This window comes from Enterobacter sp. 168J2, assembly GCF_034107265.1.
GTDB lineage: Bacteria > Pseudomonadota > Gammaproteobacteria > Enterobacterales > Enterobacteriaceae > Enterobacter > Enterobacter nematophilus.
Genome location: NZ_JAWNEB010000002.1, coordinates 281,054 through 338,724 on the forward strand (window position 1 = coordinate 281,054; position 57,671 = coordinate 338,724).

Sequence of the window (57,671 nt, forward strand, 5' to 3'; positions counted from 1 at the left end):
GCGAGCTGGCGTTGATAACGATCTGCGATTTTTGCCACTCCCGCAGGCCGGGGACCACCGCCTGCCCCCAGTAGTCGGTCCAGACGGTACCGTCTGGCGTGGCGATCTCAATCCCGCTCTCCGGCTCGCTCAAACGCGCAATGCCGAAGGTCTCTTTGATCGGATAGGGCGCAAAGGTGACGCCATGACGATGCAGCGCGATACCGCCGCTCAGGGAGGCGCTGTAGTTATGCTGATCCCCGTCACTGAGCCCGGCAGATAGGCCAAGCTGGGTGTAGTGCAGGTTGGTGCTGATGTTGCCGTTGAAGGCGTTGCTCTTATCGTCGTTATCGCGATCGGCAGAGATGTTGTAATTGAAGTTCGAGCCGATGGCGCCGCTGTCCTGAACGCCATAGTTCTGTTTTTCGCCCTGCCTGCGCATATACGTGCTGACGCGATCTTCACCCAGCGGGACGATCAGGCTGACATAAAAGAGATCGTCATTATTGCCGGCGTTGTTCTCAGCATCGCTGCTGTTCATGGCGTGCTGCCAGTTTAGGGACAGTGAGCTTCGCCCCAGGCTCTTACTCCACGAGGCCATCAGATAACGGGTGTCGCTGCTGCTTTCGTCACCCGAATTCGCGCTGTACTGCAACGATAAAGAACCGATGTACTCGTTATTCCAGCTCAGGCTCGCGTTCCAGGAATTCTCATAGCTTTGCGCCTCTTCATCCATGGCTTCAGTAAGCTCGCGAAAGCCGCCGTTGAACTGGGATGCACTCAGCCCCAGCGTAAGCTGTGCGGGGAGGAGAAGGTTGCTGCTGAGCTCAACCTTACTGCCCTTTTGCGGGTCGTAGAATTGGGACTGGCTCAGCAATACGCTCGGCGAAATAAGCCAATTTTCGTTTACCGTCCAGTCAATCTTTGCGCCTGTCGCCTGATATTTCTCAGCCAGAACGCCTGCGGCCAGCGCCGTCAGATAGGGGGTTACGCTCGTCCCGTCGGAAATATTGAACACCCAAGGCGAGCTATTTTCATCACCGCTGTCGCGAACCTGCCCAAAGGACAGGCTTAACCCCTCGGCGCGGTTGCTGCCGGTGACGTTAAGCGAGGAGGAGGGGACGGTAAATTGCGTTGTCGTCCCATCGGTTTCAACGACGCTGACGTTCAGGTCAACGTTACCGCGCACAATGGGCACGTCCGAGAGGGTAAACGGCCCCGCGTTGACCAGCGACGAGTAGATCACCTGGCCCGACTGGCGCACCTCAACGCGGGCCTGATGCGTACGGGCAATGCCCGAAACCTGAGTCACCTGAAAATTAGGTTGAAGGCTCGTCTCCGGCATAAGCTGCGCCCCGGTGATTTGTGCGCCGCTAAAGAGTGCTGAACTGGCGTTAATTTGCCCTACCTGAACGCGCATCTTCCGCTCTTCAAAAACGTGCTCTGCGTAGGTATAGAGATTCTCGGCGGTGCGGGTGCCGTTATCATCCGTGAGGATGTAATTGCTGCGCAGCGTCCAGTTCGCAAGGTTGATGCCGGCGCCAATATTTCCCTGTGAAAAGGTACTGTTTGCGCCGCTACCGTATTCGTTGTAGTTGCTGAAAACGCTGTAGTTAATTAAGCCCGCGGTACCGCCGTGGGCGTAGTATTTGGCGGCATAGAATCCGTTATCCATCGCTTCCGCCGGGACAAAAATTTCCAGCGACTCGGTATTTGGTAATAAGGTGACCGTGGCGGTGGGGTAGTCCGTACGCAGATCGTGGCACTTTTCTTTTTCGCTGACGTTCAACGGTAAAAGACCCGCTGCGCTGGTGAAATCATTATCTACGCAAAGCTGCCCCTCGTCGCCAATCCGAACGGCCAGACTGCCTTTTTCAATACCGTTGATGCTGACCCGCACGGCATGTTTTCCCGGCAGATAGCGCTGAGCCTCAGAAAAATAGTGGGCGAGGTTGGTACTGATACCGCGCGTCGCCAGAATATCGGTATTGAAATCTAAATCGGACGCATAGAGCGCCGAAGACGGCAGTAATGCTGCTACGACTACCGTTTGGCGCATCCTGTTGCGCAAAGAGTGCTCCATCACTGCTGCATCCCTGACGTATCAGCGGGTGAGAGGGGCGGTGTAGTCGTCCACCTCAATCCCATAGCGGCTTGCAGGGCTGAACTTCACGGCGTTATCGGTACCTGCAATCGGCTTGTCCGTCTGCACCTTCATCGTTTCACCCGGCAGGATAAAGGTCTTGTTGACCAGCCCCGCGGTTTGCGATGGCAGCAGCGTAATGGCGGTAGAGAAGCGCACCACGTAGGCCGAAGTATTACGCACCTGCACCTCTTTTCCTTCTACTGTCCAGGTCAGCAGTTTCCAGGCATCTGTGACAACCGGCAGGTTTTTCGGATGGATCAATACCGGCAGATCCTGACGAAGGTTAATACCAACTTTGACGTTTCTATCTTTGCTCCTGGGAGGAATACCCTCAAATACCACGCGCTTATAGTGCTCAACGGTAAGGGGTTCTGTGGTTTCAAGAATAAAACGAACCTGCTGTTCCTGACCCGGTTCAAGTCGTACAACAGGCTGCGTCACGTTGAGCTTCACCCCGTTATCTCCTTCAATATCATTGATGGAGGTGTAGAGCAGCGCCGGAGTGGCGTCGGTATTTTTCACGCTCATTACGCCGCCGTGGTTTGCTTCATCAATCATCAGCAGGGTGGTTTCAGGCACCATGCCAGCAGCGAACAGTGTGGTTGGGACGGCGAGCGCAAGAATGGAAAACAGAAAGGGGTTTTTCATTATTCTGGTCATGATTTTATATGCGTTATGAAAATGAATTAAAACTCTCCATTTCCATGGAGAGTTTTGGATGGGGCGTCTGAATTACAGATACACCAGCGTAATGGTGGACTGACCGTCGAGGTCGGTCTTGTCAGTCAGCGTCAGGTTTTGGCTTGGCGCAATCGCCAGCGCGATTTTCAGCGGGAATGCCGCAGTGGTGAAGGCCAGTGGAGCGCGTTCACCGGTTTTGGAAACGGTCATCACATCCGTACCGTCGTTCATAATGATTCCGCTGGTCCACAGGTTGATCCAGCTTCTGCTGCTGATGGTACCGCCGGTGTACATAGTGGCGGCAATAGGCTGGGCCGTTACGCCGTCTGCAGTAACAGCAGTTGAATAGGTAGAAACCGCATAAGCACCGATATTTTCACCCGCGCTGGTTTTGCCTACGCCGTTAAGCTGGTAAGAGCCGTATGCCTGTGAGCCGCTTGCGGTACCGTTTTCGATATGGAATTCGCTGGCAGATTTATTCGCGCCCGCGTTTGAATCCGCGCGGTCATCTTTGATGGACCAGCCTACACGGGTAGCGGACTGGCATTTGATGGTCAGCGTAACGTCTTTATGACCCGCCTGGTAGGCAACGCTTGAAGAGAGGGAATCCAGACCGATTTCACCGAAATCGACCAGACCGCCATTGGTGATTTCCGGCACGCAGCCAGCGCTGGTCAGCGTACCCTGAACTTTCAGCATCGCGGTTGGTTCAGCATAGACGGCGGTCGCCGCCATGGATAAAACGGTAGCAAGAAGAAGCTTTTTCATTGTTTTTCCTTAACCATATAAAGAACGAAAAACGGAGATTTTTTTAATCTAATTACAGCTTGCTAATTGATAAGTATCAGATTTACAAGCGCTGCCGATTCTAGTAATGATTGATGTAATTAAATAATTAGTTTTTCTTACACCGCTTTTGAGATTAATTCATGTTTGTATTAACGCTTCTGGCTACATGTAATAATAAAGAAACGGCGGAAAGATCCGCCGTTAAATACAATGCTGGTTACTCTTAGAGATAAACCAGAGTGATAGTTGTTTCACCGCTCAGCTGTGCTTCGTCGGTAGTGGTCAGACGGTCGGTATTGACAATTGCCAGCGAAACTTTGAATGGGAAGACCACGTTGGTGATGGCCAGCGGGGAGTTATAACCCGGTTTGGTGACGGTCTGAATTTCGGCGTTACCGTTAGCAATCACGCCTGAGCTCAGGTTACGCCACATATATTCGCCGTTGCTGTTGGTGTAGGCCGGTGCATAAATAGCCTGAACCGGCATACCGTTGGCGGTGATGTCGTTGATGCGGGTGCTGATGGCATACGCTCCGATTTTATCGCCTGCCGCCGTGGTGCCCACGCCGTACGTTGTCCCTGCACCAAACACATCACCGCCGTTGTCTTTGGCATCGCGAATGTAAAACTCGCTAGAGCTCAGGTCGTTAGCCGCATTAGAGTCTTCTTTATTATCCGCAATACTCCACGCTACTTTTGTCGCTGACGGGCAGTTAATGGTCAGAGACATGTCTTTGTGGCCCATCTGGTTGGTCTGGGTAGGAGACAGTTGGTCGAGAGCAATCGTTCCGAAATCAATTGATCCTCCGTTGCTTAACTGCGGCGTACATGAAGGGTTGTTCATTTTGCCCTGAACTTTCATTACCACGCTGGAGTCTGCCAGGGCTGCCGACGAGGCCATGGCAATTAGCGTTGCGAGAAGAATTTTTTTCATTGTTATTCCTTAACCAATAATAGATAAATTGTATAAATTATCGAGAAGTCATTAACTTGCGGGTCTGCAAGTGCTCGAATTCTATTAAGGGTTGTTGTTATTTCCGCAATGAGAATTTCTAATCTTTGTTTTGAGTTTTATTAAAGAATGTAAATACATTTATGAATGTATTTACATTTTGAGCGGCGAAATGAAAAAAGGCGGTAGACTATTACCGCCTGCAAATATAATTACTTCACTGCCTGCGCAATCCACGCCGATAATTCCCGTAATTCTTTTTCCTGCCCGGGGAAATCGCCAATTAACGCGTCGCACTCCTGCTGCAGCATATCCGCCCGATACAAGCAGCCCTGCAACCTGGCCGCCAGCGCCTCTAACGGTGCCGGATTCAGGCTGTCCGTAAACACCTGCGTGCGGGTGATATGGCCTTTCTCGACGTCAAAATGCAGCTCCACGCCGCCCCAGGTAAAACGTTCGTCCAGCAGGTGAGAAAACGCCGGTGCCTGGCCGAAGTTCCACTCCCAGCTGCTCTGGCGGGCAAAGGTTTCGGCGAAGTTGGGCAGATCCGGGGTCTTATCCGGCGAAATCACTTCCGCATCCACGCGCTCGCCGTAATGTTCAAAGAACGCTTCACGGATTGCCTCGCAAATCTGCTCGTGCGTAATCCCCGGCAGCAGCTCCACCAGATTCGCCACGCGTCCACGCACGGAGGTGATCCCTTTGGCCTGCAGCTTTTTCTTGTCCGGGTTCAGGTAGTTAGCGAGACGGCTGAGATCGGCGTTCAGCAACAGGGTGCCGTGGTGGAACCCGCGATCCATGGTTTCGCGGTAGGCGGAGCCGGAGACCTTTCGGTCGCCCTCGGGGGTTTTCACCACCAGGTCGTTCCGTCCGGACGCCTCCGCCGTTACGCCGAGGGAATTCAGCGCGTTGAGCACAATCGAGGTGGAGATGGTTTTGTCATATTCAGGTTTGCCCGCCATAAAGGTAAAGCAGGTATTGCCCAAATCGTGAAACACCGCGCCGCCGCCGCTGCTGCGGCGCGCCAGGCGGACGTTGTCCTCTTCCATACGCCGCGTATTGCACTCTTTCCACGGGTTTTGCGCGCGGCCAATGACCACCGTATCGGCGTTGCGCCAGAGAAACAGCACGCGCTGGGTGGCGGGCATCTGGCGGAAGATGCACTCTTCCACCGCGAGATTAAACCAGGGATCGTAGGAGTCAGAGATAAGCAGGCGTAACGTCGTCATGGCAGAGTTCCTTTTCCGAATCGTTCGCCTACTTTATCACTATTCCTTCTTCTCGCTCTCTTCGTCTTCGGGAACCGACCTGCTGGCGGTCAGCAGGAACGGCGACTGCTGCCAGCGGGTGCGCTTGCCCTGCAACAACGTGCGCGCCAGCACGACGCCAATCGCCAGCGAGAGTAGCAGCATCAGGCGCAGAATATTGGTGGTGTTATCCACCTGTTTGGCTTCGGTCGGCAGGGTGTGAGTATCCAGCGTCAGGCGCAGATAGCCCAGCGGGCCGTTTTTGCCCTGAACAGGTTCGACGATCTGCTGGTTGAAGTAGCCACCGGCTTTTTTGCCGTCCAGCGCCAGCCTGTCGCGCACGTCGACGTGCTCACCGGCGCGGGCAATCAGGTCACCTTTTTCATCGTACACGCCCGCATCCAGAATGCGGCTGTTTTCCGTGAGCTGACGCAAGACCTGGCCTATCCGCTTATCGTCCGGCGTCTCGGTGCGCATCAGGGGCGCAACGTTAAGCGTCACCTGACGCGCCAGCGTGCGGGCCAGCTCTTCAAACTGCGGGTTGCGCTGCCGCTGATGGTTCTGACTAAACCACGATGCCCCCTGCATCAACGCCACTAACAGTGCGAGACAGGAAAGGACAATCACGGCGCGATGAAGCCGGAATTTCAGTTTTGCGCGAGCCATATTCCACCTGCTGAAAATTTAGGGCTTAATGTTGCCAGAAGTGATGGTTACAGGGTAGCCTCATGCGTTATTTTCCCTCTGGAACCTTCCGGCGCGAACGAATTTACAGGAGCTTTAATGCCGAACATTACCTGGTGTGACCTGCCAACGGATGTCTCTTTATGGCCAGGATTGCCGCTCTCGTTAAGTGGCGATGAGGTGATGCCTCTGGATTACCACGCTGGCCGTAGCGGCTGGCTGCTGTACGGACGCGGCCTGGATAAGCAACGCCTGACCCAGTATCAGGCCCGGCTGGGGGCGGCGATGGTCATCGTCGCGGCCTGGTGCGTGGAAGATTACCAGGTCATCCGCCTGGCGGGTTCCCTGACGCAGCGCGCAACGCGTCTGGCGCATGACGCCGGGCTGGACGTTGCGCCTCTCGGCAAAATTCCGCACCTGAAAACGCCGGGTCTGCTGGTGATGGACATGGACTCCACCGCTATCCAGATCGAATGTATTGACGAGATTGCTAAACTGGCAGGCAGCGGCGAGCTGGTGGCGGAAGTCACCGAGCGCGCGATGCGCGGCGAGCTGGACTTCACCGCCAGCCTGCGCCAGCGCGTGGCGACCCTGAAAGGGGCTGATGCCAACATCCTGCGCCAGGTGCGCGACGTGCTGCCGCTGATGCCGGGGCTGACGCAGCTGGTGCTGAAGCTCCAGTCCCTCGGCTGGAAAGTGGCAATCGCCTCCGGCGGCTTCACCTTCTTCGCGGATTATCTGCGCGAGAAACTGCATCTGACCACCGTGGTCGCTAACGAGCTGGAAATCATGGACGGCAAGCTGACCGGCCAGGTGATCGGCGATATCGTGGATGCCCAGTACAAAGCCAACACCCTGACGCGCCTGGCGGAGAAATATGACATTCCTGTCGAGCAGACCGTCGGCATTGGCGATGGCGCAAACGATCTGCCGATGATCAAAGTTGCTGGCCTTGGCATTGCCTACCATGCCAAACCAAAAGTGAATGAAAAGACGGAAGTCACTATCCGTCACGCTGACCTGATGGGGGTGTTCTGCATTCTCTCCGGCAGCCTTAATCAGAAATAACGAGGTAAACCGTGGCGAAAGCTCCAAAACGCGCATTTGTCTGTAATGAATGTGGTGCGGATTATCCGCGCTGGCAGGGGCAATGCAGCGCCTGTCATGCCTGGAACACCATCACCGAAGTGCGTGGTGTGGCGGCTTCGCCGAGCGTGGCCCGCAATGAGCGCCTGAGCGGCTATGCGGGCAATGCTGGCGTGTCGAAGGTTCAAAAGCTTTCTGATATCAGCCTGGAAGCGCTGCCGCGCTTTTCCACCGGCTTCAAAGAGTTTGACCGCGTGCTCGGCGGCGGCGTGGTGCCGGGCAGCGCGATCCTGATCGGCGGTAACCCGGGCGCGGGGAAATCGACCCTGCTGCTGCAAACGCTTTGCAAGCTCGCCGAGCAGATGAAAACCCTCTACGTCACGGGGGAAGAGTCACTCCAGCAGGTAGCGATGCGCGCGCACCGTCTTGGCCTGCCGACCGGCAACCTGAACATGCTGTCGGAAACCAGCATCGAGCAGATCTGCATGATCGCCGAAGAAGAGCAGCCGAAGCTGATGGTGATCGACTCCATCCAGGTGATGCACATGGCGGACATTCAGTCCTCGCCGGGCAGCGTGGCGCAGGTGCGTGAAACCGCCGCTTACCTGACGCGCTTTGCCAAAACGCGCGGCGTGGCGATTGTGATGGTCGGGCACGTGACCAAAGATGGCTCGCTGGCGGGGCCGAAGGTGCTCGAACACTGTATCGACTGCTCCGTGATGCTCGACGGCGACGCGGATTCCCGCTTCCGCACCCTGCGCAGCCATAAAAACCGCTTTGGCGCGGTGAACGAACTGGGCGTGTTTGCCATGACCGAGCAGGGGCTGCGCGAGGTCAGCAACCCGTCGGCCATCTTCCTGAGCCGCGGCGATGAGATCACCTCCGGCAGTTCGGTAATGGTGCTGTGGGAAGGGACGCGTCCGCTGCTCGTCGAAATTCAGGCGCTGGTGGATCACTCGATGATGGGCAACCCGCGGCGCGTGGCGGTCGGTCTGGAGCAGAACCGACTGGCGATCCTGCTGGCGGTGCTGCACCGTCACGGCGGCCTGCAGATGGCGGATCAGGATGTGTTCGTCAACGTGGTTGGCGGGGTGAAAGTCACTGAGACGAGCGCAGACCTGGCGCTGCTGCTGGCGATGGTCTCCAGCCTGCGCGACAGGCCGCTGCCGCAGGATCTGGTTGTGTTTGGCGAAGTGGGTCTGGCCGGGGAAATCCGTCCGGTGCCGAGCGGCCAGGAGCGCATCTCCGAGGCGGCAAAACACGGCTTCCGCCGGGCTATCGTTCCGGCAGCTAACGTGCCGAAAAAAATCCCGGAAGGGATGCAGGTCTTTGGCGTTAAGAAACTCGCAGATGCGTTAAATGTCTTTGACGACTTATAATTACGTATTCGATTTTGCAGGAGGCACCGTAATTTATGTCATCATTTGACTACATCAAAACCGCCATTCGTCAGAAAGGCTGCACGCTGCAGCAGGTGGCTGACGCCAGCGGCATGACCAAAGGCTACCTGAGCCAACTGCTGAACGCCAAAATCAAAAGCCCCAGCGCGCAGAAGCTCGAAGCGCTGCACCGTTTTCTGGGGCTCGAATTCCCGCGTATGCAAAAGAACATCGGCGTGGTGTTCGGCAAGTTTTACCCCCTGCATACCGGGCATATCTACCTCATCCAGCGCGCCTGTAGCCAGGTGGACGAACTGCACATCATCATGGGTTACGACGAAACCCGCGATCGCCAGCTGTTTGAAGACAGCGCCATGTCGCAGCAGCCCACGGTGCCGGACCGCCTGCGCTGGCTGCTGCAGACCTTTAAGTACCAGAAAAACATTCGCATTCATGCCTTTAACGAAGAGGGGATGGAGCCGTACCCGCACGGCTGGGACGTGTGGAGCAACGGCATCAAAGCGTTTATGGAAGAGAAGGGCATTACCCCTAACTGGATCTACACCTCTGAAGAGTCCGACGCGCCGCAGTTCCGCGAGCATCTGGGCATCGAGACGGTGCTGATCGATCCGAAACGCACCTTCATGAACATCAGCGGGGCGCAGATCCGCGAGAACCCGTTCCGCTACTGGGATTATATCCCGACCGAAGTGAAGCCGTTCTTCGTGCGCACGGTGGCTATTCTGGGCGGCGAGTCGAGCGGTAAATCAACGCTGGTCAACAAGCTGGCGAACATCTTCAACACCACCAGCGCGTGGGAGTATGGACGCGATTATGTCTTCTCTCACCTCGGCGGCGACGAGATGGCGTTGCAGTATTCTGACTACGATAAAATTGCCCTCGGACACGCCCAGTACATTGATTTTGCGGTGAAATACGCCAACAAAGTGGCGTTTATCGATACCGATTTCGTCACCACACAGGCGTTCTGTAAAAAGTACGAGGGGCGCGAGCACCCTTTCGTGCAGGCGCTGATTGACGAATACCGCTTTGACCTGGTGATCCTGCTGGAAAACAACACTCCGTGGGTAGCGGACGGCATGCGCAGCCTCGGCAGTTCCGTGGACAGGAGAGAGTTCCAGACCATGCTGGTGGAGATGCTCAATGAGAACAACGTTGAGTTTGTGCATGTGGAAGAGTCGGATTACGACACCCGCTTCCTGCGCTGCGTCGAGCTGGTGAAGGAGATGATGGGGGAGCAGGGTTAAGAATTCCCCCCTCACCCCGGCCCTCTCCCCAAAGGGGCGAGGGGGTAATCGTTCCCTCTCCCCTATGGGGAGAGGGTTAGGGTGAGGGGGAACAAACCACTCAAAACTCAACCACCACTTTCCCCCGCATATGCCCTTCCAGCACTTTACGGTGCGCCTCGGTAATGCTTTCCACGCTCAGACCGTGCAGCGTTTCGCTGAGCGAGCTTTCCACCACGCCATTTTCCACCAGCTTCGCCACCTCATTTAAAATCTCACCCTGACGCGCCATATCGTCCGTCTGGTACATGCTGCGGGTGTACATAAATTCCCAGTGCAGGGCGGCGGATTTCGATTTCAGCTTGTCCTGATTCAGCGGATGTTCATTCTCAACGATAGAACAGATATGCCCATGCGGCGCAATCAGTTCGCTGACCGCATCCCAGTGCCCGTCGGTGTCGTTGAGGATGAAAATGTAATCCACAAAGGTGAGCCCCTGCTTCGCCAGCTCGCCTTTTAGATCGCGGTAATTGACCACTACGTCAGCACCGCGATCGCGGCACCACCGGGCGGAATCTTCTCGGGAAGCGGTTGCAATAATCTTCACCTTGCTGTTGTGCTTCGCAAAGGGGATCGCCAGCGATCCCACGCCGCCCGCGCCGCCGATGATCAGCAGCGTTTTGTCCGCCCCGGCATCCTGAATGTTCAGCCGTTCAAACAGGCCTTCCCACGCGGTGAGCGCGGTTAAGGGCAGTGCAGCGGCAGCCGCCCAGCCGAGGCTGGCAGGCTTGCGCCCGACAATGCGCGCATCGATCAGCTGATGCGTGGTATTGCTGCCCGGACGGGTGATGTCGCCCGCGTACCATACCTCGTCACCCGGCTTGAAGCCGGTCACGCCAGCCCCCACGGCTTTGACGATACCGCTGGCGTCCCAACCCAGAATTCGCGGCTCGTTCAGCCCATTTTTGGCGATGCCTGCATGCACTTTGGTATCAACCGGGTTAATAGATACGGCTTTCACCTCTACCAGCAGATCGTGTTCACCAGGGGTCGGCATCGGCGGGGTGATTTCAATGAAGCTGGAAGGATTTTCTGGGTTAACGGCAATGGCTTTCACAGACATGGTGTGCTCCTCATTGGAATACGTTTTGTTGAGGCTAGTCTATAAAGTGGCCAGCTGCATGATAAGATGGACAATCATGAACTCAGCGTTCGTACAGGGTGAACAATCATGTTTAAACAGCTGCAGGATATGGCGCTGTTCGCGCTGGTGGCGGAGATGGGCAGCTTTACCGCGGCGGCGCAGAAGGCCGAACTGCCGAAATCCAGCGTTAGCCAGCGGATCAGCCAGCTGGAGCAGCAGGTGGGGATCCGCCTGCTCAACCGCACCACGCGCAGGATCAGCCTCACGTTTGCGGGCGAGCACTATCTGGTGCACTGTCGCGAGATGCTGGCGGCCAGCGAGCGGGCGGAGTACGCCATTCAGCGGCTGCGCGAAAACCCGAGCGGGCGGCTGCGGATAACCTGTCCGGCGGGAATTGGCGCGACGCTGCTGGCGCATATGAACGCCGAGTTCCAGCTTCGCTATCCAGACGTTTCGCTGGACGTGTCGATCTCTGACGACGTGGTGGATCTGGTCGAGTCCGGTTTTGACGTGGCGCTGCGCACCGGCAAGCCGCAGGACTCCTCTCTGATTGGCAGAATGATCGGACACTGCCCGCGCTATATGCTGGCCTCGCCGGACTATCTGGCGCGTCGGGAGCCGCTGACGCATCCCCGCCAGCTGGTGGATCACCGCTGCATTACGCACCGGGCATGGTCGGAGTGGCTGCTGCGAAGCGAGGGTGAAGATTACCGCTACCTGCCGGATAACGCCCATATGACCGATAACCTGGTGTACGCCCGCGAATGCGCGATTGCCGGGGCGGGGATCACGCTGTTACCCGCCTTCCTGCTGGAAGATAAGGTTGAAAAGGGCGCGCTGGTTCAGGTGCTGCCGGAGTGGAGCGTTGAAGGTAACGATCTCTGGCTGGCCTATCCGAGCCGTAAGCTGAATTCGCCTGCGCTGATGAGCTATATCGAGTTTGCGATGCAGTTTGATGAGGTGAAGCGGTATTACGTGGGAGGGTGATTATGTGCGGCCTGATGCCCTCACCCTGGCCCTCTCCCACGGGTAGAGGGGACAAACATAAAAAACGGCAACCGAAGTTGCCGTTTTGCTTTTATTTCGCAATACGCTTGTACTTAATACGCTTCGGCTCCAGCGCGTCGGCGCCCAGCGTGCGTTTTTTGTACTCTTCGTATTCGGTGAAGTTACCTTCGAAGAACTCCACTTTACCTTCGTCCTGGTAGTCCAGGATGTGGGTCGCGATACGGTCCAGGAACCAGCGGTCGTGCGAGATAACCATCGCGCAGCCCGGGAACTCCAGCAGGGCGTTTTCCAGCGCGCGCAGGGTTTCAATATCCAGGTCGTTGGTTGGTTCATCAAGCAGCAGAACGTTACCGCCCACCTGCAGCAGCTTCGCCAGGTGCAGACGACCGCGCTCGCCGCCGGACAGCTCGCCCACGCGTTTGCCCTGGTCGGTGCCCTTGAAGTTAAAGCGGCCAACGTAGGCGCGGCTTGGCATCTCTGTGTTGCCGATACGCATGATATCCAGGCCGCCGGAGACTTCTTCCCACACGGTTTTGCTGTTGTCCATCGCGTCACGGAACTGGTCAACGGACGCCAGCTTAACGGTCTCACCGAGGGTGATAGAGCCGCTGTCAGGCTGTTCCTGACCGGACATCATGCGGAACAGGGTGGATTTACCCGCGCCGTTCGGACCGATGATGCCGACGATAGCGCCTTTCGGTACGGAGAAGCTCAGGTCGTCGATCAGCACACGGTCGCCGTAGGACTTACGCAGGTTGCTGACTTCAACCACTTTATCCCCCAGACGTGCTCCAGGTGGAATAAACAGTTCGTTGGTTTCGTTACGTTTCTGGTATTCGGTGTTGTTCAGCTCTTCAAAGCGTGCCAGACGGGCTTTGCCCTTGGACTGACGGCCTTTCGCGCCCTGACGCACCCACTCCAGCTCTTTCTCGATAGACTTACGGCGGGCCGCTTCCTGAGAAGCTTCCTGCGCCAGACGCTGATCTTTCTGCTCCAGCCAGGAAGAGTAGTTGCCTTCCCACGGAATACCTTCACCGCGGTCCAGCTCCAGGATCCAGCCTGCGACGTTGTCGAGGAAGTAACGGTCGTGGGTAATTGCCACCACGGTGCCTTCGAAGTCGTGCAGGAAGCGCTCCAGCCAAGCCACGGATTCCGCATCCAGGTGGTTGGTAGGTTCGTCGAGCAGCAGCATGTCTGGTTTTTCCAGCAGCAGGCGGCACAGCGCCACGCGGCGGCGCTCACCACCAGAGAGATTCGCGATTTTCGCATCCCAGTCCGGCAGACGCAGGGCATCCGCCGCGCGCTCCAGCTGCACGTTCAGGTTGTGACCGTCGTGCGCCTGGATAATCTCTTCATATTTGCCCTGCTGAGCGGCCAGTTTGTCGAAGTCCGCATCCGGCTCGGCGTATTTGGCATACACTTCATCCAGACCTTTCAGCGCGTTAACCACTTCGGATACCGCTTCTTCAACGGATTCACGCACGGTGTGTTCCGGGTTCAGCTGAGGTTCCTGCGGCAGGTAGCCGATCTTGATGCCTGGCTGCGGACGGGCTTCACCTTCGATGTCTGTATCGATGCCGGCCATGATGCGCAGCAGGGTGGACTTACCGGCACCGTTGAGACCCAGGACACCGATTTTTGCGCCCGGGAAGAAGCTCAGCGAGATATTTTTAAGAATATGACGTTTCGGCGGGACAACTTTGCCGACACGATGCATGGTATAAACGAATTGAGCCACGTGGACTTCGCCTCTTTTATCGTAATGAGAAGGAATTTCAGCCTCGAAGTGTAGCCTTTTTCACGCCCTAATCCCAGCCAGGAACATCGGGAGTGTTAAAACGCGCAAGAAAGGTAAAAAAGTGTCCATGACGTGGCGCGTTGCAGGATGCCTGGTTAGCATAAGTTGTTGTGACTTTGACGTGGCAAGACGCTGCAATTGACGAAAAAACAATGAGGAAGAGCTTGTGGAAAAAGCCAAACGGGTGGTCTGGCGTCTGCTGGCTGCCAGCGTATGCGTAATGGCGGTAAGCCAGGCGGTGCATGCCGATTCACTGGATGAACAACGTAACCGCTACGCCCAGATTAAACAGGCGTGGGACAACAAGCAGATGGATACCGTCCAGGCGCTGATGCCGACGCTGAAGGATTATCCGCTGTATCCGTACCTGGAGTATCGCCAGATTACCGACGATCTGATGAACCAGCCGACCGTCACCGTGAATAATTTCATTCAGGCGAACCCGACCCTGCCGCCTGCCCGAAATCTCCAGTCTCGTTTTGTGAATGAGCTGGCTCGGCGTGAAGACTGGCGAGGCCTGCTGGCGTTTAGCCCTGACAAGCCGAATACCACCGAAGCGCAGTGTAATTACTACTATGCGAAATGGGCGACCGGACAGCAGGAAGAGGCCTGGGCCGGGGCGAAAGATCTGTGGCTGACCGGCAAAAGCCAGCCGAACGCCTGTGACTCCCTGTTCGGCGCATGGCGCGCTTCCGGCAAGCAGGATCCGCTGGCCTACCTTGAGCGCATCCGCCTGGCAATGAAAGCCGGCAACACGCGTCTGGTGACCGCGCTGGCAGGGCAAATGCCGTCTGATTACCAGACGATCTCCTCGGCGGTTATCGCGCTGGCAAACGATCCGAACAGCGTCCTGACCTTTGCCCGCAGCACGGGCTCGACCGATTTTACCCGCCAGATGGCGGCGGTGGCTTTTGCCAGCGTGGCGCGTGACGATGTCGAAAACGCGCGGCTGATGATCCCGCAGCTGGTGCAGGCGCAGCAGCTGAATGAAGATCAAACCCAGGAGCTGCGCGACATCGTTGCGTGGCGACTGATGGGCACGGACGTGACCGACGAACAGGCCCGCTGGCGAGACGATGCCATTATGCGCTCTAACTCCACGTCGCTGGTGGAACGCCGCGTGCGCATGGCGCTGGGCACCGGCGACCGCCGTGGCCTCAACACCTGGCTCGCGCGTTTGCCGATGGATGCCAAAGAGAAAGACGAATGGCGCTACTGGCAGGCGGATCTGCTGCTGGAGCGCGGTCGTGAAGACGAAGCCAAAGATATTCTTCACTCGCTGATGCAGCAGCGTGGGTTCTACCCGATGGCGGCCGCCCAGCGTCTGGGCGAAGAGTACACGCTCAGGATCGACAAAGCGCCCGCTAATGCGAACCCGGCGCTGACGCAGGGGCCAGAGATGGCGCGCGTTCGCGAGCTGATGTACTGGAACATGGATAACACCGCGCGCAGCGAGTGGGCCAACCTGGTGACCAGCCGCACCACGGATGAAAAAGCGCAGCTTGCCCGCTATGCGTTTGATAATCGCTGGTGGGATCTGAGCGTGCAGGCGACGATTTCAGGGAAGCTGTGGGACCATCTCGAAGAGCGTTTCCCGCTGGCGTATAAAGATCTATTTGACCGCTACACCAGCGGCAAAGATATCCCGCAAAGCTACGCCATGGCGATTGCTCGTCAGGAGAGCGCCTGGAACCCGAAAGTTCGTTCCCCGGTGGGGGCCAGCGGTCTGATGCAGATTATGCCGGGCACGGCTACGCACACGGTGAAGATGTTTAACATCCCTGGGTACAGCAGCCCGTCACAGCTGTTGGATCCGGATACCAACATCAACATCGGTACCAGCTACCTGCAGTACGTCTATCAGCAGTTCGGCAATAACCGCATCTTCGCGTCGGCGGCGTATAACGCCGGTCCGGGCCGCGTGCGCACCTGGCTTGGCAACAGCGCTGGACGCATTGACGCGGTGGCGTTCGTCGAGAGCATTCCGTTCTCGGAAACGCGCGGCTACGTGAAGAACGTGCTGGCCTATGACGCCTACTATCGCTACTTCATGGGGCAGAAAGATACCCTGATGAGCGATGCCGAGTGGCAGAGACGTTACTGATCGGCATGGGTTGTGTTATGCTGTACTCGCTAATGAGTACAAGAGGCAGCATAACATGACCCAGCATTCCCCGTATTCCTCGGCAATGGCCGAACAGCGTCACCAGGAGTGGCTTCGTTTTGTGGAGCTGCTTCGCCAGTCTTACGAGCAGGATTTGCACCTGCCCCTCATGCAGCTGATGCTTACGCCGGACGAGCGAGAGGCGCTGGGCACGCGCGTGCGGATCATTGAAGAGCTATTACGCGGTGAGATGAGCCAGCGCGAGCTGAAAAACGAGCTGGGCGCGGGCATCGCGACGATCACCCGTGGATCGAACAGCCTGAAGTCTGCGCCGGTTGAGCTGCGCCAGTGGCTCGAGTCAGTCTTATTGGGCGATCAACGATAAATCGCGTTATGAAACGGGCTCAGCGCCAGGATCACCGCCTGATGGTAAACTCCTGAACGCGTGAGCTTACCCGCCGTAAAGACGCCAATCGCCCCTTCTTTACGCCCAATCTCATCGATGCCGGTGTACTGTGACATCACCGGCCCGAGCGCTTCACCTGCGCGGACTTTTTCCAGAATGATTTCCGGCAGCGGCAGGGTGGCTGAGCGCGCTTCGCCGCGCTGCTCGCGGCTTTCAATCACCACCCAGCTAAAGGTTGCGCCTTCGTCGATGCCTGCTTCAATGGCGACCCAGAAGTCAGCCTTCGGGGCCGCGGCTTTTGCATTTGCCACGCGATTTCGTGCGCCAGCGCGCGTTTCCTCGCTGCCAAACGGCTGTTCAGGTACGCCACTCTCGACGCCGATGGCCTCAATATGGCAGGATCCTTCGCCGAAAATCTCTTCAAAAGCCTTTAGAATTGACTGAATTTTGGCAGGATTGGTGGTAGCAGAGACAACATGGTGCATAATTAAGCTCGATTCAAAAAAACTCATCGCAGTATAACGGAAAAAAAGCATGTTACAGGTATACCTTGTTCGCCACGGTGAAACGCAGTGGAACGCCGAGCGACGTATTCAAGGCCAGTCAGACAGTCCTCTCACCGAGAAGGGTGTGCAGCAAGCGTGGCAGGTGGCAGAGCGTGCCAGAACGCTGGGCATTACCCACGTTATCACCAGCGATTTAGGTCGCACACAGCAGACGGCACGCATCATCGCAGACGCCTGCGGCTGCGACGTGATGCTTGAACCGCGCCTGCGCGAGCTGGATATGGGCGTGCTGGAAAAGCGCCATATTGACACGCTAACGGAAACGGAAGAGGGCTGGCGCCGCACGCTGGTGAACGGTACCGAAGATGGCCGTATTCCTGAAGGGGAATCCATGCAGGAGCTGAGCGTGCGTATGCATGCCGCACTGGCGGAATGCCTCAAGCTTCCGGCAGGCAGCCGTCCGCTGCTGGTGAGTCACGGTATCGCCCTGGGCTGCCTGGTGAGCACCATTCTGGGGTTACCGGCTTACGCCGAGCGTCGGTTGCGCCTGCGCAACTGCTCCATTTCCCGGATTGATTACCAGGAAAGCGCATGGCTGGCGTCGGGCTGGGTCGTGGAGATGGCAGGGGACATTTCGCATCTCGATGCCCCTGCGCTTGATGAACTGCAGCGTTAACGACGGATCGGAATCAAGAATTCCATACGCAGATTGATTGGGCCTTCTTCCGGTTTGGCATCCTGCGCCGGGTAGTAGCGCTCGATATCCTGACCTTTACGGCGGTTCAGATTCAGCATTGGCATGCAGGTCCCGTAAACGGTCAGGATAAACTCCTGGACGCCCGTTCCTAAACCCTCGTATGAGAACATCACATACTCGCCGCCTTCCAGTACGACAGATTTAGAGCCCTGAATGTAGCCGTTGGCCATGTCTGGGGTGAGGGCGGTGGTGTAAAACACCTCCTGCTCGTCGTCTTTTTCCTGGCTTGGATGCGTTTCGTTGAGGCCATACAGGATCGGCGGGATGGCCGGCGCATGGCTCAGGAAATCGCGCCAGAACTGGACGCGCATCTGATGACGGAACTCAGAAATCTGCTCCAGAGAGCAGGAGTAGCTCTGGGTTGTACCGATCAGATGGGTTTCTGGCAGAGTGACCATTTCGTATTTCGGCATCGCGAACTCGCCCAGACGCAGCGGCGGACGCATACCAAACGAGCTCCAGTCAGGCGAGCGGCGATAGAGCGCTGGCGTCAACGAGAACTGTTTTTTAAAGGCGCGGGTGAAGGTCTGCTGCGAATCAAAACGGTACTGCAGGGCAATATCCAGAATTGGACGCGCGGTCAGGCGCAATGCCACCGCAGATTTTGATAAACGACGTGCGCGAATATAGGCCCCGATAGCATGACCGGTGACATCCTTGAACATCCTTTGCAGATGCCACTTGGAATAGCCCGCTTTAGCCGCCACATTATCCAGTGACAAAGGCTGGTCGAGATGACCTTCCAGCCAGGTGAGCAGGTCGCGAATAATTCCAGCCTGATCCATATACTATCCTCATCCTTAAAACAGCAGGTGCCTGATAACAGGTTAGCGGATAATAGCATTTTTTGATGTTTTAGCATTCAGTGTTTTTTTTGCGCATTAATGCCTTTTCTCCCTCGTTTTGGGTGAATATATTCTAATCCTGTGATCTTGCTACATTTTTGACTAACGTGTTGAATAATTGCTCAATGCAATTTTAAAGAATGGTAACAATATGAAATACAAGACTTTGCTTCTTACTGCCCTGTTGCTGGTAGCGGGACGTGCGGCGCAGGCGGAACAGATTGGTTCTGTCGATACCGTGTTCAAAATGTTTGGTCCGGACCACAAAATTGTGGTGGAGGCGTTTGACGACCCGGACGTGAAAAACGTCACCTGCTACGTCAGCCGCGCGAAGACGGGCGGTATTAAAGGCGGCCTGGGGCTGGCGGAAGACACTTCCGATGCGGCAATCTCCTGTCAGCAGGTGGGGCCGGTTGAGCTGAGCGATAAAATCAAAAACGGCAAAGCGCAGGGCGACGTGGTATTCCAGAAACGGACCTCGCTGGTATTTAAAAAACTGCAGGTGGTGCGTTTCTATGATGCCAAACGCAATACCCTGGCCTACCTGGCGTATTCCGACAAAGTGGTGGAAGGGTCGCCGAAAAACGCGATCAGCGCGGTGCCGATTATGCCGTGGCATTAATAAAAAAAACGGCGCAAATGCGCCGTTTTTTCATGCGTTAACTGCGGGATTACTCCTGCAGATCACCGCAGAAACGGTACCCTTCGCCGTGGATAGTGGCGATGATTTCCGGCGTATCAGGCGTCGATTCGAAATGCTTACGAATGCGACGGATGGTCACGTCTACGGTACGGTCATGAGGCTTCAGCTCACGGCCGGTCATTTTCTTCAGCAGCTCTGCACGGGACTGAATTTTGCCCGGGTTTTCGCAGAAGTGCAGCATCGCGCGGAATTCACTGCGCGGCAGTTTATACTGCTCACCGTTCGGGCTAATCAGCGAACGGCTATTGATATCAAGTTCCCAGCCGTTGAATTTGTAGCTGTCGACGCTACGACGCTCTTCGCTGACCGTGCCCAGGTTCATGGTGCGGGACAGCAGGTTGCGTGCACGAATGGTTAACTCGCGAGGGTTGAACGGTTTGGTGATGTAGTCATCCGCACCGATTTCCAGGCCAAGAATTTTATCAACTTCGTTATCACGGCCCGTCAGGAACATTAACGCGACGTTCGCCTGTTCACGCAGTTCGCGCGCCAGCAGAAGACCGTTTTTGCCCGGCAGGTTGATATCCATGATCACCAGGTTGATATCATTTTCAGAAAGGATCTGATGCATCTCTGCGCCATCGGTCGCTTCAAAGACATCGTAGCCTTCTGCTTCGAAAATGCTCTTTAACGTGTTGCGTGTTACCAACTCGTCTTCAACGATAAGAATGTGCGGGGTCTGCATGTTTGCTACCTAAATTGCCAACTAAATCGAAACAGGAAGTACAAAAGTCCCTGACCTGCCTGATACATGTCGCAAATTAACATGATCGGCTTAACGTGACTAAAGTACGTAATTGCGTTCTTGATGCACTTTCCATCAACGTCAACAACATCATTAGCTTGGTCTTGGGTACTTTCCCTTTGGACCCGACAGTGTCAAAAACGGCTGTCATCCTAACCATTTTAACAGCAACATAACAGGCTAAGTGACACCAGACACCCAATAAAACTACGCTTCGTTGACATATATCAAGTTCAATTGTAGCACGTTAACAGTTTGATGAAATCATCGTAGCCGAATGCTAGCCTTTGTCACAATTTTTCAATAAACCAACTAGTTGCGGAGATTGATTTATAAACGAAGCGAATCCAATCAGAATAGGGTATTCATGCTGCCATTATCATTATAAAACATAGGGATAATAGGCTTCTGTTAACATTCTAACTGATTGTTCAGACACAAAATAGTTTAGCGTCTTTAATTTGTTATGAAACGCTATTTCGGTGATTTGTGTTGCAAATTTGTAAATTCGTGCCGCGTAATATGTTGAAGTGCATCACATTTTTACCCGCTAACTGATTAAAAAGAGAGCATAAATGCATCTGTCGATTGTACTGGTCGCCCCAGCCAGAGCCGAAAATATAGGCGCTGCGGCGCGTGCCATGAAGACCATGGGTTTTACCGATTTACGTATTGTGGACAGCACTGCGCACCTGGAGCCTGCCGCCCGCTGGGTGGCGCACGGTTCGGGGGATATTCTCGATAATATAACGACTTACGCTACGCTTGCCGACGCGCTGCACGACATTTCATTTACCGTTGCCACCACAGCACGCAGCCGGGCGAAGTTCCACTACTACGCCACGCCTGCTGAACTGGTGCCCATGCTGGAAGAGAAAAGCCAGTGGCTGGAGAAAGCCGCGCTGGTATTTGGTCGCGAAGATTCCGGGCTCACCAACGAAGAGCTTGAGCTGGCGGACGTACTTACCGGGGCGCCGATGGTAGCCGATTATCCTTCACTGAATTTAGGCCAGGCGGTCATGGTCTATTGCTATCAATTAGCTTCCCTAATGCAAATCCCCCAACCCCAGGCAGAAGCCGCCAATGAAAATCAGCTGGCCGCGCTTCGTACTCGCGTGGAGAGTCTGTTATCGAGCCTTGGCGTTGCGGACGATCAAAAAATGGCCGACTGGCTTCAGCAGCGCCTTGGACGTCTTGAGCAGCGGGACACCGCCATGTTGCACCGTTTGCTGCACGATATTGAAAAAAAATTGGCCGAGTAAAATGCTGTCATAAGTTTTTACTATGGCGAAATGGTCTGTCGTGGAGGGTTGCAGTTGGGGGATTCGGATGAAAATAAAACGGCACGCAGCGTGACGTGAACGTCCGCGGAATTGTGATCAAATTAAAAATTCATTGACTTAAGGTGCCCGATCCTTTAACCCTAAAAGAATACAGCACAGACAGATAATAATGACAGAGTACACAACATCCATGAAACGCATCAGCATCACCACCATTACCACAACCATCATCATTACCACAGGTAACGATGCGGGCTGACGCGTACAGGAAAAACAGAAAAAAGCCCGCACCTGAACAGTGCGGGCTTTTTTTTCGGCTAAAGGAAACGAGGTAGAACCATGCGAGTGTTGAAGTTCGGCGGTACATCAGTGGCAAATGCAGAACGTTTTCTGCGTGTTGCCGATATCCTGGAGAGCAACGCCAGGCAGGGGCAGGTTGCGACCGTGCTCTCTGCCCCGGCAAAAATCACAAACCATCTGGTGGCGATGATTGAAAAGACCATCGGTGGCCAGGATGCACTCCCGAACATCAGCGATGCCGAGCGTATCTTCGCCGAGCTGCTGCAGGGGCTGGCAGAGGCGCAGCCTGGTTTCCCGCTCGCGCAGCTGAAGTCCTTCGTTGAGCAGGAATTTGCTCAAATTAAACATGTGCTGCACGGCATCAGCCTGCTGGGCCAGTGCCCGGACAGCGTCAACGCGGCGCTGATCTGCCGGGGCGAAAAACTCTCCATCGCCATCATGGCGGGCGTGCTGGAAGCGCGCGGGCATAGCGTGACCGTTATCAACCCGGTTGAGAAACTGCTGGCGGTGGGCCACTACCTCGAATCTACCGTTGATATTGCCGAATCAACCCGCCGTATTGCTGCGAGCAAAATCCCCTCTGACCATATGATCCTGATGGCGGGCTTTACCGCCGGAAATGAGAAGGGTGAACTGGTGGTGCTGGGCCGTAACGGCTCAGACTACTCTGCCGCCGTGCTGGCCGCCTGTTTACGCGCGGACTGTTGTGAGATCTGGACTGACGTCGACGGCGTCTATACCTGTGACCCGCGTCAGGTGCCGGACGCCAGGCTGCTGAAGTCGATGTCGTATCAGGAGGCGATGGAGCTTTCCTACTTCGGCGCCAAAGTGCTTCACCCGCGTACCATCTCCCCAATTGCCCAGTTCCAGATCCCTTGCCTGATTAAAAACACCGGTAACCCGCAGGCGCCGGGCACGCTGATTGGCGCCAGCAGCGATGAAGATGGCCTGCCGGTGAAAGGCATTTCCAACCTGAACAATATGGCGATGTTCAGCGTCTCCGGTCCGGGGATGAAGGGGATGGTCGGCATGGCGGCGCGCGTTTTTGCGGCCATGTCACGCAACGGTATCTCGGTGGTGCTGATCACCCAGTCCTCTTCCGAGTACAGCATCAGCTTCTGCGTGCCGCAGGTCGACTGCCTGCGCGCCCGCCGCGCGCTGGAAGAAGAGTTCTATCTGGAGTTGAAAGAGGAACTGCTGGAGCCGCTCTCCATTCAGGAGCGCCTGGCCGTAATCTCCGTGGTCGGCGACGGTATGCGCACCCTGCGCGGTATCTCCGCCAAATTCTTTGCCGCGCTGGCGCGGGCCAATATCAATATCGTGGCGATTGCCCAGGGCTCGTCCGAGCGTTCAATCTCCGTGGTGGTGGACAACGATGACGCCACTACCGGCGTGCGCGTGGTTCACCAGATGCTGTTCAACACCGATCAGGTCATCGAGCTGTTCCTGATTGGCGTAGGCGGCGTCGGTGGCGCATTGCTGGAACAGGTGAAGCGCCAGCAGGAGTGGCTTAAGAAAAAGCATATCGACCTGCGCGTCTGCGGGATTGCCAACTCCAGAGCGCTGCTGACCAACGTTCACGGCCTTAACCTGGAGAACTGGCAGGCAGGGCTGGAAGAGGCGAAAGAGCCGTTCAACCTGGGGCGCCTGATCCGTCTGGTGAAAGAGTATCACCTGCTTAACCCGGTGATCGTCGACTGTACCTCGAACCAGGCGGTGGCCGACCAGTACGCCGATTTCCTGCGCGAAGGCTTCCACGTGGTGACGCCGAACAAAAAGGCCAATACCTCATCGATGGATTACTATCACCAGCTGCGCCTGGCGGCGAGCAAGTCGCGCCGCAAGTTCCTGTACGACACTAACGTCGGCGCCGGCCTGCCGGTTATCGAAAACCTGCAAAACCTGCTGAACGCGGGTGACGAACTGCAGCGTTTCTCCGGCATTCTTTCCGGCTCCCTGTCGTTTATCTTTGGCAAGCTGGATGAGGGCATGAGCCTCTCGGAAGCCACCCGCGCCGCGCGCGAGCTGGGCTACACCGAGCCGGACCCGCGCGACGATCTCTCCGGTATGGACGTGGCGCGTAAGCTGCTGATCCTGGTGCGTGAGACGGGGCGCGAGCTGGAGCTTTCCGACATCGTGATTGAACCCGTGCTGCCAGCCGAATTTGACAGCAGCGGCGATGTCAGCACCTTTATGGCGAATTTGCCCCAGCTTGACGATGCCTTTGCCGCACGCGTTGCGAAAGCCCGTGATGAAGGTAAGGTATTGCGCTATGTTGGCAACATTGAAGAAGATGGCGTGTGCCGGGTGAAGATTGCCGAAGTGGATGGCAACGACCCGCTGTACAAAGTCAAAAACGGCGAAAACGCCCTCGCGTTTTACAGCCACTATTATCAGCCATTGCCGCTGGTGCTTCGCGGCTATGGCGCAGGGAACGATGTTACGGCGGCGGGCGTGTTTGCCGATCTGCTGCGTACCCTGTCATGGAAGTTAGGAGTTTAACATGGTCAAAGTTTATGCCCCGGCTTCCAGCGCCAATATGAGCGTCGGATTTGACGTGCTGGGTGCGGCGGTGACGCCGGTGGACGGTTCACTATTGGGCGATACGGTCACGGTGGAAGCGGCAGAGAGCTTCAGCCTGAATAACGTAGGCCGCTTCGCCAGCAAGCTGCCGTCCGACCCGCGCGAGAATATCGTCTATCAGTGCTGGGAACGCTTCTGTCAGGAGATCGGCAAAAAGGTGCCGGTTTCCATGACGCTGGAAAAAAGTATGCCGATTGGCTCGGGCCTGGGCTCCAGCGCCTGCTCGGTGGTCGCCGCGCTGGTGGCGATGAACGAACACTGCGGCAAGCCGCTGAACAACAGCCGCCTGCTGGAGCTGATGGGCGAGCTGGAAGGACGCATCTCCGGCAGTATTCATTACGATAACGTGGCGCCGTGCTTCCTTGGCGGTATGCAGCTGATGATCGAAGAAAATGGCATCATCAGCCAGCAGGTGCCAGGGTTTGACGAGTGGCTGTGGGTGCTGGCGTATCCGGGCATCAAGGTTTCTACCGCGGAAGCGCGTGCGATCCTGCCTGCGCAGTATCGTCGCCAGGACTGTATCGCCCACGGGCGTCATCTGGCGGGCTTTATCCACGCCTGCTATACCCGTCAGCCGCAGCTGGCGGCGAAACTGATGAAAGACGTCATTGCCGAGCCGTACCGCACGAAGCTGCTGCCCGGCTTCAACGAGGCGCGACAGGCTTCAATGGATATCGGCGCGCAGGCGTGCGGCATCTCCGGCTCCGGCCCGACGCTGTTCGCCCTGTGCGACAAACCAGACACCGCGCAGCGCGTGGCGGACTGGCTCTCTAAACACTACCTGCAAAATCAGGAAGGCTTTGTTCATATTTGCCGTCTGGACACGGCTGGCGCACGAGTACTGGGATAATTAATGAAACTCTACAACCTTAAAGATCATAACGAGCAGGTCAGCTTCGCGCAGGCGGTGACTCAGGGGCTGGGCAAAAATCAGGGGCTGTTTTTCCCGCACGACCTGCCGGAATTTCAGCTGACCGAGATTGATGAACTGCTGAAGCAGGATTTTGTCACCCGCAGCACCAAAATTCTTTCTGCATTTATCGGCGACGAAATCCCGCAGGAGCTGCTGGAAGAGCGCGTGCGCGCGGCGTTTGCTTTCCCGGCTCCGGTTAAGCAGGTGGAGCCTGACGTCGGCTGTCTGGAGCTGTTCCATGGCCCGACGCTGGCGTTCAAAGATTTCGGCGGCCGCTTTATGGCGCAGATGCTGACCCACATCAGCGGCGACAAGCCGGTAACCATCCTGACCGCCACCTCCGGCGATACCGGCGCGGCGGTGGCCCACGCGTTCTACGGCCTGAAAAACGTCCGCGTGGTGATCCTCTATCCAAAAGGCAAGATCAGCCCGCTGCAGGAAAAACTGTTCTGCACCCTCGGCGGCAACATTGAAACCGTGGCGATCGACGGCGATTTCGATGCCTGCCAGGCGCTGGTCAAGCAGGCGTTCGATGATGAAGAACTGAAGGCCGCGCTGGGGCTGAACTCGGCGAACTCCATCAACATCAGCCGCCTGCTGGCGCAGATTTGCTACTACTTCGAAGCGGTGGCTCAGCTGCCGCAGGAAGCGCGCAATCAGCTGGTAGTTTCCGTACCAAGCGGTAACTTTGGCGACCTGACGGCGGGCCTGCTGGCGAAATCTCTCGGTCTGCCGGTGAAACGCTTTATCGCGGCCACCAACGCCAACGACACCGTGCCGCGTTTCCTGAAAGACGGCAAATGGGCACCTAACGCCACGCAGGCGACGCTCTCCAATGCCATGGACGTGTCACAGCCGAACAACTGGCCGCGCGTGGAAGAGCTGTTCCGCCGCAAGGTGTGGCGTCTGGGTGACCTGGGCTACGCTGCGGTGACGGACGAAACCACCAAAGCCGCCATGCGCGAGCTGAAAGCGGTGGGCTACACCTCTGAGCCGCACGCGGCAATTGCGTACCGCGCGCTGCGTGACCAGCTTAACCCGGGTGAATATGGCCTGTTCCTGGGCACCGCGCATCCGGCGAAGTTCAAAGAGAGCGTGGAAGAGATTCTGGGCGAAACGCTGCCGCTGCCAAAAGAGCTGGCCGAGCGCGCCGACCTGCCGCTGCTGTCTCATGAGCTGCCGGCGGATTTTGCCGCGCTGCGTAAGCTGATGATGACCCGCGCGTGATTGTGTTGCCCGGTGGCGGCTTCGCCTTACCGGGCCTACAACGACGAACTTATCGTAAGCCGGATAAGCGCAGCGCCACCCGGCTTTTTTTGTGAAGAAATTAAGGAGAAAAATAGCAGGGAAAAAGCAGAAATTCCCAATAAATGCGGTCACTTAGCGTTTAGGATTGCAGAGAATAACATCCCCGGTTCCCCTCGCGTAATCTCCTTACATCGGCCCACGTTGGGCAAGAATCATAAGGAGTCACCGATGTCTAAACTGAAACCTGCGCTGATTGCGCTTTCACTGATGCTGGTCGCTCCCATAACGGTACAGGCATCTGAAATTACTCTCGTACCTGCGGTCAAGCTGCAGATTGGCGATCGGGATAATAATGGACATTACTGGGACGGCGGCCGCTGGCGCGACCACGACTGGTGGAAGGCACATTATGACTGGCGCGATAACCACTGGCGCCCGCACGATGAACGTCGCGATCGTGATGACCGACACGACCATCATCACGACGACCACCGTCCGGGACCGGACTGGAAGCACCATTAACGCAAAACCCCGCCAGCAGGCGGGGTTGTGTTTTACTGCTCGTGGCGCTTAAACACCAGCTCGCCTTTCCCCGACGCCTCTTCGTCAAAGAAATACCCTTCACTGTTAAAACCGGTCAGCTGCTCCGGCTTCGTCAGGCGGTTCTGTATGATGTAGCGGCTCATCAGGCCACGCGCTTTTTTAGCGTAGAAGCTGATGACCTTGAACTTGCCGTTCTTCTCATCAAGGAAGACCGGCTTAACGATCTCCGCGTTCAGCTTTTTCGGCTTCACCGACTTGTAGTACTCATCGGATGCCAGGTTAACCACCACGTTATCGCCCTGAGCATGCAGCGCCGCGTTCAGCTTGTCGGTGATGATATCGCCCCAGAAATGGTACAGGTCTTTGCCTTTGGCGTTTTCCAGGCGAATCCCCATCTCCAGACGATATGGCTGCATCAGATCCAGCGGGCGCAGCACGCCATACAGACCCGACAGCATGCGCAGGTGCTGCTGGGCAAAATCAAAGTCGGCTTCACTAAAATTTTCCGCCTGCAGGCCGGTGTAGACGTCGCCCTTAAACGCCAGGATCGCCTGGCGCGCGTTGGCGGGGGTGAAATCCGGGTGCCACTCGTGGAATCGGGTCGCGTTCAGGTCCGCCAGCTTGTCGCTGATGCTCATCAGCGAGGCGATTTGCGGCGCAGAGAGCTTGCGCGCTTCGCGGATCAGCTGTTGCGAATAGTCCAGCAGTTCTGGCTGGGTATAACGCTCGGTGGCGAGCGGGCTCTGGTAGTCGAGCGTCTTTGCAGGTGAAATCAGAATCAGCATATCCAGTCCTTGCAGGAAATTTAGAGCGACTTTAACAAAAAATCGCCCTGAATTGATCGATAGCTGTTATCGCCGGGGCAAATCATCCCAGGTGCCGGGGGCAAGCTGTGACTGAATTTCGGGATAGCGTGCGGCATCAAATACCGGAGGAACGCCCAGCTTGCGCTGGCGAAGATAATCCCTGGCAATCAGGTTCACAACGGGCGAGAGCAGCAGGATCGCCGTCAGGTTAGTGATTGCCATTAGCGCCATAATGACATCCGCCAGCTGCCAGACCAGCGGCATATTCAGAAGGGAGCCCGCGATCACCATCAGTATCACGCCCAGGCGAAGCAAAAGGATGGCCGGACGAGAGTCTAATTTCAGAAAGATAAGGTTGTTTTCGGCGTACAGGTAATTCACCACAATCGAGCTGAAGGCGAACAGCATCAGAATGAGCGAGACAAATCCCGCCCCCCAGCCGCCGGTAAGGTTCACCAGCGCCTGCTGGAGAAATTGGATCCCGACGGCGTCCGAGGCATGAGGCACCGGGCCGGCCAGCAGAAGGATCATGGCGCTGGCGGAACAGATAATAACGGTGTCCATAAAAACGCCTATCATCTGCACGATACCCTGCGCTGCGGGGTGCGGTGGCCAGGAAGAGGCGGCCGCGGCGGCGTTGGGAGTGGAGCCCATCCCGGCTTCATTGGAGAACATGCCTCGCTGAAAACCTGCCATCAGCGCCTGGCTCAGGGTGTAGCCCAGCGCGCCTGACGCTACCTCACGCCAGCCAAAGGCGCTTTTAAAGATGGTCGCAATCACGCCCGGAACCTGGTCGACATGCAGCGCAGCGACGACCAGGCTCGCGGCAACCCAGAGCAGCGCCATGATGGGAACCAGCCACTGCATCAGGCGGGCAACGCCTTTCAGGCCGGCAGAAATGGTGAACAAAACAAAGAGGGCTAAAACGATGCCGGTGATCCACTCCGGGCAGGAGAAGGTATAGCGCAGGGCGTGGGCGACGGAGTTTGACTGCACGGTATTAAAGATAAGACCGTACGCGAGCAGTAAAAAAAGCGAGAAGAGAACGCCCATCCAGCGCATTCCTAAGCCACGCGCCATATACCAGGCCGGACCGCCGCGGAACTGCCCGTTTCTGTCTTTCTCTTTATAGAGCTGTGCCAGCGAACTTTCGGCAAAAGAGGTCGCCATTCCGAGAAGCGCCGTGACCCACATCCAGAACACCGCGCCTGGCCCACCGGCGCTGATGGCCAGCGCAACGCCCGCCAGGTTTCCGCTACCGAGGCGGGCAGCCAGGCTGGTACACAGCGCCTGAAACGACGTTAATCCGCCCGGCTGGGGCGTGACGCTGTTTTTCAGACTTCTGCCAAATTTGCGAATATAGCGAAACTGGATAAACCCACTGCGTAGCGTAAACCAGATACCTGCTCCCAGAAGCAGGTAGATCATAATCGAACCCCAGAGGACTTCGTTTATAAAGAAAAAGAAATCAGGCATTAACGTCCCTCTTGTTGATGCCAACGTGAATATGTAAGCGCTACCACTGATTGGGCATGCTGTTGCTTAGCAGCCTGTTAATATTCTGAGTTTATCATACTCTGCCTAAGCGCACTGTCTGCGGTTGCGCTACCCCTCCGTCGTGTTATCATCAGGGCAGACCGGTTACATCCCCCTAACAAGTAAACCTGTCATTTTTCCGCTGCAGGCATGCTGTCGGTAGCGTGAATTATCCAGGGCACGTTAAAAGAGAAACACTATCATGACGGATAAATTGACCTCCCTTCGTCAGTTCACCACTGTCGTAGCTGACACCGGAGATATCGCGGCAATGAAGCTGTACCAGCCGCAGGATGCCACAACTAACCCTTCTCTGATCCTTAACGCCGCACAGATCCCTGAGTATCGCAAACTGATTGACGAGGCTGTGACCTGGGCGAAAGCGCAGAGCAATGACCGCGCGCAGCAGGTTGTGGATGCTACTGATAAACTGGCAGTGAACATCGGTCTGGAAATTCTGAAACTGGTTCCGGGCCGCATCTCTACCGAAGTGGATGCACGTCTCTCCTACGACACCGAAGCGTCAATCGCGAAAGCAAAACGCCTGATCAAACTGTACAACGATGCGGGCATCAGCAACGACCGTATCCTGATCAAACTGGCGTCGACCTGGCAGGGCATTCGCGCTGCAGAGCAGCTGGAAAAAGAAGGCATCAACTGTAACCTGACCCTGCTGTTCTCCTTCGCGCAGGCGCGTGCGTGTGCGGAAGCAGGCGTGTACCTGATTTCTCCGTTCGTGGGCCGTATTCTGGACTGGTACAAAGCCAACACCGACAAGAAAGAGTACGCGGCGTCTGAAGATCCAGGCGTGATTTCCGTGACTGAAATCTACGAATACTACAAACAGCACGGCTATGAGACCGTGGTTATGGGCGCAAGCTTCCGTAACGTGGGTGAAATCATCGAGCTGGCCGGCTGTGACCGTCTGACCATCGCCCCTGCGCTGCTGAAAGAGCTGGCAGAAAGCGAAGGTGCTATCGAGCGTAAGCTGTCTTACACCGGCGAAGTGAAGGCGCGCCCGGAGCGCATCACCGAATCCGAGTTCCTGTGGCAGCACAACCAGGATCCAATGGCTGTAGACAAACTGGCGGACGGTATCCGTAAGTTTGCTATCGACCAGGAAAAACTGGAAAAAATGATCGGCGACCTGCTGTAATCATTCTGCGTGACCGGGCTCCCGGTCACGCGTCTTCTTCTGATCTCTGTCTGAATTTTCCCACTGCGTGTATCATTCCCTTTAATCAGTACTTTTTGAATGGAATGGATATGAATACCTTACGCATCGGCTTAGTGTCGATTTCTGACCGCGCCTCCAGCGGCGTTTACCAGGATAAAGGCATCCCCGCTCTGGAAGAGTGGCTGGCAAGCGCGCTGACCACCCCGTTTGAGATCCAGACTCGCCTTATCCCCGACGAACAGCCGATCATCGAGCAGACCCTGTGTGAACTGGTGGATGAGATGAGCTGTCACCTTGTGCTGACCACGGGCGGAACCGGCCCCGCGCGCCGCGACGTGACGCCGGACGCGACGCTGGCTATTGCCGATCGTGAAATGCCGGGCTTCGGCGAACAGATGCGCCAGATCAGTCTACACTTTGTCCCGACGGCAATCCTTTCCCGCCAGGTGGGAGTGATCCGCAAACAGGCGCTAATACTGAACCTGCCGGGGCAGCCAAAGTCGATCAAAGAGACGCTGGAAGGATTAAAAGCCGAGGACGGCAGCGTCATCGTGCACGGCATCTTTGCAAGTGTACCGTATTGTATACAGTTGCTTGACGGGCCGTACGTGGAAACTGACGACAAAGTGGTAGCAGCATTTCGTCCTAAAAGCGCACGCCGCGAGATAATCTCCTGAAATTAACTAAAATGTGACATTAGCGCCAGCCGCAGTAGCGTGTAAATGGATTTACGATATAGTAATTTTTTCTTTACGATTGCTGTAAAAAATAATCCACAATACATGCACAATGGTTCGCTATGTCACATAACACCCGACCTCTGAATCGACAGGACTACAAAACCCTTACGCTCGCCGCCTTAGGCGGCGCGCTGGAGTTTTACGACTTCATCATCTTTGTCTTCTTCGCCGCCGTGGTGGGGGCGCTCTTCTTCCCGGCGGATATCCCTGAATGGCTGCGTCAGGTGCAAACCTTCGGCATTTTTGCTGCCGGGTATCTGGCGCGTCCGCTGGGGGGCATCATCATGGCCCACTTTGGCGATCTTGTCGGGCGTAAGAAGATGTTTACCCTGAGCATTCTGCTGATGGCCGTGCCGACGCTGGCCATCGGCCTGCTGCCCACCTATGCCTCAATGGGCATTCTCGCCCCGCTGTTGCTGCTGCTGATGCGCATTCTTCAGGGCGCGGCCATCGGCGGGGAAGTGCCGGGGGCCTGGGTGTTTGTGGCGGAGCACGTTCCTGCCCGCCGCATCGGGATCGCCTGCGGAACGTTAACGGCGGGGCTGACCGTCGGGATCCTGCTGGGGTCGGTGGTGGCGACGATAGTCAACACCAGCATGACGCAGCAGGCCGTGCATGACTGGGGCTGGCGTATTCCGTTCCTGCTGGGCGGGGCGTTTGGTCTGGTGGCAATGTACCTTCGCCGCTGGCTGCAGGAGACGCCGATTTTCCTCGAAATGCAGCAGCGCAAGGCGCTGGCGCAGGAGCTGCCGGTCAAAGCCGTCGTGGTGCGTCATAAAAAAGCGGTGGTGGTGTCGATGCTGCTTACCTGGCTGCTGTCGGCGGGCATCGTGGTGGTAATTTTGATGTCGCCGGTGTGGCTGCAGAAGCAGTACGGTTTCGCCCCTGCCGTGACCTTGCAGGCAAACAGTATCGCGACAATCATGCTCTGCTTTGGCTGTCTGGCCGCCGGGCTGGCGGCGGATCGTTTCGGTGCCAGCCTGACCTTCATCGTCGGCAGCCTGCTGCTGGCCGCGTCGAGCTGGGCGTTCTACCATCTGGCGGGCACGCATCCTGAACAGCTGTTCCTGCTGTACGGCATCGTGGGGCTGTGCGTGGGCGTAGTGGGTGCTGTGCCTTACGTCATGGTGCGCGCGTTCCCGCCGGAGGTTCGCTTCACCGGGATCTCGTTCTCTTATAACGTCGCGTATGCCATTTTCGGCGGGCTGACGCCGATAGTGGTCACGGTGATGATGGGAGTGTCGCCGATGGCGCCTGCCTGGTATGTACTCGCGCTCTCGCTGATGGGGCTGGGATTAGGCGTTTGGCTTCGTCAGGCGGGGGAATATCGTGCCCGCGAGGCGGGCACGACAGAGGGATCAGTGTTTTTCACCAATAGGTAAAATGGTGCGGTCAAACTGTTCGTTCAGCACTTCACCCATTGCCAGGTAGATAGCGCTTGCGCCGCACACCAGGCCAATCCAGCCTGCGACGTGAACAATGCCTTCGTTATCCGCCAGGTGGCCAATCGCCAGCAGGGCGAACAGCACGGTCAGGCTCAGGAAGACGAACTGCAGCGCGCGGTTGCCTTTCAGGGTGCCGAAGAACATGAACAGGGTAAAGACGCCCCACAGGCCCAGGTAGACGCCCAGGAAGTGGGCGTTTGCCGCGTCTGCCAGGCCCATTTTCGGCATCAGCAGGATGGCGACCAGGGTCAGCCAGAACGAGCCGTAAGAGGTGAAGGCGGTTAAGCCGAAGGTGTTGCCTTTCTTATATTCCAGCAGGCCCGCGAAGATTTGCGCGATACCGCCGTAAAAAATGCCCATCGCCAGGATAATGCCGTCCATCGGGAACATCCCGATGTTGTGCAGGTTCAGCAGAATGGTGGTCATGCCAAAACCCATCAGGCCCAGCGGAGCCGGATTAGCCAACTTAGTGTTGCCCATAAGTCCTCAAAAAAATCATCATTAATATGGTGAAATGGTTAAACCCGCGTCAATTCTCCCTGACGGGGCGCGGCATCATAATGGGCGGCATCGACGCCGTCTATGATCTCATCAGGGTGAAATTAAAATTTTTTTTATGCTTGCCCCTTGATGGATGACGTCGCGACCCCATCTTGTAGTCAACCGCAGTGTGTGGACCTGAAAAAAATCAAATCTGGGCAGTTGAAAAAGCACGTTCTGCCCTTATTACAGGTACACAACCACATGTTGACTGAATTTTTAGTGGAGACGTTTAGATGGGTAAAATTATTGGTATCGACCTGGGTACTACCAACTCTTGTGTAGCGATTATGGACGGCACTACTGCACGCGTGCTGGAGAACGCCGAGGGCGATCGCACCACGCCTTCTATCATTGCTTATACCCAGGATGGTGAAACTCTGGTTGGTCAGCCGGCTAAACGTCAGGCAGTGACAAACCCGCAAAACACCCTGTTTGCGATCAAACGCCTGATTGGCCGCCGCTTCCAGGACGAAGAAGTTCAGCGTGACGTTTCTATCATGCCTTACAAAATCATCGCGGCAGATAACGGCGATGCGTGGCTTGATGTGAAAGGCACCAAAACGGCACCACCGCAGATCTCTGCTGAAGTGCTGAAAAAAATGAAGAAAACCGCTGAAGATTACCTGGGTGAGCCGGTAACTGAAGCTGTTATCACCGTACCTGCCTACTTCAACGATGCTCAGCGTCAGGCAACCAAAGATGCTGGCCGTATCGCAGGTCTGGAAGTAAAACGTATCATCAACGAACCAACCGCAGCGGCGCTGGCTTACGGTCTGGATAAAGAAGTCGGCAACCGTACTATCGCGGTTTACGACCTGGGTGGTGGTACCTTCGATATCTCTATTATCGAAATCGACGAAGTTGACGGCGAAAAAACCTTCGAAGTTCTGGCAACCAACGGTGATACCCACCTGGGTGGTGAAGACTTCGATACTCGTCTGATCAACTACCTCGTTGATGAATTCAAGAAAGATCAGGGCATTGACCTGCGTAACGACCCGCTGGCGATGCAGCGCCTGAAAGAAGCCGCTGAGAAAGCGAAGATCGAACTGTCTTCTGCTCAGCAGACCGACGTGAACCTGCCGTACATCACCGCAGACGCGACCGGTCCTAAACACATGAACATCAAAGTGACCCGTGCGAAACTGGAAAGCCTGGTAGAAGACCTGGTGAACCGTTCTATCGAGCCGCTGAAGGTTGCACTTCAGGATGCTGGCCTGTCCGTATCTGACATTCAGGACGTTATCCTGGTAGGTGGTCAGACTCGTATGCCAATGGTTCAGAAGAAAGTGGCTGAATTCTTTGGTAAAGAGCCACGTAAAGACGTGAACCCGGACGAAGCTGTGGCAATCGGTGCGGCGGTTCAGGGCGGCGTTCTGACCGGTGAAGTGAAAGACGTACTGCTGCTGGACGTTACCCCGCTGTCTCTGGGTATCGAAACCATGGGCGGTGTGATGACTGCGCTCATCAACAAAAACACCACCATCCCAACCAAGCACAGCCAGGTGTTCTCTACCGCTGAAGACAACCAGTCTGCGGTAACCATCCATGTGCTGCAGGGTGAGCGTAAGCGTGCGTCTGATAACAAGTCTCTGGGTCAGTTTAACCTGGACGGCATCAACCCGGCACCGCGCGGCATGCCGCAGATCGAAGTCACCTTCGACATCGATGCTGACGGTATCCTGCACGTGTCTGCGAAAGATAAAAACAGCGGTAAAGAGCAGAAGATCACCATCAAGGCATCTTCTGGCCTGAACGAAGCGGAAATCGAAAAAATGGTTCGCGATGCCGAAGCTAACGCGGAATCCGACCGTAAGTTCGAAGAGCTGGTTCAGACCCGTAACCAGGGTGACCATCTGCTGCACAGCACCCGTAAGCAGGTTGAAGAAGCGGGCGATAAACTGCCAGCGGAAGACAAAACTGCTATCGAAGCTGCACTGACCGCGCTGGAAACGTCTCTGAAAGGCGAAGACAAAGCGGATATCGAAGCGAAGATGCAGGAGCTGGCACAGGCTTCCCAGAAGCTGATGGAAATCGCTCAGCAGCAGCACGCACAGCAGCAGGCGGGCGCTGACGCTTCTGCGAACAACGCGAAAGACGACGACGTTGTCGACGCTGAGTTCGAAGAAGTTAAAGACAAAAAATAATCGCCCTGATGCAGGGTAATTAATCGGCACGGGCGTAGGAGAACTCTCCACGCCCGTGCTCGCATGTTAAGGGGCTTAAAAAAACCAATGGCAAAGCAAGACTATTACGAGATTTTAGGCGTTCCGAAAACTGCGGAAGAGCGTGAAATCAAAAAGGCGTATAAGCGCCTGGCCATGAAATTCCACCCGGACCGTAACCAGGGTGACAAAGAGGCTGAAGCAAAATTTAAAGAGATCAAAGAAGCCTACGAAGTCCTGACCGATTCACAAAAACGTGCGGCCTATGACCAGTACGGCCACGCAGCCTTTGAACAGGGCGGCATGGGCGGCGGTGGATTCGGTGGCGGCGGCTTTGGCGGCGGTGCGGATTTCAGCGACATCTTTGGCGATGTGTTCGGCGATATCTTCGGCGGCGGTCGTGGTCGTCAGCGCGCGGCACGCGGCGCAGACCTGCGCTACAACATGGATCTCACTCTTGAAGAGGCCGTTCGTGGCGTCACCAAAGAGATCCGTATCCCGACGCTGGAAGAGTGTGACGTTTGCCACGGCAGCGGCGCGAAGGCGGGTACCCAGCCACAGACCTGTCCAACCTGTCACGGCTCCGGCCAGGTACAGATGCGCCAGGGCTTCTTCGCGGTACAGCAGGCCTGTCCGCACTGTCACGGTCGCGGAACGCTGATTAAAGATCCGTGCACCAAGTGTCACGGCCACGGTCGCGTTGAGAAAACCAAGACCCTGTCCGTTAAGATCCCGGCTGGCGTTGATACGGGCGACCGCATCCGTCTGGCGGGTGAGGGCGAAGCAGGCGAGCACGGCGCGCCGGCAGGCGATCTGTACGTTCAGGTTCAGGTGAAGCAGCACGCCATCTTCGAGCGTGAAGGCAATAACCTGTACTGTGAAGTGCCGATCAACTTCGCGATGGCGGCTCTTGGCGGTGAAATCGAAGTGCCGACGCTGGACGGTCGCGTCAATCTGAAAATTCCTGGCGAAACCCAGACCGGCAAGCTGTTCCGCATGCGCGGCAAAGGCGTGAAATCCGTTCGCGGTGGTGCGCAGGGCGACTTGCTGTGCCGCGTCGTCGTGGAAACGCCGGTTGGCCTGAACGACAAGCAGAAACAGCTGTTGAAAGAGCTTCAGGAGAGCTTTGGCGGCCCAACGGGTGAGAAAAACAGCCCGCGCTCCAAAAGCTTCTTTGATGGCGTCAAAAAATTCTTCGATGATTTGACCCGCTAATTCGTTAGCAGGTACCTATCTTCAAAAAGCCCGGAAGCGATTCCGGGCTTTTTTTATTTGCGGTTATAGATCGGTAAAACTGAGTCTATACTCAATATTAATCTGTTTTTGCCGAGCTATTTGGCTTGGTATTATGGTTTTATCGAGGTATCGTTGTAAAAGAGAGAACATAAATGAAATTACTACACCGTTTCTTTAGCAGTGAGGCGTCCGGTGGTGTGATCCTGATTATTGCCGCTGCGGCCGCGATGGCGCTGGCTAACCTGGGCATGACCCGCGATCTCTATCACGCATTTCTGGAAACACCCGTCGAGCTAAAGGTCGGGGCGCTGGAAATCAACAAGAACATGCTGCTGTGGATCAACGATGCGCTAATGGCGGTGTTCTTCCTGCTGGTGGGGCTTGAGGTCAAGCGGGAGCTGGTGCTCGGTTCGCTTGCCAGCCGTCAGCGCGCGGCGTTTCCGGTGATCGCTGCCATTGGCGGGATGGTCGTTCCGGCGCTGCTCTTCCTCGCATTTACCTGGCAGGATCCTGTCGCGCGTGACGGCTGGGCTATCCCGGCCGCAACGGATATCGCCTTTGCGCTCGGTGTCTTAGCCCTGCTCGGCAGCCGCGTGCCGGTTGCGCTGAAAATCTTCCTGATGGCGCTGGCGATTATCGATGACCTGGGCGCTATCGTGATTATCGCGCTGTTCTACACCAGCGATCTGTCGATCCTCTCCCTGAGCGTAGCCGCCGGGGCGATTGCGGTGCTGGCGCTGCTGAACATCTTCAACGTCCGTCGCATCGGCATTTATATCCTGGTGGGGATGGTGCTGTGGACGGCGGTGCTGAAATCCGGCGTGCACGCCACGCTGGCCGGGGTAATTGTCGGCTTCTTCGTGCCGCTTAAGCCGCAGGAAGGTAAGTCACCCGCTAAACAGCTGGAACACGTGCTGCATCCGTGGGTCGCCTTTATGATCCTGCCGCTGTTTGCGTTTGCCAACGCGGGTGTTTCCCTGCAGGGCGTTACGCTGGACGGGCTGACGTCTGTTCTGCCGCTGGGCATTATTGCCGGGCTTTTTATCGGTAAGCCGCTGGGGATCAGCCTCTTCTGCTGGCTGGCGCTGAAGATGAAGCTGGCATCGTTGCCGAACGGCACAACCTTTGGTCAGATTATGGCCGTCGGCATACTGTGCGGTATTGGATTTACCATGTCGATCTTTATCTCGACGCTGGCGTTTGGTGCAAACGCGCCGGAGCTCATCGTCTGGGCGAAGCTCGGCATTCTCATCGGGTCATTACTGGCCGCAGTGATTGGGTATACCTTGTTGAAGGTGAAGTTGTCCGGACAGGCCGTCCAGGCATAACGGAAAACCGGGAGAAGGTCACTCTTCTCCCGATACACACTCAGGGAGCGAAGACGCGATGCCTCATTTAAATTACAACCATCTTTACTACTTCTGGCACGTTTACAAACAGGGCTCGGTCGTGGGGGCGGCAGAGGCGCTTTACCTGACGCCGCAAACCATCACCGGGCAAATTAAGGCCCTGGAAGAACGGCTGCAGGGAAAGCTCTTTAAGCGCAAGGGGCGTGGGATTGAGCCGAGCGAGCTGGGTGAGCTGGTTTTCCGCTATGCGGACAAAATGTTCACCCTGAGCCAGGAGATGCTGGATATAGTTAACTACCGCAAAGAGTCGAACCTGCTCTTTGACGTGGGGGTGGCGGACGCGCTGTCCAAACGGCTGGTGAGCGGCGTGCTGGATGCCGCCGTGGTAGAAGATGAACAAATTCATCTGCGCTGCTTTGAATCCACCCACGAGATGCTGCTGGAGCAGCTGAGCCAGCACAAGCTGGACATGATTATCTCGGATTGCCCCATCGACTCCACGCAGCAGGAGGGACTGTTCTCGGTGAAGATTGGCGAATGTGGCGTCAGCTTCTGGTGCATCAATCCGCCGCCGGAGAAACCTTTCCCGGCCTGTCTGGAAGAGCGTCGCCTGCTGGTGCCGGGAAGGCGTTCCATGCTCGGACGCAAGCTGCTGAACTGGTTTAACTCACAGGGGCTGAACGTGGAGATCCTCGGCGAGTTCGACGATGCGGCGCTGATGAAAGCCTTTGGCGAAGCGCATAATGCGATCTTCGTGGCGCCAACGCTCTACGCGCACGATCTCTATTCAGACGATAAGATTACGGAGATTGGCAGGGTAGATAACGTGATGGAGGAGTACCACGCCATATTCGCCGAAAGGATGATTCAGCACCCGGCGGTGCAGCGAATCTGCAACCGTGACTACTCGGCGCTGTTTACGCCACCGGCATTCTGAAGACATAAAAAAACCCGCGTTAAGCGGGTTCTTTAAACAAGCAACAACAGGTGGCGATTAAGCCAGTTTGTTGATCTGCGCGGTCAGGTTTGCTTTATGACGCGCTGCTTTGTTTTTGTGGATCAGACCTTTAGCAGCCTGACGATCCACGATTGGTTGCATTTCGTTAAATGCGTTCTGCGCTGCAGCTTTGTCGCCAGCTTCGATTGCTGCGTATACTTTCTTGATGAAAGTACGCATCATAGAGCGACGGCTTGCGTTGTGCTTACGAGCCTTTTCAGACTGAACGGCACGTTTCTTAGCTGATTTGATATTAGCCAAGTCCAACTCCCAAATATGTTCTATGTGGACAATTCAAAGGCCGAGGAATATGCCCTCTTTGCCTTCTTTTGTCAATGGATTTGTGCAAATAAGCGCCGTTAATTAGCGACGCTACGTTACGTAGTGATGGCGCAGGATTCTACCAGCTTGTCTTTCGTGAATACAGCCTTTCGGCGTAAAAATCGCAGTTCACGGGCAGATTTTTTCGCTGTGAAAGGTCAGCCTGATGAAATCATTACGGCTTTCTGTTTTGCGCGAACAATCGCCGGTTAACCTTAACCGCTGTACAAGGTATACTTTGGCGATTTTCACTGTTTTGAGCCAGACATGAAGCTGATACGCGGCATACATAATCTCAGCAGAGCGCCACACGGGTGCGTGCTGACTATTGGTAATTTCGACGGCGTGCATCGTGGTCATCAGGCGCTGTTGCAGGGATTGCGTAAAGAAGGGGAGGCCCGAGGCCTGCCCATTGTGGTAATGATTTTCGAGCCACAGCCGCTGGAGCTGTTCGCGGGCGATAAATCTCCCGCTCGCCTTACTCGCCTGCGCGAAAAGTTGCGCTACCTGGCAGAGTCCGGCGTGGACTACGTATTGTGCGTGCGTTTCGATCGCCGCTTTGCCGCACTGACAGCACAAAATTTCGTCAGCGACCTGCTGGTCAAGCGTCTTGGCGTTCAGTTTCTCGCCGTGGGGGATGATTTCCGCTTTGGCGCTGGTCGTCAGGGCGATTTCTTGCTATTACAGAAGGCTGGTCTGGAGTACGGTTTTGACGTCACCAGCGCGATGACCTTCTGTGAAGGCGGCGTGCGCGTCAGCAGTACGGCGGTGCGTCAGGCGCTGGCTAATGATGAACTGGACACGGCAGAAAATTTGCTGGGGCATCCGTTCACCATCTCTGGCCGCGTGGTCCATGGCGATGCGCTGGGCCGCACGATTGGTTTCCCGACGGCGAATATACCGCTGCGTCGTCAGGTTTCCCCGGTTAAAGGGGTCTATGCGGTGGAAGTGGCAGGCCTGGGCGATAAGCCGTTTTACGGCGTTGCCAACATTGGCACGCGTCCTACCGTTGCCGGTGTGCGTCAACAGCTAGAAGTGCACCTGCTGGACGTTGTAATGGACCTTTATGGTCGCCATATAGATGTAATACTGCGTAAAAAAATACGCAACGAGCAGCGATTTGCTTCGCTGGATGAACTTAAGGCGCAAATCGCGCGAGATGAATTAACGGCCCGCGAGTTTTTTGGGCTTTAGAACCGGCTTAACTGCCTACGTGATAAATACGGAACCGAGAATCTGATGAGTGACTATAAATCAACCCTGAATTTGCCGGAAACAGGGTTCCCGATGCGCGGCGATCTCGCCAAGCGTGAACCGGGAATGCTGGCGCGTTGGACCGATGATGACCTGTACGGCATCATTCGTGCAGCCAAAAAAGGCAAAAAAACCTTCATTCTGCATGATGGCCCTCCATATGCGAATGGCAGCATTCATATTGGTCACTCTGTAAACAAGATTCTGAAAGACATTATCGTGAAGTCCAAAGGACTCGCGGGATTTGACTCGCCTTACGTTCCGGGCTGGGACTGCCACGGTCTGCCGATCGAGCTGAAAGTGGAGCAAGAGTTTGGTAAGCCAGGCGAGAAGTTCACTGCCGCGGAATTCCGCGCAAAATGCCGTGAATACGCAGCCACCCAGGTTGAAGGCCAGCGCGCTGACTTTATCCGTCTGGGCGTGCTGGGCGACTGGTCGCACCCGTACCTGACCATGGACTTCAAAACCGAAGCCAACATCATCCGTGCGCTGGGCAAAATCATCGGTAACGGCCACCTGCACAAGGGCGCGAAGCCGGTGCACTGGTGCGTAGACTGCCGTTCTGCGCTGGCAGAAGCGGAAGTGGAATATTACGACAAAACGTCACCTTCTATCGACGTGGCCTTCGAAGCGGTCGATCAGGATGCCATTAAAGGTAAATTCGGTCTGCCTGGCGTTAGCGGCCCGATCTCTCTGGTGATCTGGACCACTACCCCGTGGACGCTGCCAGCCAACCGTGCAATCTCTCTCTCCGGCGAGTTCGAATACGCGCTGGTGCAGATTGATGGCCGCGCGGTTATCCTGGCGAAAGATCTGGTTGAAAGCGTGCTGAAACGCGCGAATATCACCGACTACACCGTGCTGGGCACCGTAAAAGGCGACGCGCTGGAGCTGATGCGCTTCAAACACCCGTTCCTGGACTTCGACGTTCCGGCGATCCTGGGCGACCACGTGACGCTGGACGCGGGTACCGGTGCGGTACATACCGCCGGTGGCCACGGTCCTGACGACTACAACATCAGCCTGAAATACGGTCTGGAAATCGCCAACCCGGTTGGCCCGGACGGTTCTTACCTGCCTGGCACTTACCCGGCGCTGGACGGTATCAACGTCTTTAAAGCCAACGACATCATCGTTGACATGCTGCGCACCAGCGGCGCGCTGCTGCACGTTGAGAAAATGCAGCACAGCTATCCATGCTGCTGGCGCCACAAGACGCCGATCATCTTCCGTGCGACCCCGCAGTGGTTCGTCAGCATGGATCAGAAAGGCCTGCGCGAGCAGTCTCTGAAAGAGATCAAAGGCGTGCAGTGGATCCCTGACTGGGGCCAGGCGCGTATCGAATCCATGGTGGCTAACCGTCCTGACTGGTGTATCTCCCGTCAGCGTACCTGGGGCGTGCCTATGTCTCTGTTCGTGCATAAAGAGACGCAGGAACTGCATCCGAACACCCTGGAACTGATGGAAGAAGTGGCGAAGCGCGTCGAAGTTGACGGGATTCAGGCGTGGTGGGATCTAGACGCTCGCGACATCCTGGGCGCGGACGCGGATAGCTACGAGAAAGTGCCAGACACCCTGGACGTGTGGTTTGACTCCGGGTCTACTCATGCCTCCGTGGTTGACGTGCGCCCTGAGTTTGCCGGTCACGCTGCCGACATGTATCTGGAAGGTTCCGACCAACACCGCGGCTGGTTCATGTCATCCCTGATGATCTCCACCGCGATGAAGGGCAAAGCACCTTACCGTCAGGTACTGACCCACGGCTTCACCGTGGATGGTCAGGGCCGTAAGATGTCCAAATCCATCGGTAACACCGTTTCTCCGCAGGACGTGATGAACAAGCTGGGCGCGGACATCCTGCGTCTGTGGGTGGCCTCTACCGACTACACCGGCGAAATGGCGGTGTCTGACGAGATCCTGAAGCGTGCTGCCGACAGCTATCGTCGTATCCGTAACACCGCGCGCTTCCTGCTGGCGAACCTGAACGGTTTTGATCCAGTGAAAGACATGGTGAAACCGGAAGAGATGGTCGTGCTGGACCGCTGGGCGGTAGGCTGCGCGAAAGCGGCGCAGGAAGACATCGTTAAGGCGTATGAGTCCTACGACTTCCACGAAGTGGTGCAGCGCCTGATGCGCTTCTGCTCCATCGAGATGGGCTCGTTCTACCTCGACATCATCAAAGACCGCCAGTACACCGCGAAAGCGGACAGCGTGGCGCGCCGTAGCTGCCAGTCCGCGCTGTTCCACATCGCAGAAGCGCTGGTGCGCTGGATGGCGCCGATCATGTCCTTCACCGCAGATGAAATCTGGGGCTATCTGCCGGGCGACCGTGAGAAGTACGTCTTCACCGGCGAGTGGTACGAAGGTCTGTTCGATCTCTCCAGCACCGAAGCGATGAACGACGCCTTCTGGGACGAGCTGCTGAAAGTGCGTGGCGAAGTGAACAAGGTGATCGAGCAGGCGCGTGCTGACAAGAAAGTTGGCGGCTCTCTGGAAGCGGCAGTGACCCTGTACGCCGAACCTGAGCTGGCGGCGAAGCTGACCGCGCTGGGCGATGAATTGCGATTTGTCCTGTTGACCTCCGGTGCAAAAGTTGCGGATTATGCCGAGGCTTCTGCTGACGCTCAGCAGAGCGAGTTGCTCAAAGGCCTGAAAGTCGCACTGAGCAAAGCCGAAGGTGAGAAGTGCCCGCGCTGCTGGCATTACACGACCGATATCGGCCAGGTGGCGGAACACGCAGACATCTGCGGACGCTGTGTAAGCAACGTCGCCGGCGACGGCGAAAAACGTAAGTTTGCCTGATGAGTAAAACTCTCTGTTCAACAGGACTGCGCTGGCTGTGGCTGGTTGTGGTGGTGCTGATTATCGATCTGGGCAGTAAGTTCCTGATCCTCCAGAATTTCGCTCTGGGGGAGACGGTTCCGCTGTTCCCGTCGCTTAACCTGCACTATGCGCGCAACTACGGCGCGGCGTTTAGCTTCCTTGCCGACAGCGGTGGCTGGCAGCGCTGGTTCTTTGCGGGTATCGCTCTTGGTATCTGCGTGGTGCTGGCCGTGCTGATGTACCGCTCGAAGGCCACGCAAAAGCTGAATAACATCGCCTACGCGCTGATCATTGGCGGCGCGCTGGGCAACCTGTTTGACCGCCTGTGGCACGGCTTTGTGGTCGATATGATCGACTTCTACGTTGGCGACTGGCACTTCGCGACCTTTAACCTGGCCGACACCGCAATTTGCATCGGTGCGGCGTTAATCGTGCTGGAAGGCTTCTTGCCTAAACCGGCGGCGAAAGAGCAGGCGTAATTGTCAATGCCGGGTGACGCGCTGCGCCACCCGGCACAACATTAAAGAGCAATGTGTATGTCTAAATCCGTACAGAGCAACAGCGCGGTTCTCGTTCACTTCACGCTGAAGCTGGATGACGGCTCCACGGCTGAATCCACCCGCAATAACGGCAAACCTGCCCTGTTTCGTCTCGGCGATACCTCCCTGTCTGAAGGTCTTGAGCAGCAGCTCCTGGGCCTGAAAGAGGGCGAGAAAAAAGCGTTTTCGTTGGAGCCGGATGCCGCGTTTGGCGTGCCGATCCCGGACCTGATCCAGTATTTCTCGCGCCGCGAGTTTATGGACGCGGGCGAACCGGAGATCGGGGCGATTATGCTCTTTACCGCTATGGACGGCAGCGAAATGCCTGGCGTGATCCGCGAGATTAACGGCGACTCTATCACCGTTGACTTCAACCATCCGCTTGCCGGGCGTACCGTTCATTTTGATGTTGAAGTGCTGGAGATCGATCCGGCACTGGAGGCCTGAAATGCAGATCCTGTTGGCTAACCCGCGCGGCTTCTGCGCCGGTGTAGACCGCGCTATCAGCATTGTTGAAAACGCGCTGGAGATTTACGGCGCGCCGATTTACGTGCGTCACGAAGTGGTGCATAACCGCTACGTGGTGGACAGCCTGCGCGAGCGCGGGGCTATTTTCATCGAGCAGATCAGCGAAGTGCCGGACGGTGCGATCCTGATCTTCTCCGCGCACGGCGTCTCTCAGGCGGTCCGTAACGAAGCGAAAAGCCGCGATTTAACCGTTTTCGACGCAACCTGCCCATTAGTGACGAAAGTGCATATGGAAGTGGCGCGCGCCAGCCGTCGCGGTGAAGAGTCGATTCTGATTGGCCATGCGGGTCATCCGGAAGTCGAAGGCACCATGGGTCAGTACAGCAACCCGGAAGGGGGGATGTATCTGGTTGAATCGCCGGAAGATGTTTTTACGCTGAACGTGAAAAACGAAGCGCGTCTGTCGTTTATGACCCAGACCACGCTCTCCGTAGACGATACGTCAGACGTGATTGACGCCCTGCGCCAGCGCTTCCCGAAAATCGTCGGGCCGCGTAAGGATGACATCTGCTATGCAACCACCAACCGTCAGGAAGCGGTGCGCGCGCTGGCTGAACAGGCGGACGTGGTGCTGGTGGTCGGCTCTAAAAACTCCTCTAACTCCAACCGTCTGGCCGAACTGGCGCAGCGCATGGGGAAAGCGGCGTTCCTGATCGACGACGCGACGGACATCCAGGAAGCGTGGGTTAAAAATGCGGCCTGCGTAGGCGTTACCGCAGGCGCTTCCGCGCCGGATATCCTGGTACAGAACGTGATTGCGCGCCTGCAGGAGCTGGGCGGTGGCGAAGCGGTTCCGCTGGAAGGACGCGAAGAGAACATCGTCTTCGAAGTGCCGAAAGAGCTGCGCATCGACGCCCGCGAAGTGGAATAATCTCCTCTCTGATTTGAAAAATGCCGGTGGCGAAAGCTTCCGGCATTTTTGTTTCTGGTTAACTGTGATTAACCATCAGCATTAATGCCTTTATCGGGAGGTTAATCGTTTAATCTGCCAGAATGAAGTGGCTGTTCTCCTCGGGCCGGAGACTGAAAATGAACTCAGATATCTTTCTGCCACCTCAGGTGGCATGGGCTACCGGCGCGCTAGCCGGTGGGCCTCTTATCCGTAAAACGACCCGCCTTACCGATCTCCCCGGCATCTTCGCGGACGGTGAGGCGTGGAGGCGTGGTAATCCTCAACAAAGCGTGTATGACGTGGATGTCCTGGGTTCCCCCGCGGGCGAGGGGGCGCTTTGCGTCGGTGTGACTCACCTGTATACGGGGAACGTGGGCGATGAGTTCTTTATGACGCGCGGCCATTTTCACGCGCGCCGTGAACAGGGGGAAGTCTATTTTGGTCTGCGCGGCGTTGGCTTGCTGCTGCTGCAAACAGAGGCGGGGGACGCGCGGCTGGAGGAGGTGACGGCAGGCTCCGTGCATATTATTCCGCCTTTTACGGCGCATCGCTTGATTAACACCGGCAAGGAGACGCTATCTTCGCTTGCCGTCTGGCCAGTCATCGCGGGACACGACTATGCGGCGCTGGCAGAAGGTTTTGCCCTGCGGGTCTTTACCGCCGGGCAGGGGTTCGAGGTGCGCAATGGCTAACTATGGGCTTGATATGACCATTACCCATCAGCCGCTCGGTTTTAGCTACGGAGATGACGTGACTGGACCGATGCCGGAGATCAGGACCCTCGATCAGATCCGCCCGTCGCTGCGCAACCCGGATTGCGAAGGGCCAGAGCAGGTGTACGCCATCGCGATGGACGTGGCGCGCCTGTCGGACAGGCAAGAGCTTGAAAAGCGGATGCTGCTTTTTGGCGTGGTGACCTACGCCGCCGGTACGCTCGGCGATGAGCCGGTCCGTAGCCAGGGTCATATTCACCGCATCAGCCAGCACAGCGGATGGTCGCCGCCCGAGCTGTATGAAATCTGGCAGGGTAAAGCTATTATCTACATGCAGGAGTATGTTGACGACGATCCGGGCCGCTGTTTTGCGGTGCTCGCGGGGCCGGGTGAAAAGGTACTGGTCCCTCCGGGATGGGGACACGCGACGATTTCCGCCTCGCCCAGCGAGCCGCTGACGTTTGGGGCATGGTGCGATCGGGAATACGGCTTTGAGTATGACGCCGTTCGCGCGCGAAAAGGATTGGCCTGGTACCCGTTAGTTCAGGGCGATCATATTATCTGGCAGCACAACGGTCACTACAGACCGGGGCGATTGCAGATAATTACGCCGCGTAGTTATCCGGAGTTCGGCATTACCGATGCGCCTGTTTATCAGCAGTTTATCGACGATCCGGCGCGGTTCCAGTTTATTTCACGTCCGGGTAAAGCGGCGGAACTGTGGGATAACTTCCATCCATAGAGAAACCGGGGCAATGCCCCGGCTTTCTTATCCTGCAAACAATCCAGACGCCACGCCAAGCGCGGCGAGGATCAGCAGCAATATCATGGCTTTTACCGGCGACACGCCGCGCTTCGCCATCAGATACCATGTCCCCAGCACCACGGCCAGAGGAAGCAGCTGCGGGAAAATACCGTCCAGCATCTGCTGCACGTGGATGTTAACCCCATCCCGGGTGATGAACTCCAGCCCGGTCCCCAGCTTCACGTAGCTGGCCGCCACGCCCCCCATGACGAAAACGCCCAGCAGCGAAAGCGCTTCCCGCAGTCGGGTGGACTTGCTGCTGACCAGCATCTCAACGGAGCCTGAACCCATCTGGTAGCCTTTAAGAAACAGGAACCAGGAGCCCGGAATAATAATGGCCAGCCAGGCGACGGTGTAAAACAGCGGGCCCAGGATATTCCCGCCTGCCGCCAGCGCCATCCCGATACTGAGGAGGATCGGGATCAGCATGCCGGGGATCATCGAATCCCCGATCCCGGCGATCGGCCCCATCAGGCCCACCTTCAGGGTGTTTATGGTTTCACCATCGATCGGCTCGCCGTTGGCTTTCTTCTCCTCCAGGCCCAGCGCCATGCCGTTAACGATCGCGCCAATCTGTGGCTCAGTATTGTAGAACGACGCGTGACGGCGCAGCATCTCGGTGCGCTGAACCGCGTCGGGGTAGAGCTTTTTCGCCACCGGCAGCATGCTCAGGCAAAAGCCGAAGGATTCCAGACGCTCAAAGCTCATTGAGGAGAGGTTGTGCATCATCCACGCCCGCCAGCAGCGGCGCAGATCCTTGCGGGTAAGTTTACGTTCTTCCATCAGAATTCATCCTCGTCGTCGGGTACTGGGGCTGAAGTCGCGGCCTGCGGTGCTTCGGGTTTATAGTTGTAATGAATCAGCGCCAGCAGGGCACCCACGATCACCAGCGCAACCATATTGAGCTTCAGGAACACGATGCAGACGAAGCCCACCAGGAAGTAGATGAGCATGGTGTAGCTTTTGATGATCTGTTTAAGCAGGATGGCAATACCGACGGCGGGCAGGATGCCGCCCAGCACGTTCATGGTGGAGAGCACGATACGCGGCAGGCTGTCCATAAAGCCGCTGATGTACTGCGCGCCGAAAAAGACGGCGATAAAGGTAGGCACAAAGCGCAGAACAAAGTTCATCGCCTGCGGCCAGATGGCGCTGTTGAGGTAGATCCCGCGCTCGTCGCCGTTTTCCAGCGCCACATCCGCACGATGGTTCCAGAACGAGTTCAGCACCATCATCGCATTGAAGAGAATGGTTCCGGCAATACCGATGGTTGCTGCCAGCGCGACGGCGACTTCAGGTCCTTTACCGGAAAGTATCCCGAGCGCAATGGCCGGATACGCCACAAAGTTTAAATCTGCCGGCATCGAGCCGCCGGGGGTCACCATCGCGATATACACCGCCTGCACCGCTACGCCGATCATAATCCCGGTTTTGATATCGCCCAGTATCAGGCCAACCAGCATTCCTGAGATGAGCGGGCGGGAAATAAGATACCATCCGCCAGTCAGCCCTAAGAGCCACGGGCTGCTGAGGGCGCCCAGATAGCAGAGCAGGCCAATTAAAGCCGCTTCGATAATCATGGTCTGCTCCTTATTTCAGCTTCTGTCTGGCGTCCTGCCAGCTATAAAAACTGGCATCGGGAACCAGGCGAAATTCAATCGCGTGCCCCTGCCCGGTTAGCCACTCGAAGGCCGAGGCTTCCTCGGCCGTTACTGACTGATTCGGGCCTATGGTGACCGTGTTCGCCCGGGCGCTCATCGGCCCTACGTTTATTTTCCCGTTGCTGTTTTTCAGGCTAATGCCTGCCTGCTCTATGCGCTGCAGCGTGACGGGCGATTTGCCAATCACAAAATAGCGCTTTTCGCTGGCAATCACTTTTGGCAGTTTTTCAATGGCCGTTGCCGTATCGAACAGCCACACTCTGGTGTCAGAAACAGCGCCTTTCATGACCGACGACAGCAGCGGATCGGCCGCGACGGCATCGTCAATGGCAACGATACCGTCACAGGGCAACTCCCTGGCCCAGCGCGTGATGAGCTGCCCGTGGATCACGCGGTCGTCAATGCGTACAAAAGAAATACTCATATGCGGCTCCTTAAAAATCGTCTGTCTGTGCGGTATCTACCGGTTTCGCCTGTACCAGCGTCGGCAGGGTGAGATCGATAAGCTTTGCGGCAGCATGATGAACGTCGCATGCCGTCATTACCTCGTCGGTTTGCAGCAGCATCGGGAAATTGACGCCCGCCACCGCGGCGACCGGCGGCTGCGTGAGCGGATTAAATGCAGACTCGCAGGCCACGTTCCACGGCGTGCCGCTTTGCATATCGCACAGCACCAGCACGCCGTCGGCGCCCACGCTTGCGGCTTCCAGCGCGGCGCTGAAGTCGCGCCGGAAGCCCTCAATCCCCGCCTGCTCGGTCAGACACACGGCCTGTACGCCGGGAAGGTCGCCGTACACCATCCGGCCGCTTTCCAGCAGCGCGGCGGCAAGCGGGCCGTGGGTCGCGACAATAAAATGAATCATCGTTAGCTCCTTACCCAGGCTTTGATGGTCGCCAGCGCCTGCCCGGAAGCATTGGTTGAGGGGGAAATACGGTATTCCCCCACGTTTGCCGGAATGATGAAGGTTTCGGCGTAATGGACGACAAATGGTTCGAAAGCGCCGGTAGGGCTGTCGACGATTGCTTCGTCGCCCTCTACCAGATTCAGCACGTTCACGCCGCCATTGGTGTGATGCACAACGGGCTCGCTAAACCAGTGGCGGCGGGTTTCGATAAATTCACGCTCGTGCAGGCCGGTGCGTTCTTCACGCCAGCCGTTTCCTTCCGCGATAGGTTCGAACTGATTCACCAGATGTTGATGGACCCACTGCGTGTCTCGTTGCCAGTCGATCACCTTCTCGCCATGGTTCAGATGGACCGGACGCGGCAGGCCATCCAGCCCCAGACGGCCCCAGTCCCACAGCTTGAAGGTGAAGATATACGGCGTGGCGCTGATCTCCAGCACCATGGTGCCCGCGCCAGAACAATGCACCGTGCCTGCGGGGATCAGGAAGTGGTCGTGTTTTTTCGCCGGGATCTGATTAACGAAGCGGGCGTCATCAAAGTTTTTTTCGCCACGGCCCGCGCGCCTGAGATCGTCCATCATGGCCTCCGGTTCGGTGCCGGTTTTGGTGCCCAGATAGACCACGGCGCCCGGCTCGGCTTCCAGAATGTAATAGCTCTCATCCTGGGTGTAGTGCATCCCGAACTGCTGCTGGATGTATTCCGTAACCGGGTGGACCTGGAAACTGAGGTTCTGGCCGCCAATGGTATCGAGGAAATCAAAACGGATCGGGAACTCCGCGCCGAAACGCGCGTGAACCTTCTCGCCCAGCAGAGCGCGAGGCTCAAGCAAGACCAGATCCTGAGAGGGGATCTCGATCCGCACTGCGCCAAAACGCAATAACAGGCTGTTCTCCTCGGGCACGCAGTCAAAACACCATGCGTAATTGGGTGCAGAGGGATCGAGATCGAATTGCTGTTTCATCCACTGGCCGCCCCAGACGCCGGGATCGAAAAATGGCGCTACGCGAAAAGGCTGAGTGGTGGTCTGCTTAAGCCCGGCACGAAGGGCCTCGCCGCTGACCATCGCGGGCTGGTTTGCCTGTGTCGTATCCAGTAAAAAGTCGGTGCGCCTGAGCAGCGGTGTTTTGTGACGGTCGAAGACGCGCCATTCAACAAAAAAAGCCCGCTTGTAGCGACGAAGCATATCCTCATGCTGATTCTCTGCACCCCAGTTCCCCATCTCACCGCTGCGCATACGCTGTTGGATCTCCCAGCGCGGAAGATCGGCGTATACCAGCACATCACCCGGGTGAATAAGTGCCGCGCCGGGGCCGTAAATCACAATCAGCCCCTCGGCACACTGGCTTACCTGAGTTTGCTGTGCCTCCAGACGCGCGGGGTCAAAAAATTCAGCGAGCTGGTGGCAGGAGAGTACGCCAAAAACGCGATCGTCGGTGAGGTTGCGCGCCAGCATTTCATGGATGGCGGGCTCATCCTGTCGCGCCTGCCCGGCATTGACCGTTAGCGCCGGGCGTAACCGCGGCAGCACATTCTCTTCAAGCTCGTTCAGGCGCACGCCCGGATAGCAGTCAATCACCAGGACAGTGCGGCTTCGCTGCTGGGTTTTGGCGGCAAGAACGCGGGTAATATCCTCCCAACCTTGCCAGGCGCTGTCGTCATAACCCTCTATCGTCACCGTGGGGAATTTGTCGTAAGTTGTCATTTCATCCTCCAGAATCGTTATTTAAGGTTATTCGATTAACCGTGTTTGAGAAGTGTGGTTAACGCGATTAACCCGCCATAAATAGCAACACAATCCCGATCGGTAGCGGTAATGTGAAGAGACTCACAGGGAAAAATGCAAAAAACAGGTTATTCGATTAATCTGTAATGAAATGGAAGGAGACAGCATGACGGGAATTACACTCGCAGACGTCGCGAAACGCGCTGGCGTGTCAACGGCAACGGTCTCAATGGTGCTGTGTAATAAAGGCCGCATTTCGCAAAATACGCGTGCGCGCGTGCTCAAGGCGCTGGATGAAACGGGCTATGTCTATAACCAGACGGCAGCCAATTTACGTAACCGCAGAAGCAATCAGGTCGGACTGCTATTGCACGATATCACCAACCCTTTTTACGGGGAGATGACGGCAGGGCTCAGTCATGAAATGGAGCGCCACGAGCTGATGCTTTTTCTGGCGAACAGTGAGGAGTCCTCAGAGCGACAGCAAAAATTTGTCGATTCGCTGATGCGCAATAACGTTGGCGGCATGGTGCTTTGTGCGGCTCGTGAAACGCCACAGGCTTTTTTTGATGGGCTTAAGCGGCGCAATATTCCGGCGATCATGGTTGTGCGCCCGCTGGACGATGCGGATTTTGATTTTGTCGGCACGGACAACTTTTTAGGTACGCAGATGGCGACAGAACACCTGCTCAGAATGGGGCATCGGAATATTGCGTTTATCGGAGGTAGCCAGAACTCGGGTTCGCGGGCGCAGCGTATCGGTGGCTTTACCAGCAAGCTGCTGGAATACGGCGTGACGCCGAATCCCGCCTGGATCAGGACTTCGCAGGCCAGCCAAAGCGACGGCGCTCGCGTTGCGGAGACGTTACTGCTTGAGCATCCAAACATCAGCGCTGCGATTTGCTATCAGGATATTGTGGCACTTGGGGTGATGCAAAGTTTACGCAAGATGGGGCGCGAACCGGGGCATGATTTCGCGCTGGTCGGCTTCGATGATATTACTGAAGCGGCTTTGGTGCAGCCGGCATTGACCACCGTATCGGTAGCGGCTAAAGAGATTGGCCGTAAAGCGGGGGAGTTACTCTACAGCCGCATACAGGGCAATGACGAGCCCGCCAAAAGGATCATCCTGCCGCCTGCGCTGGTCGTGCGTGAATCATGCGGTTTTCGCTGACGATCATGTCTTTAACTGATATCTCTCCCTGTTTATCATTAAATTCTAATTATTGGCGTTTTCTGTGGCAGCCTTCGTAAAGGCTGGTTAATCTGAAAACGATTTACATCATTTTAACGTAAGAGAATAACTATGCATGATGCACAGATCCGTGTCGCCATTGCGGGCGCGGGTGGACGTATGGGCCGCCAGCTGATTCAGGCTGCACTTCAGATGGATGGCGTGGCGCTGGGCGCGGCGCTGGAGCGTGAAGGCTCATCGCTTTTGGGAGCCGACGCAGGTGAGCTGGCCGGCGCGGGAAAGACGGGCGTTACCGTTCAGAGCAGCCTGGACGCGGTTAAAGATGACTTCGATGTGTTTATCGACTTTACCCGCCCGGAAGGGACGCTGACGCACCTGGCATTTTGCCGCCAGCACGGCAAGGGAATGGTCATCGGCACCACCGGTTTTGACGACGCGGGTAAGCAGGCCATCCAGGATGCATCAAAAGAGATCGCGATTGTCTTCGCGGCGAACTTTAGCGTGGGCGTTAACGTCATGCTCAAGCTGCTGGAGAAAGCAGCGAAGGTGATGGGCGACTATACCGACATTGAAATTGTCGAGGCCCACCACCGCTATAAGGTTGATGCGCCATCAGGCACGGCGCTGGCGATGGGCGAAGCGATTGCTCATGCACTCGATAAAGATTTAAAAGACTGCGCGGTCTATGCCCGCGAAGGTCACACCGGCGAACGCGTACCGGGCACCATTGGTTTCGCAACGGTGCGTGCGGGCGACATCGTCGGCGAACATACGGCGATGTTCGCCGATATTGGCGAACGCGTTGAGATTACACATAAAGCCTCAAGCCGAATGACGTTCGCCAACGGTGCCGTACGTTCCGCTTTGTGGTTAAAAAGCAAGGAAAGCGGACTTTTTGATATGCGAGATGTGCTGGATCTCAATAATTTGTAAGCATTATTACCCATCGTGATGTGGTTATTGCAGTCGTAATTGTTTGATTGCATAGGGCAATATTTTATTGCCCTTTTATTTTAGCCTCTTTATTGCGTTTTTAGTTGAAAGGAGCTTAAAGCTTCACTCTTGTCACGATTATCCGTTGCTGAAATGTAAATTTTGACCATACGGTCCACTTTTTAAAGCTCCTTCGCCGCATTTACCATTAAACCAGGCGCGCAAGCGTTTTCTGCAGTGATTTACCTGATCTTTTTGTCGGTTAAGCTTCATTCTTCTCGCCAGGCTTGCAAAAGACTAAACAAAATATCCGTTTTAAGTTGACTTTTACCCACCAAATCTCCAGAATGCCGCCGTTTGCCAAAAATCCGCTGGCAACACATTTGCATTGATCTATGACATAGTCATGAATTAATATGCAAATAAAGTGAGTGAATATTCTCTGGAGGGTGTTTTGATTAAGTCAGCGCTATTGGTTCTGGAAGACGGAACCCAGTTTATCGGTCGGGCCATAGGGGCAACGGGTTCGGCGGTTGGGGAAGTCGTTTTCAATACTTCAATGACCGGTTATCAAGAAATCCTCACTGATCCTTCCTATTCTCGCCAAATCGTTACTCTTACTTATCCTCATATCGGCAATGTCGGCACCAACGCGGCTGACGAAGAATCCTCTCAGGTACATGCGCAAGGCCTGGTCATTCGCGACCTGCCGCTGATTGCCAGCAACTTCCGCAATACTGAAGACCTCTCTTCTTACCTGAAGCGCCATAACATCGTGGCGATTGCCGATATCGATACCCGTAAGCTGACGCGTCTGCTGCGCGAGAAGGGTGCACAGAACGGCTGCATCATCGCGGGTGATAACCTCGATGCGACGCTGGCGCTGGAAAAAGCGAAAGCCTTCCCGGGCCTGAACGGCATGGACCTGGCGAAAGAAGTGACTACCGCGGAAGCCTACAGCTGGACGCAGGGGAGCTGGACGCTGGAAGGCGACCTGCCGGAAGCGAAAACAGAGAGCGAGCTGCCGTTCCACGTGGTGGCCTACGATTTCGGTGCCAAGCGCAACATTCTGCGCATGCTGGTTGACCGCGGCTGCCGCCTGACGGTGGTACCGGCGAAAACCTCCGCTGAAGAGGTGCTGAAGATGAACCCGGACGGCATCTTCCTCTCTAACGGCCCGGGCGACCCGGCACCGTGCGATTACGCCATCGCCGCCATCAAGTCCTTCCTGGAAACCGACATCCCGGTATTCGGCATCTGCCTCGGCCATCAGCTGCTGGCGCTGGCGAGCGGTGCGAACACCGTGAAGATGAAGTTCGGCCACCACGGCGGGAACCACCCGGTGAAAGACATTGATAACAACACGGTAATGATTACCGCGCAGAACCACGGCTTTGCCGTCGATGAAGCCTCTATGCCGGCTAACCTGCGCGTGACGCACAAATCACTGTTCGATGGCACCCTGCAGGGTATCCACCGTACCGATAAGCCAGCGTTCAGCTTCCAGGGACACCCGGAAGCCAGCCCGGGCCCGCACGACGCCGCGCCGCTGTTCGATCACTTTATCGAACTTATCGAGCAATACCGTAAGACCGCTAAATAATCAGGAGCCGAGAAGACCATGCCAAAACGTACAGACATAAAAAGCATCCTGATCCTTGGCGCTGGCCCGATCGTCATCGGCCAGGCCTGCGAATTCGACTACTCCGGCGCGCAGGCGTGTAAAGCCCTGCGCGAAGAGGGTTACCGCGTTATCCTGGTAAACTCTAACCCGGCAACCATCATGACCGACCCGGAAATGGCCGATGCGACCTACATCGAGCCGATTCACTGGGAAGTGGTGCGTAAAATCATCGAGAAAGAGCGCCCGGATGCGGTACTGCCGACCATGGGCGGCCAGACGGCGCTGAACTGTGCGCTGGAGCTGGAGCGTCAGGGCGTGCTGGCCGAGTTCGGCGTGACCATGATTGGTGCGACCGCCGACGCGATTGATAAAGCAGAAGACCGTCGTCGCTTTGACGTGGCGATGAAGAAAATCGGCCTCGACACCGCGCGTTCCGGCATCGCGCACAACATGGAAGAGGCGCTGGCCGTTGCGGCTGAAGTGGGCTATCCGTGCATCATCCGTCCATCGTTCACCATGGGCGGCACCGGTGGCGGTATCGCCTACAACCGCGAAGAGTTCGAAGAGATTTGCGAACGCGGGCTGGATCTCTCCCCAACCAAAGAGCTGCTGATTGATGAATCGCTGATTGGATGGAAAGAGTACGAGATGGAAGTGGTGCGTGATAAAAACGACAACTGCATCATCGTTTGCTCCATCGAAAACTTCGATGCGATGGGTATCCACACCGGCGACTCCATCACCGTTGCGCCAGCCCAGACGCTGACCGACAAAGAGTATCAAATCATGCGTAACGCCTCGATGGCGGTACTGCGTGAAATCGGCGTGGAAACCGGCGGTTCAAACGTGCAGTTCTCCGTGAACCCGAAAACCGGCCGCCTGATTGTTATCGAAATGAACCCGCGCGTGTCCCGTTCCTCCGCGCTGGCCTCCAAAGCGACCGGCTTCCCGATTGCGAAGGTGGCGGCGAAGCTGGCGGTGGGTTATACCCTCGACGAGCTGATGAACGACATCACCGGCGGGCGTACCCCTGCGTCCTTCGAGCCGTCCATCGACTACGTTGTGACCAAAATTCCTCGCTTCAACTTCGAGAAATTCGCCGGCGCGAACGACCGCTTGACCACCCAGATGAAATCCGTCGGTGAAGTGATGGCGATTGGCCGCACGCAGCAGGAATCCCTGCAGAAAGCGCTGCGCGGACTCGAAGTGGGCGCGACCGGCTTTGACCCGAAAGTGAGTCTGGACGACCCGGAAGCGCTGACCAAAATCCGCCGCGAGCTGAAAGACGCGGGCGCAGAGCGCATCTGGTACATCGCCGATGCCTTCCGTGCTGGCCTGTCCGTCGACGGCGTGTTCAACCTGACCAACATCGACCGCTGGTTCCTGGTGCAGATTGAAGAGCTGGTGCGTCTGGAAGAGAAAGTGGCAGAGCTGGGCATCAACGGCCTGGACGCAGACTTCCTGCGCATGCTGAAGCGCAAAGGCTTTGCCGATGCACGTCTGGCTAAGCTGGCGGGCGTGCGCGAAGCGGAAATCCGCAAGCTGCGCGACCAGTATGACCTGCACCCGGTTTACAAGCGCGTGGACACCTGTGCGGCAGAGTTCTCAACCGACACCGCGTACATGTACTCCACCTATGAAGACGAGTGCGAAGCGAACCCGTCCGTCGACCGCGACAAGATTATGGTGCTGGGCGGCGGTCCAAACCGTATCGGCCAGGGCATCGAGTTCGACTACTGCTGCGTGCACGCCTCGCTGGCGCTGCGCGAAGACGGGTACGAGACCATCATGGTCAACTGTAACCCGGAAACCGTTTCTACCGACTACGACACCTCTGACCGCCTCTACTTCGAGCCGGTTACCCTGGAAGACGTGCTGGAAATCGTACGCATCGAGAAGCCAAAAGGCGTTATCGTGCAGTACGGCGGCCAGACCCCGCTGAAGCTTGCGCGCGCGCTGGAAGCGGCAGGCGTGCCGGTTATCGGCACCAGCCCGGATGCGATTGACCGTGCGGAAGACCGCGAGCGTTTCCAGCAGGCGGTTGACCGTCTGAAGCTGAAACAGCCGGCGAACGCCACCGTGACCGCCATCGAACAGGCTGTCGAGAAGGCGAAAGAGATCGGCTATCCGCTGGTGGTGCGTCCATCCTACGTTCTGGGCGGCCGTGCGATGGAAATCGTCTATGACGAAGCCGACCTGCGTCGCTACTTCCAGACCGCGGTTAGCGTCTCCAACGATGCGCCAGTGCTGCTCGACCGCTTCCTCGACGACGCGGTGGAAGTGGACGTTGACGCCATCTGCGACGGCGAAATGGTGCTGATTGGCGGCATCATGGAGCACATCGAACAGGCGGGCGTTCACTCCGGTGACTCCGCGTGTTCTCTGCCAGCGTACACCCTGAGCCAGGAAATTCAGGACGTGATGCGCCAGCAGGTGCAGAAGCTGGCCTTCGAGCTGCAGGTTCGCGGCCTGATGAACGTCCAGTTCGCGGTGAAAGACAACGAAGTCTACCTGATTGAAGTGAACCCGCGTGCGGCGCGTACCGTACCGTTCGTCTCCAAAGCGACCGGTATTCCGCTGGCGAAAGTGGCGGCGCGCGTGATGGCAGGCCAGACGCTGGCTCAGCAGGGCGTGACCAAAGAGATCATCCCGCCGTACTACTCGGTGAAAGAAGTGGTGCTGCC

Annotated in this window: 53 protein-coding genes, 1 pseudogene and 1 other annotated feature (2 of these 55 running past the window's edge); of the genes and pseudogenes, 34 read left to right on the top strand and 20 right to left on the bottom strand. The window is 56.5% G+C overall.

What is annotated here, in order from left to right; all coding sequences use genetic code 11:
• The 6 genes from USG84_RS09475 to USG84_RS09500 all read right to left on the bottom strand — a co-directional run.
• Positions 1-2,050 carry the 5' portion of a fimbrial biogenesis usher protein gene (locus USG84_RS09475; protein WP_414146787.1) on the bottom strand. Its footprint begins 347 nt before the window's first position, so 2,050 of the gene's 2,397 nt are visible here — the first part of the coding sequence; it begins with the start codon at positions 2,048-2,050; its stop codon lies beyond the left edge, outside the window.
• Positions 2,051-2,083: 33 nt separating this feature from the next.
• Positions 2,084-2,773, bottom strand: coding sequence for a fimbria/pilus chaperone family protein (locus USG84_RS09480; RefSeq protein WP_253540635.1), 690 nt, complete (start codon positions 2,771-2,773; stop codon positions 2,084-2,086).
• An 84-nt stretch (positions 2,774-2,857) separates the two neighbouring features.
• The gene (locus USG84_RS09485; RefSeq protein ID WP_061099301.1) at positions 2,858-3,574 is read right to left on the bottom strand and encodes a DUF1120 domain-containing protein; all 717 of its coding nucleotides are present in this window, start codon (positions 3,572-3,574) and stop codon (positions 2,858-2,860) included.
• A 244-nt stretch (positions 3,575-3,818) separates the two neighbouring features.
• Positions 3,819-4,529 carry a DUF1120 domain-containing protein gene (locus USG84_RS09490; protein WP_253540638.1) on the bottom strand — a complete coding sequence of 237 codons (711 nt, stop codon included), beginning with the start codon at positions 4,527-4,529 and terminating at the stop codon, positions 3,819-3,821.
• 230 nt (positions 4,530-4,759) lie between these two features.
• Positions 4,760-5,776, bottom strand: a complete 1,017-nt coding sequence (lplA, locus tag USG84_RS09495; RefSeq protein WP_151413471.1) for a lipoate--protein ligase LplA — start codon at positions 5,774-5,776, stop codon at positions 4,760-4,762.
• Between the two features lie 39 nt (positions 5,777-5,815).
• Positions 5,816-6,460 carry a YtjB family periplasmic protein gene (locus tag USG84_RS09500; RefSeq protein ID WP_061099298.1) on the bottom strand — a complete coding sequence of 215 codons (645 nt, stop codon included), beginning with the start codon at positions 6,458-6,460 and terminating at the stop codon, positions 5,816-5,818.
• A gap of 117 nt (positions 6,461-6,577) precedes the next feature.
• Between USG84_RS09500 and serB the strand changes: the two genes are divergently transcribed.
• The 3 genes from serB to nadR are packed head-to-tail and all read left to right on the top strand — an operon-like array spanning position 6,578 to position 10,211.
• Positions 6,578-7,546, top strand: a complete 969-nt coding sequence (gene serB, locus USG84_RS09505; protein WP_151413472.1) for a phosphoserine phosphatase — start codon at positions 6,578-6,580, stop codon at positions 7,544-7,546.
• An 11-nt stretch (positions 7,547-7,557) separates the two neighbouring features.
• A complete protein-coding gene (gene radA / locus USG84_RS09510) occupies positions 7,558-8,943 on the top strand; it encodes a DNA repair protein RadA (RefSeq protein ID WP_003856523.1) in 1,386 nt (461 codons plus the stop codon).
• Positions 8,944-8,978: 35 nt separating this feature from the next.
• Positions 8,979-10,211 (top strand): multifunctional transcriptional regulator/nicotinamide-nucleotide adenylyltransferase/ribosylnicotinamide kinase NadR, encoded by a 1,233-nt coding sequence (nadR, locus tag USG84_RS09515; RefSeq protein ID WP_045259507.1) that lies wholly within the window; start codon positions 8,979-8,981, stop codon positions 10,209-10,211.
• A 100-nt stretch (positions 10,212-10,311) separates the two neighbouring features.
• Here nadR and USG84_RS09520 read toward each other — a convergent pair whose 3' ends face one another.
• Positions 10,312-11,313, bottom strand: coding sequence for a zinc-binding alcohol dehydrogenase family protein (locus tag USG84_RS09520; RefSeq protein ID WP_151413473.1), 1,002 nt, complete (start codon positions 11,311-11,313; stop codon positions 10,312-10,314).
• Between the two features lie 108 nt (positions 11,314-11,421).
• Here USG84_RS09520 and USG84_RS09525 point away from each other — a divergent pair, with 108 nt between their 5' ends.
• On the top strand, positions 11,422-12,321 hold the full coding sequence (locus USG84_RS09525; RefSeq protein WP_253540643.1) for a LysR family transcriptional regulator: 900 nt from the start codon (positions 11,422-11,424) through the stop codon (positions 12,319-12,321).
• A 91-nt stretch (positions 12,322-12,412) separates the two neighbouring features.
• Here USG84_RS09525 and ettA read toward each other — a convergent pair whose 3' ends face one another.
• Entirely contained in the window at positions 12,413-14,080 is a 1,668-nt protein-coding gene (gene ettA, locus USG84_RS09530; RefSeq protein ID WP_061099293.1) for an energy-dependent translational throttle protein EttA, read from the bottom strand.
• A gap of 226 nt (positions 14,081-14,306) precedes the next feature.
• Here ettA and sltY point away from each other — a divergent pair, with 226 nt between their 5' ends.
• Positions 14,307-16,244, top strand: coding sequence for a murein transglycosylase (sltY, locus tag USG84_RS09535; RefSeq protein WP_061099292.1), 1,938 nt, complete (start codon positions 14,307-14,309; stop codon positions 16,242-16,244).
• Between the two features lie 55 nt (positions 16,245-16,299).
• Entirely contained in the window at positions 16,300-16,629 is a 330-nt protein-coding gene (trpR, locus tag USG84_RS09540; RefSeq protein ID WP_061099291.1) for a trp operon repressor, read from the top strand.
• Here the strand turns inward: trpR and yjjX are convergent.
• Positions 16,620-17,135, bottom strand: a complete 516-nt coding sequence (gene yjjX / locus USG84_RS09545; protein ID WP_320738250.1) for an inosine/xanthosine triphosphatase — start codon at positions 17,133-17,135, stop codon at positions 16,620-16,622. The genes trpR and yjjX overlap by 10 nt on opposite strands.
• 49 nt (positions 17,136-17,184) lie before the next feature.
• Here yjjX and gpmB point away from each other — a divergent pair, with 49 nt between their 5' ends.
• On the top strand, positions 17,185-17,832 hold the full coding sequence (gene gpmB, locus USG84_RS09550) for a 2,3-diphosphoglycerate-dependent phosphoglycerate mutase GpmB (protein ID WP_008502057.1): 648 nt from the start codon (positions 17,185-17,187) through the stop codon (positions 17,830-17,832).
• Here gpmB and robA read toward each other — a convergent pair.
• Positions 17,829-18,698: an MDR efflux pump AcrAB transcriptional activator RobA gene (gene robA, locus USG84_RS09555; protein WP_061099290.1), complete on the bottom strand. Its 870-nt coding sequence runs from the start codon at positions 18,696-18,698 to the stop codon at positions 17,829-17,831. The genes gpmB and robA overlap by 4 nt on opposite strands.
• A gap of 211 nt (positions 18,699-18,909) precedes the next feature.
• On the opposite strand from robA, the gene creA reads away from it, so the two are divergent.
• Positions 18,910-19,380 carry a protein CreA gene (creA, locus tag USG84_RS09560; protein ID WP_014882476.1) on the top strand — a complete coding sequence of 157 codons (471 nt, stop codon included), beginning with the start codon at positions 18,910-18,912 and terminating at the stop codon, positions 19,378-19,380.
• 49 nt (positions 19,381-19,429) lie between these two features.
• Here creA and arcA read toward each other — a convergent pair whose 3' ends face one another.
• Positions 19,430-20,146: a two-component system response regulator ArcA gene (arcA, locus tag USG84_RS09565; protein WP_003856501.1), complete on the bottom strand. Its 717-nt coding sequence runs from the start codon at positions 20,144-20,146 to the stop codon at positions 19,430-19,432.
• Positions 20,147-20,241: 95 nt separating this feature from the next.
• On the opposite strand from arcA, the gene yjjY reads away from it, so the two are divergent.
• The 7 genes from yjjY to USG84_RS09600 all read left to right on the top strand — a co-directional run bounded on the left by yjjY (position 20,242) and on the right by USG84_RS09600 (position 27,055).
• A complete protein-coding gene (yjjY, locus tag USG84_RS09570) occupies positions 20,242-20,382 on the top strand; it encodes a protein YjjY (RefSeq protein WP_085928893.1) in 141 nt (46 codons plus the stop codon).
• 399 nt (positions 20,383-20,781) lie between these two features.
• Positions 20,782-21,468: a tRNA/rRNA methyltransferase gene (locus tag USG84_RS09575; protein ID WP_151413474.1), complete on the top strand. Its 687-nt coding sequence runs from the start codon at positions 20,782-20,784 to the stop codon at positions 21,466-21,468.
• Positions 21,469-21,679: 211 nt separating this feature from the next.
• A complete protein-coding gene (thrL, locus tag USG84_RS09580; protein WP_015572623.1) occupies positions 21,680-21,748 on the top strand; it encodes a thr operon leader peptide in 69 nt (22 codons plus the stop codon).
• Positions 21,687-21,804, top strand: a sequence feature (Thr leader region). (Overlaps the previous gene by 62 nt.)
• Positions 21,805-21,828: 24 nt before the next feature.
• The gene (gene thrA / locus USG84_RS09585) at positions 21,829-24,291 is read left to right on the top strand and encodes a bifunctional aspartate kinase/homoserine dehydrogenase I (RefSeq protein WP_253540645.1); all 2,463 of its coding nucleotides are present in this window, start codon (positions 21,829-21,831) and stop codon (positions 24,289-24,291) included.
• Between the two features lies 1 nt (position 24,292).
• Positions 24,293-25,222, top strand: a complete 930-nt coding sequence (gene thrB, locus USG84_RS09590) for a homoserine kinase (RefSeq protein ID WP_151413475.1) — start codon at positions 24,293-24,295, stop codon at positions 25,220-25,222.
• Positions 25,223-25,225: 3 nt separating this feature from the next.
• A complete protein-coding gene (gene thrC, locus USG84_RS09595; protein WP_253540649.1) occupies positions 25,226-26,512 on the top strand; it encodes a threonine synthase in 1,287 nt (428 codons plus the stop codon).
• A 249-nt stretch (positions 26,513-26,761) separates the two neighbouring features.
• Positions 26,762-27,055 (top strand): DUF2502 domain-containing protein, encoded by a 294-nt coding sequence (locus USG84_RS09600; protein WP_151413476.1) that lies wholly within the window; start codon positions 26,762-26,764, stop codon positions 27,053-27,055.
• Between the two features lie 32 nt (positions 27,056-27,087).
• Here the strand turns inward: USG84_RS09600 and yaaA are convergent, their stop codons facing one another.
• Entirely contained in the window at positions 27,088-27,861 is a 774-nt protein-coding gene (gene yaaA / locus USG84_RS09605) for a peroxide stress protein YaaA (RefSeq protein WP_253540651.1), read from the bottom strand.
• A 66-nt stretch (positions 27,862-27,927) separates the two neighbouring features.
• Positions 27,928-29,358, bottom strand: coding sequence for an alanine/glycine:cation symporter family protein (locus tag USG84_RS09610; RefSeq protein ID WP_151413477.1), 1,431 nt, complete (start codon positions 29,356-29,358; stop codon positions 27,928-27,930).
• Positions 29,359-29,620: 262 nt separating this feature from the next.
• On the opposite strand from USG84_RS09610, the gene tal reads away from it, so the two are divergent.
• The 3 genes from tal to USG84_RS09625 all read left to right on the top strand — a co-directional run bounded on the left by tal (position 29,621) and on the right by USG84_RS09625 (position 32,717).
• The gene (gene tal, locus USG84_RS09615; RefSeq protein ID WP_003856481.1) at positions 29,621-30,574 is read left to right on the top strand and encodes a transaldolase; all 954 of its coding nucleotides are present in this window, start codon (positions 29,621-29,623) and stop codon (positions 30,572-30,574) included.
• 110 nt (positions 30,575-30,684) lie between these two features.
• Positions 30,685-31,272, top strand: coding sequence for a molybdopterin adenylyltransferase (mog, locus tag USG84_RS09620; RefSeq protein ID WP_151413478.1), 588 nt, complete (start codon positions 30,685-30,687; stop codon positions 31,270-31,272).
• Positions 31,273-31,394: 122 nt separating this feature from the next.
• Entirely contained in the window at positions 31,395-32,717 is a 1,323-nt protein-coding gene (locus USG84_RS09625; protein WP_116342423.1) for an MFS transporter, read from the top strand.
• Here the strand turns inward: USG84_RS09625 and satP are convergent.
• The gene (satP, locus tag USG84_RS09630) at positions 32,694-33,260 is read right to left on the bottom strand and encodes an acetate uptake transporter (protein ID WP_061099280.1); all 567 of its coding nucleotides are present in this window, start codon (positions 33,258-33,260) and stop codon (positions 32,694-32,696) included. The two genes, USG84_RS09625 and satP, sit on opposite strands and share 24 nt — an antisense overlap.
• 296 nt (positions 33,261-33,556) lie before the next feature.
• Here satP and dnaK point away from each other — a divergent pair, with 296 nt between their 5' ends.
• The 4 genes from dnaK (at position 33,557) to nhaR (ending at position 39,010) form a co-directional block, all read left to right on the top strand.
• The gene (dnaK, locus tag USG84_RS09635) at positions 33,557-35,470 is read left to right on the top strand and encodes a molecular chaperone DnaK (protein ID WP_028015465.1); all 1,914 of its coding nucleotides are present in this window, start codon (positions 33,557-33,559) and stop codon (positions 35,468-35,470) included.
• A gap of 87 nt (positions 35,471-35,557) precedes the next feature.
• Complete coding sequence (gene dnaJ / locus USG84_RS09640) at positions 35,558-36,703, top strand: molecular chaperone DnaJ (protein WP_061099278.1); 1,146 nt, start codon at positions 35,558-35,560, stop codon at positions 36,701-36,703.
• Positions 36,704-36,876: 173 nt separating this feature from the next.
• Complete coding sequence (nhaA, locus tag USG84_RS09645; protein ID WP_151413479.1) at positions 36,877-38,052, top strand: Na+/H+ antiporter NhaA; 1,176 nt, start codon at positions 36,877-36,879, stop codon at positions 38,050-38,052.
• Positions 38,053-38,110: 58 nt separating this feature from the next.
• Positions 38,111-39,010 (top strand): transcriptional activator NhaR, encoded by a 900-nt coding sequence (gene nhaR, locus USG84_RS09650; RefSeq protein WP_028015467.1) that lies wholly within the window; start codon positions 38,111-38,113, stop codon positions 39,008-39,010.
• Positions 39,011-39,067: 57 nt separating this feature from the next.
• On the opposite strand, the gene rpsT is transcribed toward nhaR, so the two are convergent.
• Positions 39,068-39,331 carry a 30S ribosomal protein S20 gene (gene rpsT / locus USG84_RS09655; protein WP_003856458.1) on the bottom strand — a complete coding sequence of 88 codons (264 nt, stop codon included), beginning with the start codon at positions 39,329-39,331 and terminating at the stop codon, positions 39,068-39,070.
• 101 nt (positions 39,332-39,432) lie between these two features.
• On the opposite strand from rpsT, the pseudogene USG84_RS09660 reads away from it, so the two are divergent.
• From USG84_RS09660 to USG84_RS09695, 8 genes and pseudogenes are all read left to right on the top strand, one after another.
• A pseudogene (locus USG84_RS09660) lies at positions 39,433-39,651 on the top strand (DUF2575 domain-containing protein).
• Between the two features lie 7 nt (positions 39,652-39,658).
• A complete protein-coding gene (gene ribF, locus USG84_RS09665) occupies positions 39,659-40,585 on the top strand; it encodes a bifunctional riboflavin kinase/FAD synthetase (RefSeq protein WP_151413480.1) in 927 nt (308 codons plus the stop codon).
• Positions 40,586-40,630: 45 nt separating this feature from the next.
• A complete protein-coding gene (gene ileS, locus USG84_RS09670) occupies positions 40,631-43,447 on the top strand; it encodes an isoleucine--tRNA ligase (RefSeq protein WP_061099275.1) in 2,817 nt (938 codons plus the stop codon).
• Positions 43,447-43,947, top strand: coding sequence for a signal peptidase II (lspA, locus tag USG84_RS09675; protein WP_061099274.1), 501 nt, complete (start codon positions 43,447-43,449; stop codon positions 43,945-43,947). The genes ileS and lspA overlap by 1 nt, the downstream gene beginning before the upstream one ends.
• Before the next feature lie 57 nt (positions 43,948-44,004).
• Positions 44,005-44,454 (top strand): FKBP-type peptidyl-prolyl cis-trans isomerase, encoded by a 450-nt coding sequence (fkpB, locus tag USG84_RS09680; RefSeq protein ID WP_253540653.1) that lies wholly within the window; start codon positions 44,005-44,007, stop codon positions 44,452-44,454.
• Position 44,455: 1 nt separating this feature from the next.
• A complete protein-coding gene (gene ispH, locus USG84_RS09685; RefSeq protein ID WP_022647010.1) occupies positions 44,456-45,406 on the top strand; it encodes a 4-hydroxy-3-methylbut-2-enyl diphosphate reductase in 951 nt (316 codons plus the stop codon).
• A 158-nt stretch (positions 45,407-45,564) separates the two neighbouring features.
• Complete coding sequence (locus tag USG84_RS09690) at positions 45,565-46,119, top strand: glucose-6-phosphate isomerase family protein (protein ID WP_253540656.1); 555 nt, start codon at positions 45,565-45,567, stop codon at positions 46,117-46,119.
• A complete protein-coding gene (locus USG84_RS09695; RefSeq protein ID WP_151413481.1) occupies positions 46,112-46,882 on the top strand; it encodes a glucose-6-phosphate isomerase family protein in 771 nt (256 codons plus the stop codon). Before USG84_RS09690 ends, USG84_RS09695 begins: the two co-directional genes overlap by 8 nt.
• Positions 46,883-46,909: 27 nt before the next feature.
• Here USG84_RS09695 and USG84_RS09700 read toward each other — a convergent pair whose 3' ends face one another.
• The 5 genes from USG84_RS09700 to USG84_RS09720 are packed head-to-tail and all read right to left on the bottom strand — an operon-like array spanning position 46,910 to position 51,214.
• Complete coding sequence (locus USG84_RS09700; RefSeq protein ID WP_061099270.1) at positions 46,910-47,728, bottom strand: PTS system mannose/fructose/sorbose family transporter subunit IID; 819 nt, start codon at positions 47,726-47,728, stop codon at positions 46,910-46,912.
• Complete coding sequence (locus tag USG84_RS09705; protein WP_061099269.1) at positions 47,728-48,525, bottom strand: PTS mannose/fructose/sorbose/N-acetylgalactosamine transporter subunit IIC; 798 nt, start codon at positions 48,523-48,525, stop codon at positions 47,728-47,730. Before USG84_RS09705 ends, USG84_RS09700 begins: the two co-directional genes overlap by 1 nt.
• Positions 48,526-48,535: 10 nt before the next feature.
• Positions 48,536-49,030, bottom strand: coding sequence for a PTS system mannose/fructose/N-acetylgalactosamine-transporter subunit IIB (locus tag USG84_RS09710; RefSeq protein ID WP_151413482.1), 495 nt, complete (start codon positions 49,028-49,030; stop codon positions 48,536-48,538).
• Between the two features lie 10 nt (positions 49,031-49,040).
• Positions 49,041-49,469, bottom strand: coding sequence for a PTS sugar transporter subunit IIA (locus USG84_RS09715; protein WP_151413483.1), 429 nt, complete (start codon positions 49,467-49,469; stop codon positions 49,041-49,043).
• Between the two features lie 2 nt (positions 49,470-49,471).
• Positions 49,472-51,214, bottom strand: coding sequence for a class I mannose-6-phosphate isomerase (locus USG84_RS09720; RefSeq protein WP_151413484.1), 1,743 nt, complete (start codon positions 51,212-51,214; stop codon positions 49,472-49,474).
• A gap of 187 nt (positions 51,215-51,401) precedes the next feature.
• Here USG84_RS09720 and USG84_RS09725 point away from each other — a divergent pair, with 187 nt between their 5' ends.
• The 4 genes from USG84_RS09725 to carB form a co-directional block, all read left to right on the top strand.
• Positions 51,402-52,409 carry a LacI family DNA-binding transcriptional regulator gene (locus USG84_RS09725; RefSeq protein WP_061099265.1) on the top strand — a complete coding sequence of 336 codons (1,008 nt, stop codon included), beginning with the start codon at positions 51,402-51,404 and terminating at the stop codon, positions 52,407-52,409.
• Between the two features lie 132 nt (positions 52,410-52,541).
• On the top strand, positions 52,542-53,363 hold the full coding sequence (gene dapB / locus USG84_RS09730) for a 4-hydroxy-tetrahydrodipicolinate reductase (RefSeq protein ID WP_151413485.1): 822 nt from the start codon (positions 52,542-52,544) through the stop codon (positions 53,361-53,363).
• 454 nt (positions 53,364-53,817) lie between these two features.
• Positions 53,818-54,966 carry a glutamine-hydrolyzing carbamoyl-phosphate synthase small subunit gene (gene carA / locus USG84_RS09735; RefSeq protein WP_253540659.1) on the top strand — a complete coding sequence of 383 codons (1,149 nt, stop codon included), beginning with the start codon at positions 53,818-53,820 and terminating at the stop codon, positions 54,964-54,966.
• An 18-nt stretch (positions 54,967-54,984) separates the two neighbouring features.
• Positions 54,985-57,671 carry the 5' portion of a carbamoyl-phosphate synthase large subunit gene (gene carB / locus USG84_RS09740; RefSeq protein WP_008502028.1) on the top strand. It continues 538 nt past the right edge of the window, so the window shows 2,687 of its 3,225 coding nt (coding positions 1-2,687); it begins with the start codon at positions 54,985-54,987; its stop codon lies beyond the right edge, outside the window.

Excerpts from the sequence above, each read along its gene's own strand:
- USG84_RS09480 (WP_253540635.1), bottom strand. The coding sequence starts at position 2,773 with ATGAAAAACCCCTTTCTGTTTTCCATTCTTGCGCTCGCCGTCCCAACC.
- USG84_RS09485 (WP_061099301.1), bottom strand. The coding sequence starts at position 3,574 with ATGAAAAAGCTTCTTCTTGCTACCGTTTTATCCATGGCGGCGACCGCC.
- USG84_RS09490 (WP_253540638.1), bottom strand. The coding sequence starts at position 4,529 with ATGAAAAAAATTCTTCTCGCAACGCTAATTGCCATGGCCTCGTCGGCA.
- lplA (WP_151413471.1), bottom strand. The coding sequence starts at position 5,776 with ATGACGACGTTACGCCTGCTTATCTCTGACTCCTACGATCCCTGGTTT.
- USG84_RS09500 (WP_061099298.1), bottom strand. The coding sequence starts at position 6,460 with ATGGCTCGCGCAAAACTGAAATTCCGGCTTCATCGCGCCGTGATTGTC.
- serB (WP_151413472.1), top strand. The coding sequence starts at position 6,578 with ATGCCGAACATTACCTGGTGTGACCTGCCAACGGATGTCTCTTTATGG.
- nadR (WP_045259507.1), top strand. The coding sequence starts at position 8,979 with ATGTCATCATTTGACTACATCAAAACCGCCATTCGTCAGAAAGGCTGC.
- USG84_RS09520 (WP_151413473.1), bottom strand. The coding sequence starts at position 11,313 with ATGTCTGTGAAAGCCATTGCCGTTAACCCAGAAAATCCTTCCAGCTTC.
- USG84_RS09525 (WP_253540643.1), top strand. The coding sequence starts at position 11,422 with ATGTTTAAACAGCTGCAGGATATGGCGCTGTTCGCGCTGGTGGCGGAG.
- trpR (WP_061099291.1), top strand. The coding sequence starts at position 16,300 with ATGACCCAGCATTCCCCGTATTCCTCGGCAATGGCCGAACAGCGTCAC.
- yjjX (WP_320738250.1), bottom strand. The coding sequence starts at position 17,135 with ATGCACCATGTTGTCTCTGCTACCACCAATCCTGCCAAAATTCAGTCA.
- gpmB (WP_008502057.1), top strand. The coding sequence starts at position 17,185 with ATGTTACAGGTATACCTTGTTCGCCACGGTGAAACGCAGTGGAACGCC.
- robA (WP_061099290.1), bottom strand. The coding sequence starts at position 18,698 with ATGGATCAGGCTGGAATTATTCGCGACCTGCTCACCTGGCTGGAAGGT.
- creA (WP_014882476.1), top strand. The coding sequence starts at position 18,910 with ATGAAATACAAGACTTTGCTTCTTACTGCCCTGTTGCTGGTAGCGGGA.
- arcA (WP_003856501.1), bottom strand. The coding sequence starts at position 20,146 with ATGCAGACCCCGCACATTCTTATCGTTGAAGACGAGTTGGTAACACGC.
- USG84_RS09575 (WP_151413474.1), top strand. The coding sequence starts at position 20,782 with ATGCATCTGTCGATTGTACTGGTCGCCCCAGCCAGAGCCGAAAATATA.
- thrA (WP_253540645.1), top strand. The coding sequence starts at position 21,829 with ATGCGAGTGTTGAAGTTCGGCGGTACATCAGTGGCAAATGCAGAACGT.
- thrB (WP_151413475.1), top strand. The coding sequence starts at position 24,293 with ATGGTCAAAGTTTATGCCCCGGCTTCCAGCGCCAATATGAGCGTCGGA.
- thrC (WP_253540649.1), top strand. The coding sequence starts at position 25,226 with ATGAAACTCTACAACCTTAAAGATCATAACGAGCAGGTCAGCTTCGCG.
- USG84_RS09600 (WP_151413476.1), top strand. The coding sequence starts at position 26,762 with ATGTCTAAACTGAAACCTGCGCTGATTGCGCTTTCACTGATGCTGGTC.
- yaaA (WP_253540651.1), bottom strand. The coding sequence starts at position 27,861 with ATGCTGATTCTGATTTCACCTGCAAAGACGCTCGACTACCAGAGCCCG.
- USG84_RS09610 (WP_151413477.1), bottom strand. The coding sequence starts at position 29,358 with ATGCCTGATTTCTTTTTCTTTATAAACGAAGTCCTCTGGGGTTCGATT.
- tal (WP_003856481.1), top strand. The coding sequence starts at position 29,621 with ATGACGGATAAATTGACCTCCCTTCGTCAGTTCACCACTGTCGTAGCT.
- mog (WP_151413478.1), top strand. The coding sequence starts at position 30,685 with ATGAATACCTTACGCATCGGCTTAGTGTCGATTTCTGACCGCGCCTCC.
- USG84_RS09625 (WP_116342423.1), top strand. The coding sequence starts at position 31,395 with ATGTCACATAACACCCGACCTCTGAATCGACAGGACTACAAAACCCTT.
- satP (WP_061099280.1), bottom strand. The coding sequence starts at position 33,260 with ATGGGCAACACTAAGTTGGCTAATCCGGCTCCGCTGGGCCTGATGGGT.
- dnaK (WP_028015465.1), top strand. The coding sequence starts at position 33,557 with ATGGGTAAAATTATTGGTATCGACCTGGGTACTACCAACTCTTGTGTA.
- dnaJ (WP_061099278.1), top strand. The coding sequence starts at position 35,558 with ATGGCAAAGCAAGACTATTACGAGATTTTAGGCGTTCCGAAAACTGCG.
- nhaA (WP_151413479.1), top strand. The coding sequence starts at position 36,877 with ATGAAATTACTACACCGTTTCTTTAGCAGTGAGGCGTCCGGTGGTGTG.
- nhaR (WP_028015467.1), top strand. The coding sequence starts at position 38,111 with ATGCCTCATTTAAATTACAACCATCTTTACTACTTCTGGCACGTTTAC.
- ribF (WP_151413480.1), top strand. The coding sequence starts at position 39,659 with ATGAAGCTGATACGCGGCATACATAATCTCAGCAGAGCGCCACACGGG.
- ileS (WP_061099275.1), top strand. The coding sequence starts at position 40,631 with ATGAGTGACTATAAATCAACCCTGAATTTGCCGGAAACAGGGTTCCCG.
- lspA (WP_061099274.1), top strand. The coding sequence starts at position 43,447 with ATGAGTAAAACTCTCTGTTCAACAGGACTGCGCTGGCTGTGGCTGGTT.
- fkpB (WP_253540653.1), top strand. The coding sequence starts at position 44,005 with ATGTCTAAATCCGTACAGAGCAACAGCGCGGTTCTCGTTCACTTCACG.
- ispH (WP_022647010.1), top strand. The coding sequence starts at position 44,456 with ATGCAGATCCTGTTGGCTAACCCGCGCGGCTTCTGCGCCGGTGTAGAC.
- USG84_RS09690 (WP_253540656.1), top strand. The coding sequence starts at position 45,565 with ATGAACTCAGATATCTTTCTGCCACCTCAGGTGGCATGGGCTACCGGC.
- USG84_RS09695 (WP_151413481.1), top strand. The coding sequence starts at position 46,112 with ATGGCTAACTATGGGCTTGATATGACCATTACCCATCAGCCGCTCGGT.
- USG84_RS09700 (WP_061099270.1), bottom strand. The coding sequence starts at position 47,728 with ATGGAAGAACGTAAACTTACCCGCAAGGATCTGCGCCGCTGCTGGCGG.
- USG84_RS09705 (WP_061099269.1), bottom strand. The coding sequence starts at position 48,525 with ATGATTATCGAAGCGGCTTTAATTGGCCTGCTCTGCTATCTGGGCGCC.
- USG84_RS09710 (WP_151413482.1), bottom strand. The coding sequence starts at position 49,030 with ATGAGTATTTCTTTTGTACGCATTGACGACCGCGTGATCCACGGGCAG.
- USG84_RS09715 (WP_151413483.1), bottom strand. The coding sequence starts at position 49,469 with ATGATTCATTTTATTGTCGCGACCCACGGCCCGCTTGCCGCCGCGCTG.
- USG84_RS09720 (WP_151413484.1), bottom strand. The coding sequence starts at position 51,214 with ATGACAACTTACGACAAATTCCCCACGGTGACGATAGAGGGTTATGAC.
- USG84_RS09725 (WP_061099265.1), top strand. The coding sequence starts at position 51,402 with ATGACGGGAATTACACTCGCAGACGTCGCGAAACGCGCTGGCGTGTCA.
- dapB (WP_151413485.1), top strand. The coding sequence starts at position 52,542 with ATGCATGATGCACAGATCCGTGTCGCCATTGCGGGCGCGGGTGGACGT.